We start from the raw sequence: 57,671 nt of genomic DNA, 5'->3' as shown, positions 1-57,671 counted from the left end.
CAAAGACATGGTTTGACTTGACTCGGATCCATACCGAATCAGTGCCAGAGTATAGTATTACTTGATTATTTTTTGTCCAACCGAATCCCATGCAAGCTTTGTGGATGTTGCTCGCGTCGCTATTGTTCGCCCTGATGGGGGCGTGCGTGAAACTGGCGGTCGAGCATGGTGCCTCAATGGCCCAGGTCGTTTTGTTCAGGGGATTGCCATCGGTGGTCTTGCTGCTCTTGTGGGCGCGCGCCAGAAACTTGTCGTTTCGACCCGTCGCTTGGATGCCACATGTATGGCGCAATCTGACCGGCGTGACTTCCATGTGGCTGGGGTTTTATGCCATCGCCCACTTGCCGCTTGGTACTGCCACCAGTCTGAACTACACCGCGCCACTCTTTATTGCCGGCTGGATTCTTGCCACTGGCACAACCAAAAAAGATCCAGTATGTATTGCAGCTGTCGGCTTCGGTTTTCTGGGAGTGCTCGCGGTGTTGCAACCAAGCATTACGGTGGATCAAATTCTGCCGGCGCTACTTGGTCTTTGCGCCGGTGCCCTTGCCGCGATTGCGATGATGCAGATTCGCACAATCGGCAAACTCGGTGAGCCTGAATGGCGAACAGTATTGTTTTTTTCGGTGATCGTTTGCCTCACCAGCCTGGTCGGCATTGCGATTGAACCTTGGGGGCGGGCAGACTGGCTGGGCTGGCTGTCGCTGCTGGTGATCGGTATCACGGGAATGGGTGGACAGCTTGCGTTGACACGCGCTTATGGACTCGGTAATGCCTTGTTGAATGCCGCCTTGCAATACACCACCATCATTTTCGCCTCTCTGTTGGGTATTGTTTTTTGGGAGGAGTCGATGGATCGCCTGGCGATATTCGGTGTGATTTGTATCGTATCGGCAGGGTTGTTATCCGTCTGGCGCACGGCCCAGGATGAGGCATAGTATTTGTTTGTCTAGCAAACAATGTAAGTCACCCCGGGGCTGCGTCATCTCATGGCCGCATTTAGGCCATCATCTTGCCGTACCATTCGTGAAAGTGCTGCATGCCGTCTTCCATCGGTGACTGGTAAGGCCCGACTTCATTGACGCCACGCTTCATCAAGGCCAGGCGACCGGCATCCATTCGTTCTCCGATCTCGTCATCCTCGACAGCCGTTTCCATGTAGGCTTCGCGCTGCGCTTCAACAAATTCCCGTTCGAACATGGCGATTTCCTCGGGATAATAGAACTCGACGATGTTGACGGTTTCTTGCGGCGACTTAGGGTACAGCGTCGACAAGACCAGGACATGCGGGTAAAGCTCAATCATGTGGGTAGGGAAATATGTAACCCACACTGCGCCAAAATCCGGCGCGCGTCCCTGGCGGAAATCGAGCAACTTGTCATGCCAGACTTTATACGCCGGCGACCCGGGTTGCGACAGGGCCCGATGGATACCCACGCGCTGCATGCTGTAGAAGTCGGAGAACTCCCACGAAAGGTCGTCGCAGGTCACAAAATGCCCCAGGCCCGGGTGAAAAGGGGCAACGTGGTAGTCCTCGAGATAGACCTCGATGAAGGTTTTCCAGTTGTAGTTGCACTGGTGAACTTCAACGTGATCGAGAACGTAGTCCGAGAAGTCGAATTCAGGGCGTTTGAACAACGGGGCAAGATCGATTTTCGGATCGCGCGGCCCCTCGAAAAGCAATCCATTGCAGTCTTTGAGGGCGAAGCGCTCAAGATTCAGGCAGGGGGATTGCTGAAATTCCGGAGCGCCTAGCAGTTTTCCCTGCTTGTCGTAGGTCCAGCGATGAAGGGGGCAGACAATGTTGCCGCCCGTGCCGGATAGATTGCCGTTTGCATGTTTGTGACTGGTCACGTTGCCGGTTTGGCCGCCAAGCATCAGGGCTTGACGGTGGCGACAGACATTCGAGAGTAGTTCGATGCCGTTTTGACCGCGCACGAGTATGCGCCCATTGTTTTCATGGGTCATGCTGCGCCAGTCTCCCGGATTGGGCACGCTTTTCTCGTGACCGACATAAATGGAAGACTGCTTGAAAATGCTGTTTTGCTCGCGGGCAAAAAGGGCTTCGTCAAAGTAAGCTGAGACGGGAAGCTGGGTGCGAGCCGGCGCCAAATGCGCCATCCGACCAATGTCGGTCATGATTCCCTCCGCGTGGGTAAAAATGCCAGGGCTAGCCGTATCGAGTCCGGTTTGATGTCCGATGACCACATAAGCAAAGTTTGAATCTGGCGCGAAGAAAAATCGGATTGGCCGATCACCATAAAAGAATGATTGTACCCCAAGGCACCGACTTGCCCCGATCTCGTACAATCACGTATTCAGAACAGCCTGTTTGTCCGGAGTTTAATTTTGACGAAAGCTGAAAAATCCGTGCACGCCAAACAATCGACCGCCCAGCCTGACGAGCAGGATGCTTCATTGCCCAAAGATTTCGAGACCGCCTTGTCCGAACTCGAGGCGGTGGTCGCGTCGATGGAGTCGGGTACGTTGGCGCTTGAGCAATCCTTGTCCGCTTATCGTCGCGGCGTGGCCTTGACGCGTATCTGCCAACAGTTGTTGGCGCAGGCCGAGCAGCAGGTTAAAGTCCTCGAGGCGGGCGTATTGCGTCCCTTCGAAGGCGATGTGGAAGTTGAATAATCGAATATGTCTGTTTCCGTTCTTGCATCTTCAGATTGGTTAAATACGCGTGCCCGGCATGTCGAGCAGGTGCTTCACGCCATGTTGCCCGCCGAAACGTGTGAGCCGGCCCGCCTGCATCAGGCCATGCGCTATGCGGTGTTGAGTGGCGGCAAGCGCGTTCGGGCCGGACTGGTCTATGCTGCCGGTTATGCCGTTTGCGCGTCGCGTGATTCAGAGTTCGAGCGTGCGCTTGATCTTGCCGCATGCGCTGTCGAGCTGGTCCATGCCTATTCATTGGTGCATGACGACCTCCCATGCATGGATGACGACACCTTGCGTCGCGGCAAGCCGACTTTGCACGTGAAATACGACGAGGCAACCGCGTTGCTGGCGGGCGACGCTTTGCAGCCGTTGGCTTTCGACTGGCTAGCGCAAATGCCTGTCGATCCCGAATTAATCGTGCGTGCCACGCGTGTTTTGGCCCAGGCGGCAGGTAGTCTCGGTATGGCCGGCGGGCAGGCGATCGATCTCGAAAGCGTCGGCAAGCATTTGACACGCGAGCAACTACAGCGCATGCACGAATTGAAAACGGGGGCTTTGCTTTCGGCCAGCGTGATGTTGGGAGGCTTGGCCGCAGCGATGAATCCCGTCCAGCAGCAATCACTTTCGGCTTATGCTTGTGCGATGGGCCTGGCTTTTCAGGTTGTCGATGATATCCTTGACGTGACTGTAGATACTGCACAGCTTGGAAAAACGGCGGGTAAAGATGCCGCCGCGAACAAGCCGACGTATGTCACCCTGATGGGGCTTGAGAAAGCCAGGGATTTTGCCGATGCATTGCATCGGGACGCAATTTTGGCGATCAAACCGTTGGGCGAATCGGGACAGCTCTTATCCGATCTTGCCGACTTTATTGTTTTACGAAATCATTAAGTATGTCGACTGAACTGTTAGACCGAATACACAGCCCTGCTGATCTCAAGCCGCTTGATCGTCGAGAACTCAAGCGGCTTTCGGACGAGTTGCGTGGTTTTATCGTGCAATCGGTTTCCAAGACCGGGGGGCATCTCTCGTCAAATCTCGGAACCGTTGAACTGACGGTTGCCCTGCATTATGTATACGACACGCCGCATGATCGCATCATCTGGGATGTCGGCCACCAGTCCTATCCGCACAAGATTCTGACCGGACGCAAGGATGGTATGGCCCATCTTCGTCAGTACGGCGGAATTTCCGGGTTTCCCAAACGAAGCGAATCCGAGTACGACGCATTTGGCACCGCTCATTCCTCGACATCGATTTCAGCCGCACTGGGCATGGCGGTTGCGTCACGCAACGCAGGGGTATCGCGCCAGCATATCGCTGTCATAGGTGACGGTGCCATGTCTGCCGGGATGGCGTTCGAAGCCATGAACAATGCCGGCGTCACGCATGATATCAATCTGCTCGTGATTCTCAATGACAATGATATGTCGATTTCGCCACCGGTCGGCGCGTTGAATCGTTACCTGGCGCGCCTGATGTCGGGGCAGTTTTATGCGGCGGCCAAAAACGTCGGCCGCGCGGTGTTGCAGCACATGCCACCCGTACTCGAGTTGGCCCGTCGCTTCGAGGAGCACGCCAAGGGCATGGTGACGCCTGCCACATTGTTCGAAGAAATGGGCTTTAATTACGTTGGACCCATCGACGGACATGATCTGGACGCACTGATTCCCACATTGCAGAACATGCGTGCACTCAAGGGGCCGCAGTTTTTGCATGTCGTGACTAAAAAAGGCCAGGGCTACAAGCTGGCCGAAGCCGATCCGGTTTTGTATCACGGTCCCGGCAAATTCGATCCAGCCATCGGCATCCAAAAGGCGGCGACACCTCCCAAAACGACCTTCACGCAGGTGTTTGGGCGATGGCTGATCGATATGGCCGAACATGATCCGCGCCTAAATGGTATTACCCCTGCGATGCGTGAAGGTAGCGGGATGGTCGAATTCGAGCGGCGTTTTCCGACCCGTTATTTCGATGTGGGCATCGCCGAGCAGCACGCGGTCACTTTTGCCGCCGGTATTGCTTGCGAGGGTCAAAAACCTGTCGTTGCGATTTATTCGACCTTTTTGCAGCGTGGCTATGACCAGCTGATCCATGACGTCGCACTTCAGGATCTGGATGTGACTTTTGCATTGGATCGCGCCGGTCTTGTGGGAGCGGATGGTGCGACACATGCCGGCAATTACGACATAGCGTATTTGCGCTGTATTCCAAATATGGTGGTGGCAACGCCATCGGATGAGAACGAAACCCGCTTATTGCTGACGACCTGTTATCAGTATCCCGGCCCTGCATCTGTCCGGTATCCCCGAGGATCAGGCTGTGGTGCCGAGGTCCATGCGGGGCTCGATACTGTTCCGGTCGGTCGGGGGATTGTGCGTCGCCGTGGAGAAAAACTCGCTTTGCTGGTGTTCGGCACATTATTGCCTGCCGCGCTGAAAGCGGCTGATGCCTTGAATTTGAGCGTAGTCGATATGCGTTTTGTTAAACCGATCGATGTCGAATTGATTCTAGAGATGGCATCCAAGCACGAGGGGCTGGTGACCATCGAAGAGGGGTGCATCATGGGCGGAGCGGGTAGCGCAGTTGCCGAAACCTTAGTGCAGGCTGGTGTGGTGCTTCCCTTGCTTCAACTCGGGTTGCCGGATCGTTTTATCGATCATGGCGATCAAAATGCCCTTCTGGCCGATGTCGGGCTTGACGCCGCCGGCATAGAGAGATCCATCCGTATGCGGTTTTCACTTGCGTAAAAACCGCTAATAGGCCATAATAGACGGCTTTCTTGCTCGATTATCGCAACATTTCGGGCGTAGTGTTCCAGACGCACTCGATAGTGTGCGTTTTGCACCTCACGCTTTAAATACGGTAACGGGCTGACCCTGACACGTTGTGTGTCAGACATCCTCAGGAGTATTTTGCATGCGCAATTACGAAGTTGTTTTTATCGTTCATCCTGACCAGAGCGAGCAGGTGCCCGCCATGGTTGAACGCTACCAGACCCTTGTGACTTCACAGGGCGGCAAGATTCATCGCCTCGAAGACTGGGGACGTCGTCAACTGGCTTATCCGATCCAGAAGCTTGTCAAGGCTCATTATGTCTGCTTCAACATCGAATGCGGTCAGTCCACTCTGGACGAACTCGAACATTCATTCCGTTACAACGATGCAGTATTGCGTCACCTTGTCATCAAGACCAAGACTGCTCAGACCGAGCCGTCAATCATGATGAAGCAGGTCGAACGCGATGAGGCACGTAAAGCCTCGGCCGAGTCCACGATGGGCGACGACGAGTAAAACCGGATCCTGACGTGAATCGGCTTGATGTGCTGGGCCAGGTTTCTGAGTTGTCTCCCGTTCGGTATACACCTGCCGGGATACCAGTTCTAGAGTTCCTGATCTCGCACCAGTCCGAAGTCACTGAGGCAGGTCATCCACGCCAGTTAGCCTTTGTGCTTCCTGTTTTGGCGATGGGTGATTTAGTCCGGATGGCTGTCACGATGGGTTTAGGTCAAACGGTACGGATTCAGGGCTTTTTGGCTCCGGTTCGCAAAGATTCTCCAAGATTTAGGCTGCATGCGCAGCAAATTCAACAAATTTGAACGAGGCATATCATGGCTTTCTTCGGTAAGAAAAAAGAAAAAAAGAAATTCACTCAACAAAACCCGCTGTTCAAGCGTCGCAAATTCTGCCGCTTCAGCGCCGCTGGCGTTGCCGAGATCGATTACAAAGATCTGGACACTCTGCGTGATTTCATTCAGGAAAACGGCAAAATCATTCCTGCACGTTTGACCGGCACCAAGGCGATCTATCAACGCCAGCTTGACTCGGCTATTAAGCGTGCACGCTTCCTGGCTCTGTTGCCTTTCACTGACAACCACAACTGATCCCGGGGCACATTATGCAAATCATTCTGCTCGAAAAAGTATTGAACGTCGGCAATCTCGGTGAGGTTGTTCGCGTACGTGACGGTTACGCACGTAACTATCTGATCCCCCAGAAAAAGGCACGTCGTGCCACTGAAGCCGCATTGAAAGAATTCGAAGCACGCCGTGCCGAACTCGAAAAGCTTCAGGCCGACAAACTGGCTGCTGCCCAGGCTTTGGGCCAACGCCTTGAAAACTACGCATTGGCACTCACCCAGAAGGCTGGTGTGGATGGTCGTTTGTTCGGTTCCGTCACCAACATGGACATCGCTACCGGTCTTGTTGCAGCAGGTTTCGCCGGAATCGAAAAGGCGCAAATTCGTTTGCCCGAAGGTCCCCTGAAGATGATTGGCGAATTCCCTGTTCAGGTTGCATTGCATCCTGACGTGGTGAGCAACATCACTGTTGTCGTGACAGGCGACGTGGCCTAATCCGCGAGCCTGCACCATTGGTTGGTGTGGGCATCAAGCAAAAGCCGGCTATTGCCGGCTTTTGTTTTTTTGGTTGACAGACACGCATGACCGATCGACATGACCCGTTTCAACAAGCATTGAGCCAATGGCTGGATGCGCACGCTGATGAGCCCTCCGGCGTCAGCGTGGTGGATCTTGCCGGCAAGCGTTGTGTCATCAAAAGAAGAGTTAATACGATCACATATCGCCTGGTTTATTTATTGCGATTTGTACGTTCATGGACGCTTTCCTGGGTTTGTTGGCTGGCTTTTCGTGAACGGCCTTCCGCACGCGTATTGTTAAAAAACGAACTGGATGATGAAGCGCAACGCCTTGTTCTGTTGCGGCAAGCTGGATGGCGCGTCCCGGAGATTTTGCGACATACGCCTGGTGTGCTTGTTCTTGAATATGTCGGGCAGGATTTGCCTTATCTCATTCGAATCGATACCCCTGCGGGTCGGCTGGAATGGATGAGGCGCGTGGCATTGGACCTGGCGTCCTTTCACCGGGCGGGTTTCGTTCATGGCGGTGCTCAGTTACGTAACCTGATGTTTCAGAACGATCAAATTACTCGCATCGACTTTGAGGAAAACATCGGCCAAGCCATGTCCAGACCGCTTGGTCAAGCTTACGATGTGTATCAGATGCTGTCCTCGATGGCGGGTTTGCGCGGACATGAGTTTGATGGCCCCGAGCGCCAATTATTGTGTCAGCAATTGCTTGAGGTGTATTTGACCGCCAATCCCGATCCGGAAATTAAAGCCAGATTGCGTCAATTCGGGGCTGCGTTCGATTTAGTTGTCAAGCATGCCGGATTCATCCTCAAGAAACTGAAATGGCGTGACGTGCAAGGGTTTCTACATGTCTCGCAAACCCTGCGCACTTGTTGCGGTTATGATTGAAAAATGAAGAACCAGACCGATCCTCAACTCGATTACCTGCGTGTTCCACCTCACTCCGTCGAGGCGGAACAGTCCGTGCTTGGCGGGTTGTTGCTGGATAACGCTTCATGGGAACGAGTGACGGATGTCATCAATGAAGAAGATTTCTATCGGTTTGATCACAAACTGATTTGGCATCATATCGCCCGGCTGATCAACCTTTCGCGACCGGCTGATGTGGTGACGGTGCACGAGTCGATAGCAAGCGCTGGCAAGTCCGAGGAAGTGGGTGGATTGTCTTACCTGAATGCTTTGGCGCACAACACGCCATCGGCTGCCAATATCCGTCGCTACGCCGAAATCGTGCGCGAACGCTCCATGCTTCGCAAACTCGTCAGCGTCGCTGATGAGATCGCGGCAACGGCATTCAACCCTGATGGCAAAGAGGCTCGGCAGTTGCTGGATGAAGCCGAATCAAAGGTATTCAAAATCGCACAGGAAGGCGCCAAAGCCACTGCGGGCTTCAGGGAAATTCAGCCACTGCTCTCCGAGGTGGTTGAGCGAATCGATGAGTTGTATCACCGCGAAGGTGATTCGGATGTGACGGGTGTGCCGACCGGTTTTACCGATCTGGACAAAATGACATCGGGATTGCAAGGCGGTGATTTGATCATTGTGGCTGGTCGCCCATCGATGGGTAAAACATCCTTCTCGATGAACATCGCCGAGCATGTCGCGATCGAGCAAGGCTTGCCGGTTGCCGTGTTTTCGATGGAGATGGGTGCGGTTCAGCTTGCCATGCGTATGCTGGGATCGGTTGGGATGCTCGATCAGCACCGAATGCGTACTGGCAAGCTGATTGCCGATGACTGGCCACGCGTGACGCATGCCGTTCAGAAAATGCAGGATGCGCAACTATATATCGATGAAACACCAGCGTTGAGTTCGGTTGAGGTTCGCGCGCGTGCGCGTCGTTTGGCTCGACAATGCGGTAAGTTGGGCTTGATCGTCATTGACTATTTACAGTTGATGGGTGCAAGCACTGCAGGTGAAAACCGCGCAACCGAAATTTCCGAAATCAGCAGGTCGCTAAAAGGTCTGGCGAAAGAATTGAATTGTCCGCTGATTGCGCTGTCGCAGTTGAATCGCAGTCTGGAACAGCGTCCGAATAAGCGTCCCGTCATGAGCGACTTGCGAGAATCGGGCGCCATCGAGCAGGATGCCGACTTGATTCTGTTCATTTACCGCGACGAGGTCTATAACCAAGACTCGCCTGACAAAGGAACAGCCGAAATCATTATCGGCAAACAGCGTAATGGTCCAATTGGTACGGTCAGAATGACGTTCCAGGGATCAAGCACGCGCTTCCTGAATTTTGCCGGTGGTTCGGCAGGCGGACATTACGAGTAATGTGGTCGCCTTAGAGCGATGCCAGGTGTTTGGTTTGTACCATTTGCCTGATTTTGACCGCATCACCTATGCGAGTGCCTTTGCCTTCAGCGTTGAGCAATACGATCGCCACATCGCGATTATTCATGCGCGCAACCATCACCAGGCATTGTCCGGCTTCGTTGATGAAGCCGGTTTTAGAAACCTTGATATCCCAGTTCGGATTGGCAACTAGCATGTTGGTGTTGCGAAAGGTCGCGGGGGTGCTTCTACCGGTGCGAACCTCATGCTGTTCGTCGGTTGTGAAATCGCGTATTGTGGGGCGCGTTGCAGATGCTTGCAGCAGTTTGACCAGATCACGAGGTGTTGAAACGTTTTCGCTCGAAAGTCCGGTAGGCTCGACAAACCGGCTTTGAGTCATGCCGAGTTGTCTGGCTTTTGAATTCATCGCTGCGACAAATGCGTTCATGCCACCAGGGTAGTAACGCGCCAAAGCGTTTGCCGCACGATTTTCCGATGACATCAATGCAAGGTGAAGCATGTCGCGTCTGGATAGGCGCGTGCCTACCGCAAGACGTGAGCGGCTATGTTTGACCACATCAACGTCATCCTGGGTGACCTCGAGGATTTCATCCATGGGCTGATTGGCATCGACGACGACAACGGCCGTCATCAGCTTTGAAATCGAAGCAATCGGACGCACACCATCGTCATTGCGGGAATACAGAACCGCCTGAGTAGACAAATCCTGGACAAACACCACGTTCGAGCGTATCGCACCCATTGTGCTGACACCGGCATTGGCGCGAACCGCGCGATTCGAGGATGCGGATGGTTTGGCCGTCTTTTTGGGCGCCGCCGTTTTTTTACCGGCGTTGGCTGAAACCTTTGTATTGTTTTTAGACGCAGACTTCTGATTCTGTGTTGATTTTTTCTTCGTTGTCTGGCTCGAGCTCGTAGAAGAGCTGGTTTGAGCCTTAGCCTGAAGGGTAGGGACTGCTAATGCGATGCACACGAGCGGTGCAAGCAAATTTTTACGAAAACGAAAATACGACCAAAAACCCATTCCAGCGGCCTTAGATTTATAAAAACTAGGTAAATTATATACTTAGCATTGATAGTTCATCTAAAGTTTTTAAAGAAATTTTATAAATCAAGGGTTTCCCCTAGGTGGAGTGGGGTTTTTATCTTCCCAGCATTTTTAAAGCAGTCACAAATGCGGTTCGAAGGGAAGAGGGGTCGGCGATGCCTTGGCCGGCGATGTCAAACGCTGTACCGTGATCGACGCTTGTACGAACGAATGGCAAACCTACAGTCACGTTGACGCCTTCATCAATGCCGAGGTATTTGATCGGTATCAGGCCTTGATCATGATATTGGGCCACCACAATGTCGAACTCCCCGCGCCTGGCCCGCATGAAAATCGTGTCTCCCGGCCAGGGGCCTGAAACATCGATTCCCTTGTCTTGCGCCATGGTGATGGCAGGCGAAATGATGGTTTGTTCTTCTGTGCCGAATTTACCGTTTTCTCCGGCATGGGGGTTCAAGCCGGCTACGGCGATGCGTGGCTTGGCGATACCCATGCCCGCGCAGGCGCGATGAGCGAGATCGATTGTGCGCAGTTCCAGTTCAGTCGATAGAGCAAGGGGGACCTCGGCAAGTGCGATGTGAATCGTGGCCAGAATCACGCGAAGTTGATCATTGACCAGCATCATGGCGACATGGCGCGTGCCTGATCGCTCGGCCAGGATTTCGGTATGTCCCGGAAAGTCGATCCCGGCGGCGTGCATGGCCTCTTTGTTCAAAGGCGCCGTGACGATGGCTGCGACGCGTTGTTGCATGGCATCGTCAATGGCCATGCAAAGTGCCTGAACCGATGACCGCCCCGCATCGGCGTTGACGCGGCCAAAGGCAAGATCCCGCGGCAATTCAGGTGAAGTCGGACGAACATACAGAACACCGTGATCAATGCGGTTAAAGCTATCCCTGTCAACCTCGTCAATGGCGACGATTTGCAGTCCCGCTTTCAACATGCCGGCAGCGCGCTCGATGGCCGGTAAATCGCCATAAACGATTGCGGGAGCTGGCAGGCCCTGCATATGCATCTTGACCACAATTTCTGGGCCGATGCCGGCTGCATCTCCGAGGGTGATAGCCAGAGGCCTCAAGTTAACTCCCGCACTAAAGGACTTCGCCTGCATAGTCCGCGAGGCGCGAACGCTCTCCACGCTGCAGCGTAACTGTGCCGGCATGCGGCCAACCTTTGAACCGGTCGACAACGAAAGTCAGGCCCGAACTTCCTTCCGTGAGATAGGGCGTGTCAATCTGTGCGATGTTGCCCAGACAAACCACCTTGGTGCCTGGGCCGGCTCGCGTGATCAGCGTTTTCATCTGCTTGGGTGTCAGGTTTTGAGCCTCATCGATGATCAGGAACTTGTTGAGAAAAGTGCGACCGCGCATGAAGTTAAGGGATTTGATTTTGATCTTGGAGCGAATCAGCTCCATTGCACCGGATCGTCCCCAATCGCTTTGCGAGCCACTCGATCCTGATCCTGAGTCGGTGTCCCCCATGTTAAGCACTTCAAGATTATCCTCAAGCGCGCCCATCCATGGTCCCATTTTTTCTTCCTCCGTACCGGGCAGAAAACCGATATCCTCTCCGACCGGAACTGTGACGCGAGTCATGATGATCTCGGCGTAGCGCTTGGTTTCAAGCACCTGAGCCAACGCAGCAGCCAGAGTCATCAAAGTCTTTCCTGTTCCGGCCTGGCCGAGCAGGGATACAAAATCACAATCCGGATTCATCAACAGATTCATCGCGAAGTTCTGCTCGCGATTGCGCGCGGTAACGCCCCACACGTTGTTTTTGCCATGTGTGTAATCGCGCAGCGTGGCCAGCACAGCTGTTTTACCGCTGACTTCACGCACTTGCGCATATAGCGGCATGGATCCTTCGAAATACACGAATTGATTCACCATGAACTGGCTGCAAAGCGGGCCATGGATTTTGTAGAAAGTGGTGCCGCCTTGTTGCCACGACTCGACATCCTTGCCATGCTTGTTCCAGAAATTTTCAGGCAATTGCATGACACCCGAATAGAGCAGATCCGAGTCTTCCAGTACCTGGTCGTTGAAGTAGTCTTCAGCCGCAAGCCCAAGCGAACGCGCTTTCAGGCGCATATTGATGTCCTTGGACACCAGGACAACTTCGCGCGACTTGTGTTGATCCTGCAATGCGCGTACCACGCCCAGAATCAGATTGTCGGCTTTGCCCATTGGCAAGTCGGGAGGAAGATCCCCGGCCAGGGCCGATGTCTGGAAAAACAGTCGGCCGCTTGCATCTTTGTTGCCCAGACTATCAAGCGGCAAACCCAAATCCAGGCTAGCGTGGCTGCCCACAAGCGAGTCGAGCGACCTGCTGACCTGTCGTGCGTTACGGGCGACTTCGGACATGCCTTTCTTTTGATGGTCAAGCTCTTCAAGCGTCATCATCGGTAGAAAGACATCATGCTCCTCGAATCTGAAGAGAGAGCTGGGGTCGTGCAGTAGTACGTTCGTGTCCAGTACGAATAATTTTCGTATACCGTGATCAGTCGCTTTCTTGTTCGAGCGTTTCGCGCTGCGTGTGGCTTCGGGCTTGATGGTCGCCTCGGTATTTTTCTTGACCGGGGTGTTCGCCGGTGTCGAGGCCTTGACGGAGGGTGCCTTCTTTGTTCGCTGATTCGCTACCGAGGTCAATAGCGCCCCCATCGTTGATGGCTTTGATTCAACGGGTTCGAATTCTTCAGCTTCAGAGTCTATCAAGTCGACATCAGATACTTGAGTCGCGATTCTTTTTTCGATGACTGGATTGACGCGTGCGATTTCGATTTCTTTCACGTCCAGAATCGAGGCGGGACGAGTGGGTAGCTTCGGCAAAGGCATAAGGAAGTACTCTCCAGTGAAGAAATTTTTTCAGGTCAGGCTTCTGGCCGATTGCAGTACTTCATTGACATGTCCGGGAACCTTCAGTCCGCGCCATTCCTGCACAAGCTTGCCTTTGGCGTCGATCAGGAACGTGCTGCGCTCGATGCCACGCACGTCTTTTCCGTACATTTTTTTCTGTTTAATCACGCCATAGCTTTGACACACGACCTCATCGGTGTCCGAAATTAAGGGAAAGGGAAGCTCAAGCTTTGCGCTGAAATTTTGGTGCGATTTCAGCGAGTCGCGAGACACGCCGATCACTACGCAACCGGCAGCCAGAAAGTCTTCGTGCGCATCGCGAAAGTCCTGTGTTTCGGTTGTGCAGCCGGGTGTGTTGTCTTTCGGATAAAAATACAGAACTACACCTCGACCCTGGCATTGCGCAAGTGAGATCACGCCGAAGGTGCTTTCGGCCTGGAAGGCGGGGGCGGGTTTACCGATAGTGGTGGACATGATTCAAATTGCCTCTGTCAATAGTGCAGCGATCACTCGACGGCCTTCGGCCATCAGTATGTTGTATGTGCGTGCGGCGGCTTCGGTGCTCATGCATTCGACACCGATGCCAAGTTTGAGCATGGGGGCCATGATGTGGTGCGCAAGCAGGATTTGTTTAGATCCGGTTCCGATTAGCAGAACTTCCGGACGCTCTCCCGTGATGATGGCTTCGGGTGTGTCGGTCGCATCCAGAAACGCCATCGGATCCGGTTTGGACATGGATATTCGTGCCGCCGCAAGTAGCAGATCGGTAGAAATATCCGAAGGGTTGCGGGCCGCCCATCTGGAGATTTATCCGGTGGGGCCGAAAGCAATCGCGTGTTCATAGCGTTGCTCGTTGATATCGACATAACCCGGCCCGTATGCGGTAACCGTGTTCATTGCCGAATTGGTCTCAGAATGCAGCTTCAATAATAGGACTCCGGCAGGTTGATTCGATAATAGCGCACAACATTGTGACACTTCATGAAACATTGGGCGTCGCGCACAATTTTGGCGTTTAAATCCACAAATTCCGCATCGATTTGCGGGTATCGTTTGGTTGCGCTAGATTATGGGGTTTTGCTGCACTGCAAATAAGCTGATTTTGCCAATCGGACTTAAATATATTTAGTGGCTACATGTATTCAGTGGCTGCGCAATATCCAATACCGGATGTCCAAGGATTTGATTATGAAAAGTTTTCCACGCATCGAGCGTCTGCCGCCTTATGTATTCAACATTACCGCAGAGCTCAAGATGGCTGCCCGTCGTCGCGGGGAGGACATTATCGACATGTCGATGGGAAATCCCGATGGCGCGACTCCGGCCCACATTGTCGAAAAGATGGTGGAGGCCACAGTGCGCCCCACCACGCATGGCTATTCGGTGTCCAAAGGAATTCCTCGCTTGCGCAAAGCGATTACCGACTGGTATCAGCGCCGATACAACGTCGATCTGGATCCGGACTCCGAGGCGATCGTCACGATCGGCTCCAAGGAAGGCCTGGCTCATCTCATGCTTGCCACGCTTGACACCGGCGACACAGTATTGGTGCCCAACCCGAGCTATCCGATCCACATATATGGAGCGGTGATCGCAGGTGCGAACATTCGTTCGGTCCGCATGACGCCCGGGATCGATTTTTTCGAAGAGCTTGAGCGCGCCGTACGTGAATCGATACCAAAACCCAAAATGATGATTCTGGGTTTTCCGAGCAATCCCACTGCGCAATGCGTGGACCTGTCTTTCTTCGAGCGCGTGGTGAATCTTGCGCGTGAGCACAACATTATCGTCGTGCATGATCTGGCCTATGCGGATATTTGTTTTGACGGATATGTTGCGCCTTCGATCATGCAAGTACCGGGCGCGCGCGATGTCGCTGTCGAGTTTTTCACCATGAGTAAAAGCTACAACATGGCCGGATGGCGTGTCGGTTTCATGGTGGGCAATCGCGATCTTGTCAATGCATTGGCTCGCATCAAGAGTTATCACGATTACGGCACGTTCACGCCCATTCAGGTAGCCTCCATCGCGGCACTCGATGGCCCGCAGGATTGCGTCAATGAAATCGTGCAAAAGTATCAGAACCGTCGCGATGTGCTGGTGCGCGGTTTGCATGAAGCGGGTTGGATGGTCGAAAATCCCAAAGCGTCCATGTACATCTGGGCGCAGATTCCCGAACCTTATCGCAAACTGGGCTCGCTCGAATTCGCCAAGCGTATTCTTGAAGAGGCCAAGGTTGCCGTTTCCCCTGGCATTGGATTTGGCGAGTATGGAGACGACTACGTCAGGTTTGCATTGATTGAGAATGAGCAGCGCACGCGTCAAGCTGTGCGCGGCATCAAAGATATGTTCCGCAAGGATGGGTTGCTATGATGGATTCGATTAAAGTCGGTTTGTTGGGTTTGGGTGTGGTTGGTGGCGGCACATGGAAAGTGCTGGCACGCAACCGCCAGGAAATCTCGCGTCGCGCCGGACGCAATATCGAGGTGACGCGGGTGGCTGTACGCGATGTCGCCAAAGCGCGCAAGCTTCTTGGACCTGATGTGCCGGTCGATGCGAACCCGCATGCTGTCGTCAACGATCCTACCATCGATATCGTGGTCGAACTGATTGGTGGTGATACCTTGTCGCGTGAGCTTGTGCTTGAGGCGATTAAAAATGGCAAGCATGTGGTGACTGCCAATAAGGCGTTATTGGCAAAACATGGCGACGAGATTTTCGCTGCAGCTAGCCAGCGTGGCGTGATGGTTGCCTTCGAAGCTGCCGTCGCGGGTGGAATTCCTATCATCAAAGCCATGCGCGAAGGACTGACCGCCAACCGCATCGAGTGGGTTGCCGGGATCATCAACGGCACGACCAATTTCATCCTGTCGGAAATGCGTTCTAGAGGATTGTCTTTCGATACGGTATTGGCCGAAGCTCAGAAACTGGGTTATGCCGAAGCCGATCCGACTTTTGACATCGAAGGCGTCGACGCGGCTCACAAGCTGACTTTGCTTGCATCGATTGCGTTTGGCATCCCGGTTCAATTCGACAAGGCATATATCGAAGGCATTTCCAAGTTGGCTTCGGAAGATATCAAGATGGCAGAGCGACTTGGATACCGGATCAAGTTGCTAGGTATCACCAAGCGTCGTCCTCAGGGAATCGAGCTGCGCGTGCACCCTGCATTGGTCCCGGCCAAGTCTTTGCTTGCGAATGTCGAAGGTGCCATGAACGCGGTTCTGGTCAAAGGCGACGCCGTTGGGCAGTCGCTGTATTACGGCAAAGGCGCGGGTGAAGAACCGACGGCCTCGTCAGTCGTGGCCGATCTGGTCGACGTTGCTCGCCTGATGACGTCTGATCCCGAGCATCGGGTGCCGCATTTGGCCTTCCAGCCTGATGCCATGTCCGATACGCCCATCCTGGATATCGGCGATGTCGTGACATCCTATTATTTGCGACTGACCGTTGCCGACCAGCCTGGCGTGCTGGCCGAACTGGCCAAGCATCTGGCCGATGCAGGCATTTCTATCGGCTCGATGATTCAGCAACCCAACGACGCAAGCGATATGGCTGATCTGATTTTCTTGACCCATGAAGCACTCGAGCGCAACGTCGCTCAGGCAATTACCAAAATCGAAGCGTTGCCTTTTGTACGTTCCCGTGTCACACGCATTCGTATGGAAAGCCTCGCATGAAATACATCTCCACGCGCGGAGGCATGGCGCCTCAGGGATTTTCCGATATTCTGCTTGAAGGTTTGGCGCCGGATGGCGGTTTGGCCATTCCCGAAACGTTGCCCACCGTGACGGCCGAGCAACTGCAAGCATGGCGTGCGTTGCCTTATCATGCGCTTGCAACTGAAATTCTCTCCCTGTTCATCACGGATATCCCTCGTGCGGTTCTCGAGGGGTTGACGCGTGAAGCATACAGACCAGAGTCCTTTCAAAGCGAGGAGATTGTGCCGTTGCGTAATCTCGACGGTGGAATGTATCTGCTCGGATTGTCCGAAGGGCCCACGCTGGCCTTTAAAGACATGGCGATGCAGTTCTTGGGCCAGGTATTTCCGTATGTGTTGCGCGAGCGCGGCACGACTTTGAATATTTTGGGCGCGACTTCGGGCGACACCGGATCCGCTGCCGAATACGCCATGCGCGGCAAGGACTCCGTTGCTGTGTTCATGTTGTCGCCTCAAGGCCGCATGAGCGCCTTTCAGCGGGCGCAGATGTACTCGCTGCAAGATGCCAATATTCACAATATCGCGGTCAAAGGCAATTTCGACGAGGCGCAAGATGTGGTCAAGGCGCTGGCAAGCGATTTGGCCTTCAAGTCCGAATATCATCTGGGCGCGGTCAATTCCATCAACTGGGCGCGCATTGCCGCGCAGGTTGTTTACTACTTCCATGGCTGGATGCGTGCGACAACTCGCGCCGACCAGCAAGTCTCGTTCGCTGTTCCTTCGGGTAATTTCGGCAACATTCTGGCCGGCCATATCGCCAGAAGCATGGGGTTGCCGATTCGTCGGCTTGTTTTGGCCACAAACGAAAACAACGTTCTGGAAGAGTTCTTCCGTACGGGCATATATCGTCCGCGCAGTGCGCAGCAGACCTATGTCACATCCAGCCCATCGATGGATATTTCACGCGCCTCTAATTTCGAGCGTTTTGTTTACGATTTGGTCGGTCGCGATCCCGCCCGCGTCAGCGCGCTCTGGAAGCAACTTTCCACCGAGGGCTTCTTCGACCTATCCGCGCAAAAGCCCGAGTTCGAAGCGCGTTACGGATTTCAGGCCGGATGCAGCGCACACCATCATCGACTCGATACCATTCGGTCTGTGATGGATCGCACGGGTGTCCTGATCGATCCGCATACCGCCGATGGCGTGTTCGTTGCTACGCCCCTAGTCGAACCCGGTATTCCCATGCTGGTTCTCGAAACCGCATTGCCGGCAAAGTTTTCCGAAGTGATCGAAGAAGCACTGGGCAGGCCTGTGCCGATGCCCTCTGGGCTTGAGGATCTTGAGTCGCGTGAGCAAAAAGTTGTTGAACTACCTTGCGATGCGGCATCAATCAGGGCCTATATTATCGAGCACGCTCAAAAATAATCTCCCGGGATACCGCCATGGCCGCACAGTTGCTCCACCCCATTAATATTTTTGCAGTGGGTATCGGTGCGGCCCTGGGCGCATGGTTGCGCTGGGGCCTGGGACTTTGGTTGAATCGACACGCTGATGCATTCCCCTGGGGGACGTTTTCAGCCAACATGCTTGGCGGTTATTTTGTCGGACTCGTGTTGGGTGTGGTGTCTGCTCATCCGGAATGGCCGGCTTTCGTACGCCTGTTGCTCATTACCGGATTCATGGGCGGCTTGACCACGTTTTCGACTTTTTCCGCTGAAACTGTCGCTTTTCTTGAAGAGGGGCGTTTCATGATGGCATTGGGGTATGCAGGAACCAGTCTGATCGGATCCCTTGTGCTGACAATGCTTGGCTTGTGGAGCGCGCAGTCACTCAGAGCGTAGCCAATAATTCGTCAGCTGCTTGTAGACCACTTCTGACCGCGCCTTCCAGCACCGCCGGATACCCAGTGTCGGTCCAGTCACCCGCTAAATACATTCTTGGCCAAGCCGTTTTGGTGCGAGGACGACTCAGGCCCGGTACGGCAGCGAACGTTGCGCGCTTTTCCACAATCAAGCGGTGATGCATGATCTCGGGCATCGGACCGTATCGACTTGGCATTCGGCGTCCTATCTGTTCGCCTATCTGTTCGGCGATTGATCTTACGAACTGGTCACGATCATGTTTGAGAAAATCCTGTGCATCGCTGATCACGACCGCTAGTTGAGTCGGTCCTTTCGCGTGTGCGCGTTCGAACACCCATTGACCGTAGTGGCCGCGTGCATGATCTTCTTTGAGCAACAGGAGCGGATGCGGCAAGTGCCATGTTCGCGATAACTGCAGTGTCAGGGTCGCAATCGCGCGGTAATCGAACTGATCAAGCATATGCAGTAATTCCGTCAATGCATCCCTGTTGGATGTGACATGCAATACACGCTTGACTGCATAGGGTGGAATCGCAACGATGCATGCGTCGAATGGCTCGCTGTCGACCATGACATGATCTTCATCAATGGCGATATTGCGCACAATATGCCTGTAGCGCATATCGAGTTGATCGGCCGCGACTCCTGACCACAATGCGGTGAGATCTGTATTCGGAATCAGTAAATCCGAATGATGACCAGGCGCATCGAGGGTATCGCGCAGGACATTCAGAAAAAGCTGCGCGCATGACTGCTCTGGCGATGTGTTCAAGGTCGCCAGGCACAGTGGAATCCAGAGCAGGCGGCAAATTCGTTCCGACTGGCGATGTGATTTCAACAGTTGCTCTACAGTAGACAGGCTTGGCGCGCGCCATCCGGATAACCTGAGCGAGATCATCATGCGCAACGCACCGATTCGATCATGAAAGGTCAGGCCGCGGGCGCCTAGTAATGCCGCCAGGCTGTGTAAAGGCGAAGGCCAGTTCGGCGCCTTCATTCTAAAACTTTCATCCGCGCTTTCCAGGTGTAAGCCAAGCCGGTTCAGCAATGCCGCTTCATCGGTTTCGGGGCGCAGCGCGTTCATCAGATCGAGCGTTGCCGTATAGGCGCCAACCATCAAATGCTGGCCATTGTCGATGAGGCCCATATTGACGTCATCTACGCTGCGTGCTCTTCCTCCGGGGATGGCGGCTGATTCAAATACGGTTGGAGCGCGGCCATGTTCTCGTAAGCGTATGGCAGCCGCTAAGCCCGCCCAGCCTGCACCGATGATCGCAATCTTCAAGATGATTCGTCTGCTCGCCTGATCTGCTTGATCACGCCGGTTCCGCCGCCCACCCAGTTCTTCCAGGCTAGCCAAAGTTTTCTCAATGGCGTGAGCGAGATGCGTTGATGCAGAACTTGCCATTGTTCATGTTCGATTTCGGCAAGTAGTGAATGATAGATCGCGGCCATCATCAGGCCCGGACGCTGAGCGCGACGATCGCAGTCGGGCAGCGCGTCGATGGCTTCGCGGTAAAGCGATTGAGCCCGGTGCGCCTCGAATTTCATTAGACTGCCAAATCCCTCGCAGTAGCGACTGTTCAGAATATCGGCGGCGCGCACATTGAATTGCTGCAAATCGCTGATGGGCAAATAGATGCGCCCCCGTCTCGCATCGTCCCCGACATCCCGGATGATGTTGGTCAACTGAAAAGCGATGCCGAGCTTGCCCGCGTAATCGATAGTTTTTGGATCCTTGTATCCGAATATGCCGGCCGATAGTTCGCCCACCACTCCGGCAACATGCCAACAGTATTTGCGTAGCGCAGGCCAGTCTAGATAGCGCGTCTGGTCAAGATCCATCTCCATGCCATCCACGATGGCCAGCAGCCGGTCGCGGGTAATCGAAAATGGCTCGATCCAAGGCTGCAACGCCTGCATGACAGGATGTGCCGGCTTGCCTTCGAAGAGCGCATCGATTTCGGTTCGCCACCAGGCAAGTTTGATCCGGGCAAGAGAAGGGTCGGTGCATTCGTCGACGACGTCATCGACTTCCCTGCAAAAAGCATAAAGCGCCGTAATCGCGAGTCTGCGATCGGTAGGCAGAAACAGAAACGCGTAATAGAAACTCGATCCGCTTTTAGCTGTTTTTTCCTGACAGTATTCGATCGGTGTCATTTTTGTCGCTTCAAGAGGGCTCGCCAGATGATCCCCGGCCAGTCGAAAGATTGCAGGGCCGGTCGACGATAGAAAACATCGTATTGAACAGCCTCGATTTTATTCAGGATACACAAACCACCCTCGATGATCATGCGCAATTCGACTCCGATTCGGCCCTTCAGGCGCAATCCGAGGGGGATGCCTGATTTTAACAACGCCCGGGCGCGTTCGACCTCGAAGCGCATCAATGCTTGCCAGACTGGTCCGTGATCGGACGTTGCAATTGTTGTTTCCGTGACGCCGAATCGCGCCATGTCGTCTTGCGGCAGATAGATTCGTTTCTTGCGCCAGTCTATGGCGACATCCTGCAAGAAGTTGATAAGTTGCAGCGCGGTGCAGATAGTGTCAGATTGTCTAAGGGATACTTCGTCCGTAGTTTCATATAGATGCAGCATGAGTCTGCCAACCGGGTTGGCTGACTTGCGGCAATACGCTTCAAGGGATTTAAAGTCCGCGTAACGCTTTTGCGTCACATCCTGCTCGAAGGCTGACAGCAGATCCAGAAAGGGTGTCAGAGGCAATTGATGCGCAGCGATCGTTCGTGCGAGAGGATCGAAAATATCACCCAGACCAGCATCCCGGTATTGGCGGTTGGTCTGGGGGAGCGATAATTCGTAGAGGGCATGGCGATAGCTTTGCAGACTTTGGAGGCGATGAGCATCGTCGGCGTCTCCTTCATCGGCCAGATCATCAGCACAACGGGCAAAACGGTAAATATCCGTGACCGCTTTTCTCAGCTTTTTAGGCAGCAGAATCGATGCAACCGGAAAATTTTCGTAATGATTGACTGACATTAATAAAATTACCTTAGTTTGAAATCATATTTCAGGGGATTTTAGTGGCTTTGGATGAATCGTCACTGCGTTAGACTAACACCCTGGCAAAGCCATGCGTCGGGAGATCGTATTGAAAGACAGTTGCGTTTTAATTACCGGGGCGACTAAAGGAATTGGTTGGGCGTTGAGCAGGCGACTGGCGGATGCCGGTTGTCATGTGGTTGGGATCGCCCGCAATACCGCCGAGGTCGACTTTCCGGGTTACTTGTATGAATGCGACTTATCGGACGCAGGTCAGACAGAGGACGTTCTACGCGTAATCCGCGAGAAATTCCCCGTTGACGCCATCGTGAATAACGTCGGATCGGCGATTTCCCAACCCCTTGGCTCGGTCGGTCTCAAGGACTTATTCGAAAGTTTCGATTTGAACGTTCGCACGGCCGTGCAGGTGACACAAGCCTTTGTCGATTCGATGAAGACTCGCCGCAAGGGACGAATAATCAATCTGTGCAGCCTGGCTGTGCGTGGCGCACGCGACGCGACCAGCTACGCTGCCGCCAAGAGTGCCATCATCGGTTGCACGCGAAGCTGGGCACTGGATCTTGCCGAATATGGCATCACCGTCAATGCGGTCGCTCCGGGTGCGATCGATACCGAAATGTTCATGAACGCGATTCCGTCCGGAGACGCAACCCAGCCGCCTGCGGGGCAGGTGCCGATGGGGCGGCTTGGGACGCCTAATGAAGTAGCCGCGTTGATCGCATTTCTCCTTTCGGACGAAGCGGGCTTTATTACGGGTCAAATTATCGGCATCGATGGTGGCGGCAGCTTGGGTGGGTCTTCCTCCTGATGGCCAAGGTCAAAACGTTATTTGTTTGCTCGGATTGTGGTGGCACGACGCCGAAATGGCTCGGGCAATGCCCACACTGCCAGGCCTGGAATACGCTCGAAGAGTCACGCGAAACGCATACGGCCTCACAGAGCGAGCACCGCTACGCTCCACTAGCCCAGTCCGGCGCGCTACGCAGCTTGTCCGATGTCGAAGCGCTTGAGTTACCGAGAATGCCTACGGGCATCACCGAGTTCGATCGGGTGCTGGGGGGAGGGCTGGTAGCCGGCGCTGTTGTTTTGATCGGTGGAGATCCTGGCATAGGTAAATCGACCTTGCTGTTGCAGGCCCTGGTCAGCATGTCCGGGCAACAGCGAGTGTTATACGTCACCGGAGAAGAGTCGGCTGAGCAGGTGGCATTGCGCGCGCGCAGATTGGGGCTGTCCGGCGGTTCGGTCGACTTGTTTGCCGAGATCCGTCTCGAGTCTATCCAGCACGCGTTGCTGGAAAAAAAACCTGCAGTGGCAGTGATCGATTCGATTCAGACGATTTATTCCGGCGAACTGACTTCAGCTCCGGGTTCGGTGTCGCAGGTCAAGGAGTGCGCCGCGCAATTGACCCGCATTGCCAAACAGGCCGGCATTCCGATTGTCATGATCGGTCATGTCACCAAAGATGGCGCCCTTGCGGGTCCGCGCGTGCTTGAACATATCGTCGATACTGTTTTGTATTTCGAAGGTGATACGCATTCGTCATACCGGTTGATTCGGGCATTCAAGAATCGGTTCGGTGCGGTCAATGAGCTCGGCGTGTTTGCCATGACCGATCGCGGATTGCGCGGGGTGTCCAACCCATCTGCGCTTTTTTTGTCCCAACATAGCAACGATGTGGCCGGGTCGTGTGTCATGGCGACGCAAGAGGGGACTCGTCCCTTGCTGGTCGAAATTCAGGCTTTGGTCGATACTGCGCATGTTCCCAATCCGCGCCGACTGACTGTCGGTCTGGAAGGCAACCGTTTGGCCATGTTGCTGGCCGTTCTGAATCGCCATGCAGGCGTGTCCACGCATGATCAGGACGTTTTCGTCAATGCGGTGGGTGGAGTGCGCATCACCGAGCCTGCGGCGGATTTAGCGGTTTTACTGGCCATTATCTCGTCGCTCAGAAATCGGCCTTTACCCAAAGGCTTGATTGCATTCGGCGAAGTTGGGCTTGCCGGCGAGGTCAGGCCCGCCCCCCGCGGTCAGGAGCGTTTGCGTGAAGCGGCCAAATTGGGCTTTTCCATTGCGATGATCCCCCGTGCCAATGCACCGCGCCAGCCGATCGAAGGGCTGGAGATCTGGGCGGTGGATCGTCTGCAGGATGCTCTGGATCGTTTGCGCGATCGTTGAAGGTGAAGGCATCCTTTTTGCTTCTATTGTTGAGACAGGTTAGATGAGTTTATTGTGGGTGGTGCCATTTGGGTTGATGGCCGGTTCGGCGATCGGTTTCATCGGTGCGATGATGGGCATAGGTGGCGGCATGATCGCCATACCCGGTTTCGGATTGTTGCTGAATATGGAACAGCAGTTGGCTCAGGGAACAGCATTGATTCTGGTGTTGCCAGCCGTGTCCTTGTCAGTGCGCCAGTATCACTTGAAATCCCCGATTGACACCCGGTTGGCCATCTACGGTGCGCTGGGTGCAGTCAGCTCGACATGGATAGGCGCTCATCTGGCCTTGGGCCTGGATCCGGTATTGTTGCGGCGTAGTTTTGCAGTGTTCCTTTTTTTTCTGGCTTTGTTTTACGTCTGGCAATCCTTGGGATACTTGTCGGTGCGCAAGCGCCTGGGAATGGATTTCGGGCGCTGGCAGGCCCTGACGCTTGGCGCGCTGACCGGCGTGCTGGGTGGTTTTTTCGGAGTGGGTGGGGCGATTCTTTCGGTTCCGATACTGACTGCGCTTTTCGGACTATCACAGACCAAAGCCCAAGGTCTTGCTTTATCGATGATTATTCCGGGCTCGACGATCGCACTGTTCACATACGCTCTGGCCGGACAGGTGAACTGGACAGTGGGCATTTCGCTGGCGATCGGTAGCATGCTCACCGTGCCTTTAGGGGTAAAGTTCGCTCATCATTTGCCTGAAAAACAGCTCAGGCTGGCATTTTCCGTATTGTTGTTCGCGACTGTGCCACTATTGTTGTTACGTTGAGTGCTGCTTATTCTTATGTATTTACCGGATCAGAATTGATGAAGGTGGCAAATTTCAAAGTCGCTGCGCGACAAGCTTGGCGCGATACGCGAGCGGGGGACTTGCGTTTGCTTTTGCTGGCGGTCGTCATCGCAGTGTCGGCACTGACTAGCGTTGGTTTTGTTTCAGATCGCGTCTCTCGCGGCCTTGAGCGCGATGCCATGCATATGCTGGGTGCCGACCTGTTACTCGAGGCCGACAATCCTATCCCTGACAGCTTTACAGAGCGGGCTAAAACTCTGGATTTGAAAGTGGCTAAATCCTGGCAGTTTCCCTCCATGGTTACGCGCGACGATGTCCAATTGCTGGCCTCGATCAAAGCCGTGGAGAAGGGGTATCCGCTCAGGGGGCATTTGCGAACGGCAACAAGTCTTGGCGGACAAGACGAAGCGACAACTTCATCTCCGCCATCCGGCGAGATCTGGGTTGACCCACAGGTTTTATCCCAAACGCATGCTCGCGTTGGTGACCGGCTGAAAGTGGGCGAGATCGAGCTGCGCATCGCGCGCGTGATGACCTACGAACCGGATCGCGGCCCCCAGTTCGTCAATCTTGCACCTCGCGTCATGTTAAGTGCCGAAGATCTTGAGCGCACCGGACTGATCGCTCCGGGAAGCCGAATCGGTTACGCATTGCTGGTTGCAGGGGCTGATGCCGCCATTGATACCTATCGCCAATGGCTTGAAGGACAGATCAAGCCGGGTCAGAAATTAGTTACTGTTGAGTCGGGGCGACCGGAAGTTCGTCGCTCACTTGATCGCGCGCAGCAGTTTCTTGCTCTCGTGGCCATGTTGGCTGTTCTAATTGCTGCAGTTGCCGTGGCTCTTGCGTCAAGGCGTTTTGGTCAACGCCATCGTCATAGCGTGGCCATCATGCGCAGTTTGGGCGCCACCCAGTCGGATATTACCTTCATCCTGCTGACCGAGTTCGTTTTGGTGGCAATACTGGGCAGTGTGATCGGTGTCTTGTTGGGTTGGGCAACTCAAGTGTTTCTTGTCAGGATGCTCGCTGGCCTGCTTGGCGCAGCGTTGCCGGTTTCGGGTCCTGTTCCTGCATTGCAGGGATTGTTCGCGGGGTTGTGGCTGTTGTTGGCTTTTTCCTGGCCACCCTTGACCGCACTCAGGCATGTTGCGCCCTGGCAGATTTTGAGGCAACAACCGACCCGGTTTCCTTTGCAAAGCTGGATGGGAGTGCTGCTGGGTCTGTCGGGGTTTTGCCTGTTGATGTGGTGGGTGGCCCGAGACATCAAGCTTGGACTGGGATTGGCTGTTGGGTTTGTTGTTGCCACGTTGATGTTCAGCGGTTTGGGCGCAGTCGCGCTGTTGTTCGTATCCAAGTTGCGCGATCGGTTGGTCCGATATCCGGTGTTGCGCTTTGCGCTAGCGGGCGTGGTCAGAAGACGTGGCGCCACCATCGCCCAGGTCAGCGCACTTGCGATCGGCATGATGGCGATTTTGTTGCTGACGATCGTCAGGACCGATTTGCTGGCGGGCTGGCAGCGCACGCTGCCGCCCGATGCGCCTAATCGTTTTTTGATCAATGTGCTGGACGATCAGCGTGAATCCGTTGAGCAGCGCCTTCGCTCCATCGGGCTCGCAACTTTGTCCATGTCGCCCATGGTGCGAGGACGGCTCGTTGCGCGTAACGACGTGCCAATCGGGTCCGCAGACTACGAAGACGCGCGCGCCAAGCGATTGATCGATCGCGAGTTCAATCTCTCGTATGCTGACCGGTTGTCCGAGCCCGGCCAGGTGGCAAGTGGTCGAGATCTTGATCCCAAAGAAAACGAAGTGTCGCTCGAGATCGGATTAGCCAAGTCGCTTCAGTTGAGCCTCGGCGATAAGCTTGAATTCGATGTGGCCGGACAGCCTGTTGTTGTTCGCGTGACGAGTTTGCGCAAAGTGGATTGGGATTCCATGCGCGCGAATTTTTTCGCCATCATGACATCAAAGTCGCTGACCGAAGCGCCAAGAACCTGGATGACCGCATTTCATTTGCCTTCCCGACACGCAGATGGCTTACAGGATCTTGTGCGTGAATTTCCCAACCTGACCATTTTCGATGTCGGTGCGATCATGTCCCAGTTACAGTCCATTCTGGACAAAGTTTCCGTGGCTGTACAGGGCTTGTTTCTATTCTCGCTTATGGCGGGAGCAATTGTTTTGGTTGCTGCTTTGTCTGCGACACGAGACGAAAGAGTGCGTGAGGCGGCGTTGCTGCGATCCTTCGGGGCCAGTCGCTTGCAGTTGGCCAGGGCTCAAAGATTCGAGTTACTGGCAGTCGGCGCGCTGGCCGGGTTGCTTGCGGCAACAGGTGCCACACTGGCAGCTTGGGCGCTGTCATACTGGGTATTCGATTTTGATATGCGCTTTACGGTTTGGCCATGGCTTATTGGCGTCAGTGTATGTATGCTTGGAGCCTGGTTAGCCGGAATCTTTGCCTTGCGCGGGGTGTTGCAAACACCGCCTCTTGTTATTTTGCGTCAATCCTGATCATGACAGATACAGATACGAATTCCACATCCGAACAGACGACGATTTTTGAGGTAATCGGTGGTGAACCTGGAGTGCGAGCGCTTGTCGAGCGGTTTTACGACATCATGGACATGGATGCCGATCTCAAAGCATTGCGTGATACGCACGGCACAACGCTCGAACCTGCTCGGGAGAAATTATTTCTCTATTTATGCGGATATTTTGGCGGCCCTCAGCACTATATCGAAAGATTCGGGCATCCACGCCTCAGGGCCCGACATTTGCCTTTTTCGATCGGCGTACGTGAGCGGGATCAGTGGCTGCTGTGCATGGGCAGAGCCATGCAAGACCTGAGTTATCCGCCTGAACTATCCGATCGCCTGCTTGAGATTTTTTTTGGCGTGGCCGACTGGATGCGAAATCGCGATGGTTGATCAAGCCTTTACGCAATCTGTGGCTTCGTCATGCCGGGTTTGGATTGATCCGCTGGCCCGTCGTGAAGTTCATTACGATGTACTGCTGGATAACTTGGCTAAATCATCACAGCCATCCGAATGGTTCGACCCCGGTTTGCCCATGCTCGAATCTCTACCCGTTAAAGAAGGTGGACGAGCTGCGGCCTGGTTTATCAGGCTGGGCGATACGGATGCTGTATTGAGGCAATATCGTCGTGGTGGAATGGCCGCGCATTTTTTTCGTGATCAATATGTATGGCAGGGTGCACAATCCGCCAGGTCCTTTGCCGAATTTTCTTTGCTTCAGGCCATGCTGAAGATGGGGTTGCCTGTGCCTCGCCCGCTTGCGGCCATGGTACAGAGAAAAGGTCTGATATACAGAGCGGCATTGATTACGCAACGCATTCCGGCAGCACATCCACTGCTTTCCTTCACTGATCCGGAGGTGTGGAGCAATGCCGGGCAGGTGATCGCCCGCATGCATGATGCGGGAGTTTGGCATGCAGATTTAAACGTGTTCAATATCCTTGTCGACGCGACACGCAAAGTCTGGCTGATCGATTTTGACCGAAGCCGTCGAATTAAAATGAATTCCGGTTTGCGCACAGAAAATATATCCCGCTTACTGCGATCCGTGCGTAAAGTCGCTGCACCGCTCGAGGCGACTTGTTGGTCCGCCCTGACCGCCGGTTATCAACAATCGTGGCAATCCTTGAATCCGGAGTCGAAATGACAATCAAACTATATGGCCTGAACCAATGCAGCACAGTAGCCAAGGCGAAGGCTTGGTTGGATGCGCATAGTGTCCAATATGAGTTTCAGGACTATCGGGCCGTGCCTGTGCCACCCGCAACGCTGAAAAAATGGGCCAAAGAGTTGGGCGGATGGGAAAAACTCGTCAATCGCGCGTCGATGACGTGGCGTAACCTGGATGAAAGCCTTAAAACACCTGACTCTGATGCCCAATGGCTTGCGCTGATTGCCGATTATCCGGCCATGGTGCGCCGACCGGTTCTGGTTGATGCGAGCGGAGCTGTCAGCGTGGGATTCAACGAAAAACGCTATGCCGCGCAATTTGGCTGAACACGCTCCAAATGCGCGTTTGTGCTTAAAAGAAAATGACATGATTTTTTCGGATGAATAATTTGGACTCTTCATTCTTGTTGCCCTTACTGATCGTCATCTCGACGCTCGCCCTTGTTTTTTCAGTAATGGGATGGTTTCGTGCCCGCTCATTCGGCACTGCAATTCAAGACCCGAGACTGGACCAGTTGCTTGCCGGTCAGGATCGGCTTGAGCATGCTTTGCGTCACGAACAGGCCGAAAGCCAGAGACAAATGCGTGCTGAATTCGCGGAGTCCTCGCGCGCTTTGCGCACCGAACTCGCGCAAAGCGATGCCGAGTTCAGGGGAGCGATTTCGCGCGATGCCGCAGCCGGTCGTAGCGAAAGTGCAGAGTCGCTTGCGAGATTCGCAGCGGGGTTTGCCGAGCGGCTTGACATGCTGACGCAAGCAAATGAGCGACGAATCACCGAGCTGCGCTCTGCTGTAGAAGAGCGTCTGCGGGCATTGCAAACGGATAATGCGACCAAACTCGAAGAGATGCGCCGCACAGTGGATGAAAAATTGCATGCCACGCTGGAGCAAAGACTTGGGGAGTCGTTCAAGCAGGTTTCCGACAGGCTTGAATCTGTTCAGAAAGGCCTGGGCGAAATGCAATCTCTGGCCGCCGGTGTCGGTGACCTGAAACGTGTGCTGACAAACGTCAAGACGCGAGGTACATGGGGTGAAGTTCAGTTGGCCCGACTGATAGAAGACACCATGACACCCGAACAGTATGCGCAGAATGTGAAAACAGTTCCGGGTAGTGATGCGCAGGTCGAATTTGCCATCAGGTTGCCCGGATCGGGCGACCTTGATCACCCGGTCTGGTTGCCGATCGATGCGAAGTTTCCGAAAGAGGAATATGAGCGCTTGATGGACGCGCAAGATAATGCGGATCGCGAGGGCGTCAAGACATCGGGTGCCGCGCTTGCGCGCGCGGTTGAGAAACAGGCTTCGCAGATTGTTGCCAAGTATGTGTCGCCACCTCACACCACCGATTTTGCCATCATGTTTTTGCCTAGTGAAGGGCTTTACGCAGAGGTGTTGCGTCAACCAGGCTTGCTCGACAAGTTGCATGACATGAGGGTGAACGTGGCGGGGCCGGCCAATCTGGCCGCATTGCTCAACAGTTTGCAGATGGGATTCAGAACGCTGGCGATACAGGAGCGGTCTTCCGAGGTATGGCGCGTATTGCGCGCGGTGAAGACCGAGTTTGGCAAGTTTGGAGATGCGCTGGCCACTGTGAAGAAATCACTCGAAACTGCCAGCAATAAAATCGGACAGACCGAGACCCGCACGCGCGTCATGCTAAAAAGTCTTAAGAACGTCGAGGCCATGCCTGAGGATGAGACAGTCTCTTTGCTAGGACAGGCTATCGATGACTTTGACGAGTCCGAGCCATCGATTTAATTTTCAAATTTGGAACAAAAATGCTTTCGCAACAAGAACTCAAGCAGCAAGCCGCTGATGCGGCATTGCAATATATTATTCCGATGCTGACCCCCGATGCGGTGATCGGAGTCGGAACGGGCTCAACAGCCGATCTGTTCATCGATGGCTTGGCAAAACTCAAGGGTCGATTTCGCGCGGCAGTTGCAAGCTCTGAAAGAAGCGCCAAGCGGTTGACCGATGCCGGCATCGTGGTGCTGGACCTGAATCAGGTTCAATCTATGCCGGTGTATGTGGACGGCGCCGATGAAATCAATGCAGGCTTGCATATGGTCAAAGGGGGGGGAGGTGCATTAACCCGAGAAAAAATCGTTGCCTCAGTCGCCAAAGTCTTTGTTTGCATCGCTGATGAATCCAAGCTGGTCGACACACTTGGAAAGTTTCCTTTGCCAATTGAAGTGTTGCCGATCGCGCGTGAAGCGGTGTCGCGCATAGCGAGCAGTTTGGGGGGGCAGCCGCTCGTTCGCGCCGGGTTTGTCACCGACAATGGCAATCAGATCATTGATGTGTCGGGTTTGCGCATTACCGATGCAGTCGCGCTCGAACAAACCTTGAATAATGTTCCCGGAGTCGTGACAAACGGATTATTCGCCATGCGTGGTGCCGATGTGGCGTTGTTGGCCACACAAAATGGCATTCGCCGGCTCTGATTCACAAAACTGTCACAGTTCGGTCTTAAACTTCCAAAAAACGGCAAATCCTTGTCATTGATTCAATTTTTGAAAGAGTGATCGCATGTCCGAGCATACCAATAAACAGTTTGACGCAGATCTTCAACGCATTCGCACCGAGCTGCTGCAAATGGGCGGCTTGGTCGAGTCCATGATCCAGGACAGCATGGACGCCCTTGCTACGGGCGATATATCGCTGGTCGATCGAGTAAAAGAGCGCGAAAAGGATGTGAATCGCCTGGAAGTCGAAATCGATGACCGCGTGACAACCATTCTGGCGCGTCATCAACCGGCCGCCATCGATTTGCGGACACTGCTTGCCGTGACGAAAATGTTGACGGATATGGAGCGATCCGGTGACGAAGCCGACAAGATCGCATCGATGGCGCGACGCATTCATGAGGACGATCGTCGCTTCATTCCGGTGATCGAGTTGCGTCATATGGCCAATTCAGTTGTCACCATGATGCGCCAGGTGATGGATGCCTTCGCGCGCAATGATTCGGTGCTGGCCGCCGCAGTCGTGCGCAGCGACAAGGAAGTCGATAAGGAATGGAAGTCGGCACTGCGCAGCTTGATCACATACATGATAGAAGATCCGCGAACGATTTCTCGTTCGATCGATCTTCTGTTCATTGCCCGCTCCATGGAGCGAATTGGGGATCATTGCAAGAATATGGCCGAGCGCGTGATCTACATGGTGCACGGAGCGGATGTTCGCCACAAGGGCGTCAAAATGGCAGAGCGACTGGTTCGGGGTGAAGAGATTCCTACCCCCGAGGAAACCGAAGAAGACAAATAAGGTTACCTGCGGGCAGATGCCCGCAGGACTCTGGTGCCGAAATTAATTAGCGGGTGGAACAAAACCCTGAGCCTCGACGGATGCGTCGTTGAACAGGAAGTTTTCCATCTGTTCTTTCAAGTACTTGCGCGCACGTGTGTCGGCCAGATTTAGCCGGTTTTCATTGACAAGACGCGTCTGGATCCCCATCCATTCTTCCCAAGCTTCTTTGGAGATGCTGCGCCAGATTTTGGTGCCTAGGTCACCAGGGTAGGGAGGGAAGTCCAGTCCTGGAGCTTCCTTTTTAAGCTTGACGCATTGAACAGTGCGGCTCATGTGATATTCCTAAAGTCGTTTAATGAAAATAAGACTGTTGCGGGACCGGTTGTAGTGGGCCTGTTTGTCTTTCGGCAGGTCGGCTACACCGCCCTGTACGAATCCACGCTTGATGAACCAGTGCGAGGTACGTGTCGTCAGAACGAATAGTCTCTTGGCACCCAGCGCCCGTGCACGCGACTCCATGTGGCGTAAAAGCATTTCACCCTCGCCCGTCCCTTGCCATTCGGGGTGAACAATCAGGCAACCCATTTCGGCCATCTGATCTTTGGGGAAATCGTGCAACGTGGCGCAACCATAAATCACACCGTCGTGCTCGAGCACGGTGAAGTTTTCGACATCGCGTTCGATCACCGCGCGCCCGCGTGTTACCAGCGTGCCGTCCTGCTCGAGAGGTTCGATGAGCTTGAGAATCGCGCCCACATCGTCGATTGTCGCCGGGCGTAGATCATCCAGGGTATCTTCGACCACCATGGTGCCCACGCCATCGTGGGTGAAAATCTCGAGGAGCACCACGCCATCGAGTGAAAAGGGGACCAGGTGGGCGCGAGATACGCCGCGCTTCACGGCGCGTGAAGCATAGTGCAGATAAAACGCGGTGTCCGCATCGAGTTCGCCCGAAGCCAGCAATGCATCGGCATCCAGTCGGGCCAATTCGGTATCGACCGTGCCGTCAGGAGAGATGACCCCCGGCGTTTCGGTCAGGAAAATCAGTTTCTCGGCCCGCAGGGCAGTGGCAACGCTTGTGGCGAGTTCTTCCATCGACAGGTTGAATGCCTCGCCAGTGGGGGAGAATCCAAGCGGAGAAAGCAGAACGATCGAACCACGCTCGATTGCGAACTTCAGCGCATCCACATCGATTTTGCGGACTTGGCCTGTATGCTTGTAATCGATACCGTCGATGATCCCTGTGGGTCGGGCCGTGACGAAGTTGCCCGAAATCACGCGGATCTGGGCATGTGACATGGGCGTGTTCGGCAGGCCCTGACTGAAAGCAGCCTCGATATCCAGACGGATTTCGCCGGCCGCTTCTTTTGCGCATTCGAGCGCATCTGCGTCCATCGGCGAGCGGCTGCGGTGAAAATGCTGATTGATGCCCTTGAGTCGCATCTGCTCGTTAACCTGGGGCAAGGATCCATGCACCAGAACCAACTTGATTCCCAGCGCCGACAGAAGCGACAAGTCCTGAACCAGCGTGTTCAGGGCGTTGGCCTGAACCAGTTCACCACCGAAAGCAACGACAAATGTCTTGCCCCGGAATGCATGCACATAAGGCGCGACCTCGCGAAACCAGCGTACGAACTGGGCAGCGGCAAACTCCGGCGCTTCGAGCGCGGAGACGGTATCGGGTTCCTGGGTATCTGACATTGGAGATCTTGCTTTAATCTTGCGTGAAAGGCTTGGGCGAAGTCGTTATTTTATAATGGTCCCTTAGACGGATCCCAAAATATGCCCGAATCAAAGCTATTGGACGGGATAACACCTCAAAGCGTTGTCAAATCCCCACGCCAGGCTCCTCCAATTACGTATCCTGAAGACCTGCCGGTCAGCAGTCGCCGCGATGAAATCGCGCGTGCGATCGCGCGCCATCAGGTTGTGATTGTCAGCGGCGAGACCGGTTCGGGTAAAACCACGCAATTACCCAAAATCTGCCTCGAACTCGGCCGTGGGCTGGACAAGATGATTGGCCACACCCAACCGCGCAGGCTTGCAGCCAGCTCGGTTGCCCGACGGATTGCCGAAGAGCTGAGCTCCCCGCTTGGTGAATGGGTGGGTTATCAAGTCCGCTTTCAGGACCGAAGCAGCGCCATCACGTCGATCAAGCTCATGACCGACGGTATTTTGCTGGCAGAGTCGCAACGCGATCCGCTGCTGCGGCGTTATGACACCATCATCATCGACGAAGCGCACGAACGCAGCCTGAATATCGATTTTCTATTGGGCTATCTCAAGCAGTTGCTCCCGCGCCGTCAGGATTTGAAAGTCATCATCACCTCGGCCACGATCGATGCCAAGCGATTCGCAGGGCATTTCGCAGATCGGTCGGGTAAACCTGCTCCGGTGATTGAGGTTTCAGGTCGCCTGTATCCGGTCGAAACCCGCTATCGCCCGGTACTTGACCCCGATTCGGATGACGCAGGAAAGACCAGTCAGGGTGCATCGTCTTCGGGCAGCGCCTCCCAGTCCGATCGTGGGCTTGCGCGTGACGAGGAGCGTGATCTGATCGATGCCCTAGTCGATGCGGTGGATGAGTGCGCGCTGGCCGGGCCGGGGGATATTCTGGTTTTCTTGCCAGGTGAGCGCGAAATTCGTGAAGCCGTAGAAGCGCTGCGCAAACATCATCCTCCCTCCACGCAAGTGTTGCCCTTGTATGCCAGGCTGACCCAGGCCGAGCAGGAAGAAATCTTCAAGCCTAAAACCAACGCACGCCGAATAGTATTGGCTACGAACGTTGCCGAAACCTCTTTGACGGTTCCCGGCATTCGATTCGTGATCGACACGGGACTGGCGCGCGTCAAGCGTTATTCGTGGCGCAATAAGGTCGAGCAGCTCAGAATCGAGCCTATCAGTCAGGCATCAGCTAATCAGCGTGCCGGTCGTTGTGGTCGACTGGGCCCCGGAATTTGCATCCGTCTCTACAGCGAACAGGATTTTCGCGATAGGCCAGCCTTCACGGACCCTGAAATTTTGCGCTCGTCGCTCGCCAGTGTGATTTTGCGCATGAAAGCCCTTCGATTAAACGATATCGAAGACTTCCCGTTTGTTGATCCGCCGACCGGACGCGCGATTGCAGACGGATATCATCTTTTGCAGGAACTTGGAGCGCTTGATCCCGAGTCGAGCAGCCCCGGGGTGCTAACCGCAACAGGACGCGCTCTGGCCAAATTACCGCTGGATCCCCGGATCGGCCGCATGATTCTGGCCGCGCGCGACCAGCACTGCATGACCGAGATGCTGATTATCGCGGCAGCTCTGTCGGTTCAGGATCCTCGCGACCGGCCCATGCACGCCCGGGAGGCCGCAGAGCAAGCCCATGCCAAGTTTGCTGACGACAAATCCGAATTCAATTCGTACATCAAACTCTGGCGCTGGTACCACGAACAGGTTGCGCACAAAGGTTCCCAGCGCAAACTGGTGGCCTTGTTGCGACAGCAATATCTATCTCCGCTGCGTTTGCGCGAATGGCACGATATTCATCGGCAACTGCACGAGCTGGTCGCCGAGCAAGGCTGGCGTTCGAACAAAACCGATGCGACCTACGAGCAGGTTCATTTGGCCCTCATGTCGGGACTGTTAGGCAACCTTGGACTTAAATCCGAAGAGTCCGGCAATTATCTTGGGGCGCGCGATATCCGGTTCTGGATCCACCCCGGTTCGCGCATGCTCAAAAAGGCCGGCAAGTGGATCATGGCAGCCGAACTGGTCGACACCAGCAAGCTTTACGCTCGTTGTGTGGCGCGTATCGATCCTGTCTGGATTGAGCGCGTTGCCGGTCATCTGATCCGCAAGACATGGTCCGATCCGCGATGGGAAAAGAAACTCGGGCAGGTTGTCGCAAACGAGAAAGGCACGTTGTATGGATTGACGGTTTACTCCGGACGCCGCGTCCATTACGGTCCGATTGATCCGGTTCGCGCGCGCGAAATCTTTATTTTGCAAGCGCTTGTCCCGGGAGAGATCGACTCTAGTCTGGCCTTCATTACGCACAATCGCAAACTGATCGCGCAGATCGAACGCCTGGAGCATCAGGCGCGTCGCCCCGATATCCTGGTCGATGACAGTTTGATCCATGCGTTTTACGATCGGCATCTGCCCGAGAATATTCATCAGACTGCGACACTTGAGCACTGGGTCAAAGGACTGACCAAAGAGGCTGCCGCCGACTTATTGCTCACGCGCGACGCCTTGATGCGTCACGAAGCTTCCGGCGTCACGACCGATGTCTTTCCAAAGACTTTCGATTGGCAGGGCGTCAAGCTCGCCGTGGACTATCACTTTGAACCGGGTTCGCCCAAGGATGGGGTGACCGTCACCGTGCCCCTTTATTTCCTGAACCAGGTCGATGCCGCCCGGTGCGAATGGTTGGTACCCGGCATGCTCAAAGAAAAAGTCCAGATGTTGCTGAAATCTTTGCCCCAGAAATTACGGCGGCACTGTGTTCCGTTGCCGGACTATGCTGCGGGTTTTTATGATCGCTGGTTTGACCGCTTGAGCACACCCCCGGGCGGATTGATTGACGCCATTATTCAGGATATGTGGGAGCAGTTGAAGATCCGTCCCGTTGTGTCCGACTTCAAGCCTGAGACGCTGCCCGCCCACTTATTCATGTCCTTCAAGGTGGTCGATGAGCATGGTCGCATGCTTGGCGCCGGTCGCAATTTGGCACAGCTTAAGGCTGAGTTGGGCAAGCAGGCCGTAGCCACCTTCCAGCAGTTGGCCACCAAGGATCAGGAGGTGGCAACTGCGCTTGCGCATGACGAAATCACAGAGTGGAGCTTTGGCGTATTGCCCGAACTGATGGAGATCAAGCGCAAGAATCACAGCGTGATCGGTTATCCCGCACTGGTCGATCAGGCCACGCATTGCGCACTGGATGTGTTCGATGAAATTCATACCGCACAAACCGCTCATCATTTGGGTTTAAGGCGACTCTTCAGGATCGCATTGCGCGACCAGGTCAAGTTTCTGGAAAAAAACCTCCATGACCTGACCAAGCTCGGCATGATGTATCTGCCGCTAGGCACCCAGGAAAAACTGCGCGACCAAATCATCGATTGCGCGTTGGATCGGGCCTGTTTGCAAGAGCCTTGGCCGGTCAATGCCGATGAGTTCGAATCGCGCAAGCAGGATGGTCGCGCCAAGCTCGGTTTGCTGGCGCAGGAAGTCGCCAGGCTGGCCGGCACGATTTTGGAAGGCTGGGCCGCCGTGATGAGAAAATTACCGCAAGCCAAGCCTCACAAGGCATCCTATGAAGACCTACAGTTTCAGATGAGCCAGTTGATGCGTGCCGATTTCATCGACAGGATTCCATACGCGCAACTGGTGCATCTGCCGCGCTACATGAAAGCGGCCGTTGCGCGCATCGACAAGTTACGTGCCGATCCCTCACGCGATACGCGATTAATGTCCGAGATGGCGCCGTTGATGACTCAGTATGCCAGAGCGCGTGGCGCCTTGAAAGGCGCACCTGACGCAGGGCTTGATGAATTCAGGTGGATGCTTGAAGAGTTGAGGGTGGCGCTTTTTGCCCAGGAGCTTCGCACACCCATGCCCGTATCGGTCAAGCGGTTGCAGAAGTCCTGGGAGGCGATGCAGCGCTAAGTCGTCCGCTAAGTCGTCCGTGACGCTGCCTCAAGCGGCAGGTTTCGTCAGCTTACCAGAAACAGGTAGATCGCAAGGGCAATCAGGCCGAACTTGGTCGCCTTATAGAGCGGACGGTTGGCCTTTTTGAACGCTCTGCGTTTCTGGTCGATGACCCAGTGATAATGCGTCAGTTTGTTGATGAACCCCGTCTGATCCGAATCCGCATTGGGTGAACTTGCGGCCGACATCGCGACACGACCGAACCAGTGATTGAACGCTTCGGCCCAGCGCCAGATCAAAGGACGCTCGACATCGCAAAACAGAATGATGCGGTTCTTGTCGCTACGGTTGTACGCGTCATGGACGTATGTTTCGTCAAAGATGACGCCCTGGCCATCGCGCCAACTGTGACGGATTCCGTCGACATCGATGTAGCAGCGGTCATCATTGGGTGTGGACAAACCGAGATGAAAACGCAAGGATCCGGCAAAGGGGTCACGGTGCGGATTGAGCTGACCACCCGGAGGCAGCTCGGCGAACATGGCTGCCTTGACGCTCGGAATCCGATTGAGCAATTCGACCGTTTTGGGGCACAGCGCCTCGGATGAAGGGTGCTTGGCGTCGTACCACTTCAGGTAAAAACGTTTCCATCCGTATTTGAAAAACGAATTGAAACCGATGTCATTATGTAGTTCAGGTGCTTTGATCTGTCGCAGTTCGGCTAGATGCAACGCCTCGTCGCGGATGACCTCCCAGTTGTCCTCAAGTAATTTGAGTTCCGGCATCGTCGAGTTCGGAATATAGGGCGTGGTCGGTACTTTGGATAAAAGAACCATGAAAGCGTTGATTGGAGCAAGCAGGATCGAATGATCCAGTAACTGTCGTCCCAACGGGAGCCTGACGCGGCCCCTGAAGTGGGCAAACAGGATTGATCCCAGCCAGATTCCCAGAATGATCCATTTCATATCGTATTCCTGTTGTTTCCAGTACTGCAATTTGATGCAAATTCTTACTTAGAGAAGGCTTTCGACAGCGCTGGCAAGACCCGCAAATGGGTACAATCCACACATGTCAGAAACCATCTCGTCCCAGCCATTCGTCCATCTGCGCGTCCATTCCGAATTCTCGGTGGTGGATGGCACAGTCCGTATCCCGGATCTGATCAAGCGCGCCGGCGCGCTCGGCCAACCCGCTGTCGCCCTGACCGATTTGTCCAATGTATTCGGTCTGATCAAATTTTACAAAACAGCGCGCTCGGCAGGCATCAAGCCAATCGCAGGCAGCGATGTCTGGCTGACCAACGATGACGACCGGGACAAACCATATCGTATTTTACTGCTCGTGGCTGATCATGCCGGCTGGTTGACTTTGTGCGATCTGCTGACGCGCGCCTGGCTGACCAACGCGCATCGGGGCAGGGGCGAAATTCGTCGAGAATGGCTGACTGATGCGAAAGGGCTGATTGTCCTGTCCGGCGCCCGGGCGGGCGATATCGGCCAGGCCATCATGGCCGGCAACCTGGAAGCGGCAAAGTCTCTTGCCAGGCAATGGAAGCGGTTATTCGGTAATTCATTTTTCATCGAGCTGCAGCGCACCCGCAACGAAGCCGACCAATCCTACACACGGGCAGCGTTGACGATTGCGGCCGAATGCGCAATGCCGGTTGTCGCCACCCATCCCGTTCAGTTTCTGACCGAGGATGATTTTCAGGCGCACGAAGCCAGGGTCTGTATCGCCGAGGGTCAGATTTTGACCAACCCGCGACGCCCCAGACTATTTACCGAAGATCAATATCTTTTATCGACCGAAGAAATGGTCAAGCGCTTTGAGGATGTGCCCTCGGCGCTTGCCAATGCGGTCGAAATCGCCAAGCGATGTAATTTGACGCTGACACTCGGCCAGCCGCGTTTACCGAATTTTCCAACGCCCGAAGGGGTTTCGCTCGATGACTATCTGGTGCAGCTTTCGAAAGAAGGCCTGGAGCGCCGGATGCTTCAGCTATACCCGGATCCTGAGGTGCGCAAAGCGAATTGGCAGCAATATTCGGATCGGCTGGCTCTCGAGTGCAAGACCATTATCCAGATGGGATTTCCCGGATACTTTCTGATCGTTCAGGATTTCATCAACTGGGGTAAGCAAAATGGTGTTCCGGTCGGCCCCGGTCGGGGCTCCGGAGCAGGTTCGCTTGTGGCCTATTCGCTGGGCATTACCGATCTGGATCCGCTTAAATACGATTTGCTGTTCGAGCGTTTTCTGAACCCCGAACGAGTTTCCATGCCTGACTTCGATATCGATTTTTGTCAGGACAATCGCGAGCGCGTGATTGAATACGTCAAGCAAACCTATGGGCGCGAGGCAGTCAGCCAGATCGCGACCTTCGGAACTTTGGGTGCCAAGGCAGTGTTGCGCGACGCAGGTCGCGTGCTGGATATGCCTTACATGATGTGCGATGGCCTGTCCAAACTCATCCCTAATACGCCGGCGGATCCCTGGACTCTGGATCGTGCCCTTAAGGATGAGGCCACGTTCAAGTTGCGTTACGAAAGCGAAGAAGAAGTGCGTGCGCTGGTCGATCTGGCGCGGCCTCTCGAGGGCCTGACACGCAACATCGGCATGCATGCGGGTGGCGTGCTGATTGCTCCCAATAAGCTCACCGACTTCTGTCCGCTATATTGCCAACCCGGCCAGGAAGGTAGCGCAGTTTCCCAGTTTGACAAGGACGATGTCGAGGCAGCCGGTTTGGTCAAGTTCGACTTTCTGGGGTTGCGCAACCTGACGATTCTGGACTGGGCCGTTCGTTTTGTGCGCAATTGCAATGAAAATCTGCGCGACTTTGACATCATGACCGTCCCACTGGATGATCCGGCGACTTACCAGTTGCTGTCCGATGCGAATACGACTGCGGTTTTTCAGCTTGAATCGCGGGGCATGAAAGAACTGCTTAAAAAACTTCGGCCCAATACTTTCGAAGACGTGGTGGCCGTGCTGGCGCTTTTCCGTCCCGGTCCGCTCGAATCGGGCATGGTCGATGACTTTGTCAATCGTAAGCACGGCCGTGCCTCGGTGGATTATTTCCATCCTGATCTCGAACCCACGCTTAAAAGCACGTATGGCGTGATCGTGTACCAAGAGCAGGTGATGCTGATCTCTCAGATCATTGGTGGATATTCGCTGGGCGGTGCTGACTTGCTTCGACGGGCGATGGGCAAGAAAAAGGCCGAAGAAATGGCCGAGCATCGCGCTCTGTTCGAACAGGGCGCGGTCAAAAAAGGCTACGACCCCGAAGTTGCCGTCAGGCTATTCGATTTGATGGAGCACTTCGCAGGCTATGGCTTTAACAAGTCGCATTCGGCCGCTTATGCATTGATTTCCTATCAGACCGCGTGGCTCAAGGTCCATCATCCTGCAGAGTTTCTCGCCGCCACCTTGTCGTCCGATATGGATGACACCGACAAAGTCGAAACATTCTGGCGCGACTGCCTTGCCAATGGTGTCAAGGTTTTGCCTCCGGATGTCAATGCTTCCGGCTTTCGTTTCGAGCCGGTAGCCGACGATGAAATGGCCAAAGGGCGCCCGCCACGCACCATCCGCTACGGTCTCGGTGCGGTCAAGGGGACCGGACAAAGCGCAGTCGAAGAAATCATCCGCGCGCGTCAGGCCGGACCCTTTACCTCCTTGTTCGACTTTTGCCGTCGGGTGGATCGGCATACGGTCAATCGTCGCAGCATAGAGGCGCTGATCCGTGCCGGCGCTTTCGACGTCATCGAACCCAATCGCGCCGCGTTGATCGCATCGCTTTCCACGGCAATCGAGGCAGCCGAACAGGCTGAGCGTAGTGCCAACCAGGTATCTTTATTCGGGGACGATAGTGATGATGTCGTCAATATCGAGCTCACTAAAGTGCCCGCCTGGGATTTGCATACCGTCCTGATGGAAGAAAAGGTTGCGCTTGGTTTCTTTTTCAGTGCCCATTTATTTGATGCCTGGCGTGACGAGGTCAGGCGGTTTGCCGGTAAACCCCTGTCGCGTCTGGAGCCTCTTCGTGATCTGCAGTGGATTGCCGGGGTGATTTCAAGTTCACGCACGATGATGACACGCACGGGTGCCAAAATGATGTTTTTGGTGCTGGATGACGGTTCGGCACAGGTCGAGATCGGTATCAATGCCGAGATGATCGAAAAGCATGCCAATCGTTTAAAGGAAGATCAGTTGCTGATTATTCAGGCCAAGGTTTCGAATAACGAATATCAGGGCGGGATGAAGGTTTTTGCCGAAAACATCTATGATTTGCAGCTTGCTCGCGAAATGCGTGCGCGTGCGTTGCGCATCAAACTCAATGGCAACGCCGATGCAGCAAAATTGAAAAACATGCTCAATCCTTATCGCGCCGCGCCTGAAAACGGCTTTCCCGGCACACCCGTGGAAGTTGTCTACGAAAGCAAACAGCACGCATGCACGATCCGACTGGGTGAGCAATGGCGGGTCAGGCTCCCCGATACCTTAGTCGAACAACTTTCGAGCTGGGTGTCCCCATCGGACGTGGAAGTATCCTACTGATGTCCGATTTTAAGCATTTGCGAATTGTGCATACAGAGGCCGCGACAAGTTTTGGCGGCCAGGAGTACCGTATTTTCAAGGAAATGGTCGCCATGCGCGACCAGGGGCATCACCTCGAGGCGATCTGTCAGCCCGATGCCGAACTCACCACACGGTTGCGTGAAGCTGGATTCACCGTCCACACCATGTATATGGACGGATTTTTCAATATCATCAGTGGCATTTTAAAAATAGCGCGCATCCTGCGACGCGGTCGTTTCGATGTCGTCAATACCCATAGTCGTCAGGACACGATCATTGCTGCGCCAGCCGGACGATTGGCGGGCACGTCCCTGATCGTACGTACCAGACACTTGTCCAGCAAGGTCAATTCGCTGTTGACCTATACATGGCTGCCGCATGCGGTCACTACAGTCAGCGATTATGTTCGCAGGCATCTGATCGATCGTGGTGTCGCGCCTGATCGTGTGGAAACCATATATACGCCGCTTTTATTCCCGCCGCCTGTCGAGCATTCGACGTTAAGACAAGAGCTTGGCTTGAAGAATACCGACACGGTCATTGGATGCGTTGCTGTGATGCGTCCGAACAAAGGGCATCGCGACCTGATAGATGCCGTTGCGCCCTTGTTCAAGTCGCACGATGACTTGCATCTGGTATTGGTGGGAGGCGGATCGCCGACATTCGAAAACACCCAGGATTACATCGCGCAGTTGGGCCTGGAGCATCGGATTCATATGACAGGCGCCCGTAAGGATGTGCCCAATCTGTTGGCGGGATTCGATATTTTTGCTTTGGCTACGCGTGAAGAAGCCAGCGGGACCGTGTTTCTGGAAGCGGCTGCCAGTGGCGTACCGATTGTCGCTACCGATGTGGGCGGCGTGTCCGAGGTCGTTCGTCGTGATGAAAACTGCCTGCTTGTCGCCCGCGGCGATATGCAGGCGATGCGTGAGGCGTTGGCTCGTTTAATCGATGATCCGACCTTGCGCAAAAAAATGGGGCAAGCCGGTTCGGATATGATTTGGAAGGAAGGTGCCTTTTCAACCCGACAGTTGGTAGAGCGCACGCAAACCGTTTATGGACGATGGTTACGCGAAAGAAAAAAGTTCGTTAAAAGATGACAATACCCTTCAAGCACGCGCATAGCGTACCCGTGTTGATGTATCACCACGTCTCTCCCGCGAAGGACATGATTACCACTTCGCCCGAGAATTTTGAGCGGCAAATTAGAGGCTTGGCAAAAAACGGCTACCGCGCGCTATCGACGCAAGAGTTTGCCGATTTTCTTTCTGGCAAACCTGTTGCGGCCAAGTCGATTCTGATTACCTTCGATGATGGTTATCTGGATAACTGGGTCTACGCGCATCCTATCCTGAAAAAGTACAACATGCGGGCCACGATGTTCATTGTGACCGGTGTGATTGGTGATGGACCTGCGCGTCCGGTATGGGGCGACAAGCAGGCCTTGCCGGAAATGATTCCGCACAAGCGCGCCAAGGCAATGGTCGAAGCCGGCAACGCGGATCCCGTCATGGTTCGCTGGAGTGAGGTGCATGCGATGCGCCAGGCCGGCACTTTCGAGTTTCATAGTCATACCGATACGCATACGCGTTGGGACCGCAACTGCGAAAACCGGCAGGATTGCCTGGACCGGATGAGTGTCGAGTTGTTGCGTTCGCGTGAGGTACTTAAAAATCAAATCGGTTCGGTTTCCGAGCATTTTTGCTGGCCCCAGGGTTACTTTGAAGACGATTACGTCAAACTGGCGCAAGATCACGGTTTTCGCTACCTGTACACCACCATTGCCCATGGGCAAAATGTGGCCGGAGGCGATCCGGCGCATATTTATCGCTTCGCAGTGCGCAATAGAGGGTTTTACTGGCTTTGTCAGCGGATTTTTCTCGCATCGCATCCCGTGATCGGACCACTTTACAACCGTTGGAAGCTATGGAAACGATCAAAACGGGCCTAGGCTTGGGTGTCAGTGTCATTCTGATCACCAAGAACGAGGAAAAACACTTGCAAGCGTGTTTGGAGTCGGTCCTTTTCGCCGATGAAATCATCGTGGTAGATTCCGGCAGCACTGATCGTACGGTGGAGATTGCACAAGCGTTTGGCGCCAAGGTCACTCAAACCTCCGACTGGCCCGGATTCGGTCCGCAAAAAAATCGGGCACTCGAGGAGGCTACCCAGCCCTGGGTATTGTCGATAGACGCCGATGAACGCGTGACACCTGAACTTCAGGCTGAAATCCTGCAGGTCATGCGTGCAGATCAATATCAGGCTTTCGAAATCCCCCGGTTATCAAGCTTTTGCGGCAAGCCGATTCGACATAGTGGTTGGTGGCCGGACTATGTGCTGCGATTGTTCAAACGGGATGCGGGCCGCTTTACCGATGTCGCCGTGCATGAACGCGTACAGACAACGGCGAAGGTCGCGCGACTGAAGTCCTGGTTCATGCATTATCCATATGAAAACATGGATGCGCTGATCACCAAGATCAATCGTTATTCCGGCGAAGCCGCCGCAGCGATGTCGGCCAAAGGCAAGCGCGTGGGGATTCCCGGTCTGATGTTGCATAGCATTTGGACTTTTATCCGCATCTACATCATCCGTCGGGGATTTCTCGATGGTCGGCATGGCTTTGTCCTTGCTGTTGCCGCGGCATCGGGCAGTTTTTTCAGATATTCGAAGTTGATGTTTTTGAATCTGGATAAAGATCGGGACAACAAACCATGAAAATCCTGTTCACCAATTTTCATGGTCGCAACGGTGGTGGTCATGTCACCTACATCGTTAATTTGCTTCAGGGATTGGTCGGGCAACATCAAGTGACAGTCGCCACTCCCAAAAGCAGCAGGCTTTACCGTCATGCGCAAATGATCCCCGGCGTGAAGATGGTGGATATGCATTACACGACCAGGCCGTCTTCATGGCTTGGGCCACGCGCGCAATTGCGTAAGTTGATCAAACAAGACGGATACGACATCGTGCATGCCAACGGTTCGGCCGATCATAAGCAGGTCATGCTTGCTTTGCTCGGTATGCGCCATCGTCCCAAGGTTATTTTCACCAAGCACAATGAACACGCAGTCACCAGCTTCGGCCATCAGTTGCGCGCTCGTCTTGCAACGGATCGCGTGATCGCAGTGAGTGATCACGTCAATAAACTCATGATGCGTTCACCCTATCGTCGGTGCGGAATCGTCACGGTTCGACATGGAATTGACACGGACTTTTATGCTCCGGTCACCCATGCGCAAAAAATGGCGGCGCGTATCCGATTTTTGGGTCAGGGCTATGAGCACAAGATTGTTTTAGGTAGTGCCGGTGGCACGGATTACGAAAAGGGATGGCTCGATCTGGTTCAAGCTGTCGGCAGTCTTGATCCAACGCTGCGCGATCGTTTTCATCTGATCGTGGCCGGAGATATTCCCAATGAGGCCAAAATGGCCCAAGTCGCATCGGCCGCAATGTTGGATCAAGTCAGCTTTCCCGGATTGACCGATGATGTGCGCGACATTCTCGCCGCTTGTGATGCAGGCTTCGTTTTGTCGTATCAGGAGGCTCTGTCTTTTGCATGCCGCGAATTGATGTCCATGGGCCTGCCGGTGTTGATTACCAATGCCGGAGGGTTGCCTGAAAACTTGACTGACGGAGTTGAAGGCTGGATCGTGCCGGTTAAAAACTCGCATGCCATTGCCGAAGTGTTAAAAAAGATACTCGCAAAACCTGATCTATTGATTACCATGGGGCAAGCGGCCCGATCTCGCGCACTGAAAGAGTTTAATTTGCACGACTTTGTTGCACGCACGGTTTCCGTTTATCAACAAGCCTGAATCATTCATCCGAAACCATATCAGCATGTCGATTCCTATCCTGATGTATCACCAGATCGATTTGCCCGCACCGAGAGGCACGCGTTTTCGCGGACTGACGGTGCATCCCGCCGCATTTCGCCGACAGATGATCTGGATGCATCGGCTCGGGTACACCGGACTGAGTATGCATGACCTGATGCCATATCTTACGGGCGAGAAGCAAGGAAAAGTTTTCGGAATAACGTTCGATGATGGTTTTCGAAACGTATTCAAGCACGCCTTGCCGGTATTGAAAGAGACGGGCTTTACAGCCACCAATTATTTTGTCGCGAATCAGTTCGATGGCGGCAACGTATGGGACGCCGACAACAATGTTCCTTTTTCGCCGCTGATGTCGCTAGACGAAATCAGACAATGGGCACGCGCAGGTCAAGAGGTTGGTTCGCACACTTTGGATCATGTTCATTTGCCCAAAATCGATCGCCAGGAGGCGGTGCGTCAGATCAGCGATTCACGCGCCAAACTCAGTCAGGCAGTGGATGTCGATGTCACCGCGTTTTGCTATCCTTTCGGGGAATTCCATTCCGACCATTGCGAGATCGCCAGGCTTGCCGGCTACACCAATGCCACGACTACCGCACGCGGACTAGCCGGTGCGCATGATGATTTGTTTGAATTGCCTAGAGTCGGCATCTGGCGCACAACCCATCTTTTGAGATTTTTTCAAAAGACCCTGACCAAGCATGAGGATCGCCGCCGTGTCTGAGCGTTTGCGCATTGCGTTTCTGGTGGATCGATTTGGGCGCAAGTTTGGCGGCGCAGAAGCGTATGGCGTGAACCTGTTCGAGATTCTTTCGGCACGTCACGATGTGACTGTGATCGCTCACGAGTTTGATCACGATCTACCGGTCAAAGAAGAATTGATCAAGTATCGAAGCTTTTGGCCAAGCTGGATCCGTGTCTGGCACTTTGCCAGACAAGCCAAAAAACTCACTAAGTCCGGTTACGACATCGTACATTCACACATGTACGGCGGTGCAGGTGATATCCATGTCATCCATGTCGCGCCGATCCGTTATCGTCGTTTGTTCGGACGATCGTTGCTCAAGCGGTTGTGGGTGTGGTGCCAGCCCAGCAATATTGCCTATCTGTTGCTTGAGGCCGCTGCCGTGCGGCCCAAACCGGGACGGCATGTTGTCGCAGTGTCTCCGTGGTTGCGGGATCGCTTGGTTGATGCATATGGGACCGGATTGCCGCTTGTTGTGATTCCTCCAGGCGCGAACCCGGTGGATTTCAGTCCTGACGTGCGCGAGCATGTTCGTCATCGACTTGGATGGGCACCCACCGACATCGGATGCCTGCTGGTCGCCAGAAATCCTTTACGCAAAGGATTTGCCGCTGTCCTGGATGCGATGGCGCTTTTGCCGGTTTCATTCCGTCTGGCGGTGGTTGGGGCCGAGCCCGACGTTCATGACTATCTGGATGCGCATCATCCTGAGCTAGCCGATCGAATCAGCTTGATTCCACCTACATCGAATGTGTCCGAATACTATCAGGCAGCCGATGTATATGTGCATCCGACTTTGCTGGATAGTTTTGGCATGGCCCCGCTCGAAGCTATGGCGCACGGATTGCCGGTTGTCGTCAGTGGACCGAAGCATTGTGGTTTTGGGCAGTATGTCACCCATATGCATGATGCCTGGGTCTTGCAGGATCCGGAAGATCCGGGTGAAATCGCCAAGGGTTTGTACGAGCTTGGCCTGTCTACCGAAACGCGTGAGCACCTGCTGCGACATAGCGCGCTGCTTGTGCAGTCGTTGTCCTGGCATGTGGTGGCAGAAAAATACGAAACGCTCTACGCCGATACACTCAGGTTCAAATCCAGTCCCTGATCCAGTACCCTAGCAGACCGAAGTACTCTTTGATGATGCTGCGGCTCGCCTCCAGGCTTCGTGTATGCGGCAGCCATGGATAAAGCGTGTAATCATCAGGCGGAACGATTTGCGGGGCAACCGGAGCCGCGATCGCATTGATACCCTTGCTTTTGAATACCGCCATGGCTCTGGGCATATGTAGGGCGGAGGTGACGACTAGTACTTTAGGGTGTCCGAGCTGCTCAAGCATCGGTTGACTGAGCGTGACATTCTCATAGGTGTTGCGACTTTCATTTTCAAGCAATAAAGCATTCTCGGGCAATCCGCGATGCTTTAACACCTGAGCCATTCCCTGAGCTTCGCTGACCTTGCCGTGCAGGGCACCTCCGGACAACAGGATTTTTGGTGCCCGACCATTCAGATACAACGCCTGCGCACGATCAATACGATCCGTGGCTGTCGCCCGATTGTAGGGCTCGAACCAGTTTGCTCGATTAGCCTGCGTGTTGCCGCCAAGCACCATGATCACATCGCCTTTTTCCTGGGATTCGGCGGGTTGATACTCATACATGGATTCCAGCTTGCCGCCGAAATACAGTGTCGTGATCGGCAAAGACCATACGAGTACCCATAACAATCCCGATGCGGTTAATCCGATCGCGATACGTTTGTGTTGCAACAGGGCGGCCAGCACCGCGCACACGAGCAGAATCATGCAGAGCGTGGGCGGATAGAGCAAAAGATTAGAAAAGGGTATTTGAGCCAGCAATGCGCCAATCAACCATGCAAGGACAGAATCTGCTGCGTGTGTTGCAACACCTCGTCTACAGCAGGCCAGTGTCCATTTTGCCCTAAATTGACCGAGTTAAGCGTCCAGGGCCCTGTTCTGGCAGGGTCCGTGACGCCAAAAAGAGTCAATTGCCTTGCGTTTGCTGCGGCACTCAGATGCGACACACCAGAGTCATTACAAATGACTAGAGCGCACAGGCGGGTGAGGGCGCAAAAAGCGCCCGGACTCAGTGGGTCGAGCAAGTCGGCAGTGGGGGCTGCGATTTTTGCAGCTTCTCTTTCCGCTGGTGGAGGACACATCGCCACACGCAAGCCAAGCTGCTGCAGTCGACGCGTCAGCACATCAAAATGAGGCCATACTTTGATTTGACCATGATGACGTCCGACCGCAGTCGGGGCGATCAGGACAAACGGGGTGGAACCTAGCCCGGCATCCATCATCACCTGCGTCGCGTGCTGTTTGTGCGTTTGCGTCAGCGTGAGCTCGAGTTTGTCGTGCGGCATGGAAGAGGCCGGCGCGATATTCCAGCGATGCAAGGCGGTGAGGGCGAGTCCGAACCAAGACCGCACAGCGTGGGGACGAGGCACAGGCTTGTCGACCGGCCATTTGAGCAAAAGACTGCGCCCATCGTCCCGATAGCCTGCTGCATCGAATCCCGCTAGCCTGAAGATTATGGCAGTGGAAAACGAGTCCGGCATCAAGATGGCGCGTTCGGTTTCGGGATGGGCTCGGTGCCACTGGCGCAGCATTTTTAAATCATCCAGATACTTGCCCGTCGCGGGAACAAAATCCAGCAAAGGCATACCGCTTAGAAGATCGCGCGCCCATGGCCGGGCTGATACCGCATACGGAACTCCACTTGACTCAAGAAGTCTGAGTGCGGGCAGGCACATGCATACGTCACCAACCCAATTGGGTAGGCGAATCATCACGGGGGCATGCCGAAAATGTTGCGAAATTGATTTCATTGATGCGAAGGATACGACATTCGCCGCCTATGCCCAAGCCTGACGAAGGGGGCAGGGGTTAAAATCGACGATCCATTTTATTCCGAGTGTCATCTTGACCACGTCCGAACACGCTGCATCAGACCGACCGCTAAATCTCAATATCTGGCACCGCATCTATTCTCGCGTCGGCTCCTACTGGAAGGGGCTGGCTCTGGCGGTATTGTTCATGGCGGGGGCTGCCGCAACCCAGCCGACCCTGGCTGTTGCGATGAAGCCCTTGCTCGATGAGGGCTTTTCGGGTGCCAAGCCAGAATATGTCTGGCAGGTGCCTCTGGCGATTATCGGATTGATATTTCTGCGCGGACTGTGCAATTTTTTCAGCGACTACTTGCTCGCCTGGGTTGCCAATAATGTTTTGCTTCGCGTGCGCGGCGAAATGTTCGAAAAACTGCTTGCCTTGCCCGATAGCGAGTTCAAAAAAGGCGATACCGGTCGATTGCTTAATCGATTCACCGTGGATGCCGGCTACATGACCGGGTATGCCACGGACGTGTTGACTGTGGTGGTGCGCGAATCCCTGATCGTGCTGGCGATGATCTGCGTATTGCTTTACATGTCATGGCAACTCACGCTGATCATCATCGTGACCATGCCGATATCCGTCTTGATCTCGCGTGCCTTCATCAATCGGCTGCGTCGCATCAATCGCGACATGGTGAATATGAACGCTGAGCTTACGCGGGTTGTCGGCGAAGGCATCGACGGGCAACGCGTCATTAAACTATTCGATGGTTACAACTTCGAGCGCAAGCGCTTTGCCTATGTCAGTGGCCGGCTTCGCCGCTTTGACATGCGCGCGGCGACCGCGGATGCGGCCATGACTCCGATCACGCAAGTGGTTACGGCCTGCGCAGTCGCTGCCGTGATCGCTGTTGCTTTGAATCAGGCCAATACGGGCACTTTGACAGTGGGTAGTTTTGCCTCGTTCATGGCCGCACTTGCCCAGATTTTCGATCCGATCAAGCGATTGACCAAAGTGGCGAGCCGGATGCAAAAAATGCTGGTCTCGGCCGAAAGCGTTTTTACTTTGATCGATCAGGATCCGGAAACGGAAAACGCTCAACTGACCTTGCCCGGCCGAGCATTCGGTCATGTTCAGTTTCAAGATGTTTCGCATCGTTTCCCCGATGGCGAGCACGATACCCTCAAACAAGTCACGCTGGATATTCAGCCCGGGCAAACCGTCGCTTTGGTGGGGCGCTCGGGTAGCGGCAAAACGACGCTGGTCAATATGTTGCCTCGTTTTATCCTTCCCACCGCCGGAACCGTTCTAATCGATGGTCGGGATATCCAGCAACTTTCGCTGAAAAATTTGCGCGAACAGTTGTCGCTAGTTAGTCAGGATGTCGTCTTGTTTGATGACACGATTGCTGTCAATGTCGGATATGGCGCACTGCATGATGCGTCCGAGCAGGAGATCCGCAACGCGCTCAAGGCTGCCAATCTGCTTGAGTTTGTCGATAGCCTGCCCCTGGGGCTGCAAACGCACGTCGGCGAAAACGCCACCCGTCTTTCCGGCGGGCAGCGTCAGCGCCTTGCCATCGCGCGCGCACTGATCAAGGATGCGCCTATCCTGATTCTGGATGAGGCAACCTCCGCGCTGGACAATGAATCCGAGCGACAGGTGCAGGCTTCTCTCGAGATTCTCATGCAGGGTCGCACGACGCTCGTGATTGCGCATCGCTTGTCCACAGTCCAGAACGCCGACAAGATCGTCGTGATGGATCACGGCCGGATCATTGAGCAAGGCTCTCATTCTGAGCTGCTTGCAGCCAATGGAGCCTATGCAGCTTTGTATCAAATGCAATTCAGGGATGCTTAAAAAGCAACAGCCGGTCAGATGCGCATGACCGGCTGTTCGATGAACTCAAGACTTCAAGAGTCTGCTCGTGAGATCCTGACATTCACCACATTACTGTTCGGCCTTGATATTCGCGTCTTTGATCACTTTGCCATAGCGTGCCAGATCGCTAGCCAACTCTTTTGAAAACTGAGCCGGAGTGCCTGGAGTGGCTTCAATACCCAGCGTTTCAAGCTTGGCTTTCACCTCGGGCAACATCAGTACTGCATTGAGCTCTTTGTTCAGGTAATCGATGACGGGTTGAGGCGTTTTGGATGGCGCAAAAATCGCTACCCAGCCATTGACCACAAAATCGGGGACACCGCTTTCGATGAAAGTAGGTACATCCGGCAAAGATGCCGCTCTTTCCTTGCTGGATACGGCAATAGGCTTAAGGCGCTCCGACTTCACATAGGCATAGCCTCCAGCCACCGCGGTATACACAAGCGGAATGACCCCGGCTTGAGCATCGATCATCGCCTGGCCGCCACCCTTGTAAGGGACGTGCACGAGCTTTGCCCCGGTTTGCTGATTCAATAGCTCCATCGCAATGTGTTGCGGACTAGCGACTCCGGATGAGCCGAAGTTGATTGTTTTGCCGGGCTGTTTGGACAGGGCGATGATCTCCTTTAGCGTCTGGGCTTCAAACTTTGGATAAGCCAGCAAGATCAGTATGGTGTTGCCTATTTTGCCGATCGGGGTCAAGTCCTTGACCGTATCGAATGGCATGTTGGGAAACAAGTGCGGATTGATTGCCATGGTGCCGTCAAACCCAAGCACAAGCGTATAACCATCCGGTTCTGAATTGACCACCATCGCCGATCCGATGTTGCCGGATGCGCCCGGCTTGTTTTCCACAATCACTTGCTGTCCGATACGTCTGGACAATTGATCGGCTATTAATCTTCCGCTGGTGTCGGTCACACCACCGGGTGCGAAAGGCACGATCAAACGGATAGGCTTGTTCGGAAAATTATTCTGCGTTTGCGCCGTGACCGAAAACGACAGCGCGCAGGCTAGTAATCCTAGCCATGTCCTGCGGGTTACTTTGCTAAAGAGTGGTTTGAACATATTGCCTCCTGGAGTAGTTATTTATCTCAATTGTGCTCTGACAAAATTAACGAGTCCACCTGTTTCCATGATTTGCTGGATGTAGGGTGGAAATGCTTTGGCTTGATAGCGAACACCGGCTGTCTCGAATACACCGTCTTTTAAATCCGCAGTGATTGCGGCGCCATCGACTGCGGCTTGGACAAGTTCCGGACATTCGAACACGGGCAATCCGATGTTGATTGCATTGCGGTAAAAAATCCGTGCAAAACTGACCGCGACAATACAAGATATTCCGACAGCTTTGATCGCAATGGGAGCATGCTCACGTGATGAGCCGGTGCCGAAATTTTTTCCGCCGATCAGGATATCGCCCGCTTTAACCCTTCGGGAGAAAGAAGGATCGATACCTTCCATGCAGTGAGGGCCGAGATCCTGCGGTGTGTAAAGATTCAGATATTTGCCAGGCAAAATCACATCCGTATCGATGTGATCGCCAAAAAGATGGATGCTTCCGCAAGACATCATAGAAGCTCCTTGTTTTGTGAGGCCTGCTTGTGTGGGGCGTGCTCGTGTGGGGCCGGTTCGTTTGGTGTCGGCTCAAGGGTTGCCGGGTCAATGATTTTGCCGGCGATGGCTGCAGCCGCTGCAACCCATGCGTTGGCCAGATAGACTTTGGACTCCGGATGCCCCATGCGCCCCCTATAGTTTCGGTTCGTGGTCGAAATGGCAGATTCGCCTTTGGCAAGAATACCCATGTGCCCGCCAAAGCATGCTCCGCATGTCGGCATGGATATACTGCCACCCGCTTGTGAAATCATTTCGAGTAACCCTTCGCGAGAAGCCTGGCGATAGATTGCGCTGGTAGCCGGCACAACAACCAGACGAACATCCTGAGCAACCGTTCTGCCTTTGAGTATGTGTGCAGCTTGCCGGATATCGGTGATCGTTCCGTTTGAGCAATTGCCGATATAGACCTGATCGATGCGCGTGCCGATGATCTTGGATAACGATGAACCGTTAGCGGGCGAGGGCGGGACCGCAACCAAAGGCTCAAGCTTATCCAGATGAATTTCATGGCGGGCGAGATATGTTGCATCGTTGTCCGCGACAATCGGTTGATTGCGCTGCCATCCCGACCGTTCGACGTATTTCAAGGTTTGTGCATCGCATTCGAAGACGCATGTGTCGGCACCAGCTTCGACTGCCATGTTCGCAACAGCAAAACGCTCGTCGACATTCAAGTGCGTCAATCCGGGGCCACCAAACTCCAGGGCACTATTCAGTGCTCCGTCCACGCCTATTTTTGCGATCAGGGACAATATGATGTCCTTGCCCGTCACATACGGACTTGGCTTGCCGATCAGTTCGACCCGGATCGATGCGGGGACTTTGGCCCACAGTTCGCCAGTCGCGATCACGGCAGCCAGATCGGTCGAGCCGAATCCGACCCCGCAGGCATTGAGCGCACCTGCTGTGCAGGTGTGGGAATCAGCTCCGAAAATCAAGCCGCCGGGGCCGACCTTGCCCAGCTCAGGCAGCAAAGCATGCTCGATTCCCGAGCGTCCTGAATCATAAAATTTCTCGATGCCGAATTTTTTGCCGAATCCTCTGAGCAATCCGATCGATTCCGCGCTCGTGACATCCTTGGGCGGTGAAAAGTGATCAGCAACCAATACAACCTTTTCCGGATCGTGCAAATGTTTGACTCCCATCAGATCGAGTTGATTGACGGTGATCGATCCGCTCGTGTCATTCAGCAGAACCACATCCGGAACGAGGACTGCGATTTCTCCTGCGCGAACCGGGCCGGATTTTGCGTGCGAGGAGAAGATCTTTTCAGTCATTGTTAAGCCCATGACTTGCTCCCGTGTTTGGGGTTGATTAATGCAGGCGAATTCAAAATCTGCTCCGAAGAATGAATAAGATGTTCGCGCATAGCCAGATAGGCCGCTTCAGGCGACCCGGACAAAATCCCTTCCGCGATTTTTTCGTGCTCGTCCAATGCATGCGCAATGACTTGACTGGTTCCTATGATTTGCCTAAGTTGAATCATGAAAACCGGTTGTTGATATTTATCGATCAGTTTGCCCAGTTCGGGATTGCCGCATAAATGGACAATGGCTTGGTGAAACTCCCGGTTGTCGTTCACGAAGGCAGAAAAAACCGGATCCTTTCTGTGACGCCGGCCGCGATGCAATACGTTCTCCAGGAACGCGCGGTTATCACCTTCATTGATTTTTTCAGCCGCCAGGCGCGCCGCAAAACCCTCGAGCGCAATCCTGATTTCATACAGATTCTTTACTTCGTCGGCACCTAATCGTCGAACAATTGCGCCGCGATTAGGCTCGACATCAATCAGGCCCTCCGCATCCAGTTGTCGAAATGCTTCGCGCAACGGTCCGCGACTGACGCCAAGTTGCTCGACCAAATCCGTGGAGATCAGCCTTTGGCCGGGTGCCAGCCTACCGTCCAGAATCTGATCCTTGATCAGACTGACGATATTGTCCACAGTCTCGCCACTGCGACTTTTGCTTATTTTTGTTCGATTGTTGGTGTTTGATTTCATGGGTGCGACAGATTGAAACCGGGCAACTTAATGTTTGACAACATCAGAATCGATTCATATTATCCTACATATGTTACATACAAAATTGTAGGACAATATGAATCCAGCAGCAATCTTACGCAAACGTCTCGCGCAATCCGAAATCATTGTCGTGCCTGGGGGAGGGTCTCCGCTTGAACTCAGGCAAATAGAGGCCACCGGCTTTGAGGCAGGTTATGTCAGTGGTTACGCCACAGCAGCCGCACGCTACGCTGAGCCGGATATCGGCCTGGTTGCCTATGCTGATATCGAAGATGCCGTGCTGTCGATTCGTCGTGTCACGGATATCCCGTTGATCGTCGATTGCGATACGGGCTACGGCGATATCGCCAACGTCGTTCGTACCGTGAGGGGGATGGAGCGGTTGGGCGTCGCGGCGATTCAGCTTGAGGATCAAGCCTGGCCCAAGCGTTGCGGACATATGGATAACAAGATCGTCGAACCTCGCGATATTGCCGTTCGCAAAATCAAAGCTGCCGTCGCTGCCAGGACGAATCCCGATACACTCATTGTCGCCCGCACAGACGCGCGCGGTCCCATGGGCATGCAAGAGGCGCTTGATCGCTGCATGCTCTTTAAAAAAGCCGGCGCCGACATGTTGTTTGTCGACGGGCCTCAGTCGCTCGACGAGCTTATACAGATCGGTCGCGAATTACCCGGACCGCTGATTGCCAATATGTCCGAAACAGGCCTGACTCCATTGCGATCGGCAAGCGAGTTGCAGGATATGGGTTTTTCGATCGCGCTTTTTCCCAGCAGCACGGTCAGGATTACGATCAAGGCAGTGGGAGATTTTCTGTCCGATCTCAAAAAGACCGGCGATTCGCGCAGTTGGGTCGACAAAATGGCATCACTTGAGCAAACCAACAACGCGCTTGGCCTGGATAAGATACGCGCGTTCGAAAAGAAACTTTTGTCAGACGAGTGAGAAAAATCACACCAAAACGATGTCGTATTGCTCTTGCGTATAGTCGGTTGCCACCTCGAGCGAAATCGGTTTGCCGATAAAATCACCCAGCATCGCGAGATGCTGGCTTTCCTCTTCAAGCAGCAAGTCAACAACGCTTTGAGCGGCCAGAATCCTGAATTCTCGTGGATTGAACTGCTTCGCTTCGCGCAGGATTTCGCGCAGGATTTCATAACAGACGCTGCGACTCGTGCGTACGTTGCCACGGCTCTGGCAGGTCGGGCAGGGCTCGCACAATTGATGCGCGAGAGAGTCCCGTGTGCGCTTGCGTGTCATTTCAACCAGGCCTAGTTGCGAAAACCCGTTGACCGTCACGCGGGTGCGATCGTGCGATAGGGCTTTATTCAGTTCCGCTAAAACCGACTCCCTATGATCGGGGTCCTCCATGTCGATAAAGTCCAGGATGATAATGCCGCCCAGATTGCGAAGCCTGAGTTGCCTTGCGATGGCTTGCGCCGCTTCCAGATTGGTTTTGAAAATCGTGTCGTCGAAATTGCGTCCGCCGACAAACCCGCCCGTGTTGACGTCGACCGTGGTCAGCGCCTCGGTTTGATCGATGATCAAATATCCGCCGGACTTCAGGTCGACGCGTCGCGATAGCGCGCGCTTGATTTCATCCTCGATGTTCGCAGTATCGAATAGCGCGCGCTCGCCGCTGTAATGCTTGATGCGATCGACGACTGACGGCGTGTAGGTTTGTGCCCAGGTTTTGAGGTTTGCGCAAGTGCTGCGCGAATCCACCAGAATCTGGTTGGTCGATGTGTTGGCCATGTCGCGCAACACGCGCTGTGCCAGCGTCAGATCTTGATGTAGCAAACACGGAGCAGGACGAGTGCGCGCCGCAGACTGAACCGCGGCCCATAAGATTTTCAGATAATCGAGATCGGCTGCTAGCTCTTCATCTGACGCGCCTTCGGCTTGTGTCCTGACAATGAATCCGCCTTTCTCGTCCTTTGGCACCATCGCCTGGACGCGATCACGCAGAATTTGTCGATCGGCCTCTGATCCGATTTTTTGCGAAATTCCAATATGAGGTTCATGCGGGAGATAGACAAGCATTCTGCCCGCGATGCTGATTTGCGTCGACAGGCGTGCGCCCTTTGTTCCGAGAGGATCCTTGATGACTTGCACCATTAGGCTTTGGCCTTCGAAAAGCAGCTTTTCGATCGGTGTGCTCGGTAGGGCATGATTGCGCTCGCTGCGATTTTCTCGCAGATCCGCAATGTGCAGAAAGGCAGCCTTTTCCAGTCCGATATCGATGAAAGCGCTTTGCATGCCGGGCAATACTCTGACCACTTTACCCAGATAAACGTTGCCCACTTTGCCGCGCTGAATCGTGCGTTCCATGTGCAGTTCCTGCACAGCACCTTGGGACACGAGCGCGACGCGTGTTTCGAAGGGGGTGACATTGATCAGGATATCTTCGGTCATGCTTGGATGCATCCAAAAAGCTTTTAAAATTTCTGCTATATTAGCGGGCTTGCTTGATTGTGTTGAAAAGATCTGTTCATTGATTTTTTCTTTCACGCCGAATTGTCATGAAGTCGTAAAAATCTTCAGGTTCAGTTTGACAGTGATAAAAAAGTCCTTCATAATCTCGTTTCTCTGCTTCTGAAACAAAATTGATTCAGATAACAGAAAAGCAGTACCGAATTTGCAATACCTTGTTCTTTAAAAATTTGACAACCGATAAGTGTGGGCGCTTGGAATGAGTGCGCAGGTGCTGGGGCTGTAACAGGTCTTGGCGCTGCAAATGAAATCACAAGTGCTC

General features: G+C 54.2%; 53 protein-coding genes and 1 pseudogene. 34 read left to right on the top strand and 20 right to left on the bottom strand.

What is annotated here, in order from left to right:
* Positions 1–89 precede the first annotated feature (89 nt).
* Positions 90–938 carry a DMT family transporter gene (locus G3I67_RS11945; RefSeq protein ID WP_163655650.1) on the top strand — a complete coding sequence of 283 codons (849 nt, stop codon included), beginning with the start codon at positions 90–92 and terminating at the stop codon, positions 936–938.
* Positions 939–999: 61 nt separating this feature from the next.
* Here the strand turns inward: G3I67_RS11945 and G3I67_RS11940 are convergent, their stop codons facing one another.
* A complete protein-coding gene (locus G3I67_RS11940) occupies positions 1,000–2,139 on the bottom strand; it encodes an aromatic ring-hydroxylating oxygenase subunit alpha (RefSeq protein ID WP_163655648.1) in 1,140 nt (379 codons plus the stop codon).
* Between the two features lie 231 nt (positions 2,140–2,370).
* On the opposite strand from G3I67_RS11940, the gene G3I67_RS11935 reads away from it, so the two are divergent.
* From G3I67_RS11935 to G3I67_RS11895, 9 genes are all read left to right on the top strand, one after another.
* Positions 2,371–2,637, top strand: a complete 267-nt coding sequence (locus G3I67_RS11935; protein WP_163655810.1) for an exodeoxyribonuclease VII small subunit — start codon at positions 2,371–2,373, stop codon at positions 2,635–2,637.
* Between the two features lie 6 nt (positions 2,638–2,643).
* Positions 2,644–3,552: a polyprenyl synthetase family protein gene (locus tag G3I67_RS11930; protein ID WP_163655646.1), complete on the top strand. Its 909-nt coding sequence runs from the start codon at positions 2,644–2,646 to the stop codon at positions 3,550–3,552.
* Between the two features lie 2 nt (positions 3,553–3,554).
* Entirely contained in the window at positions 3,555–5,411 is a 1,857-nt protein-coding gene (gene dxs, locus G3I67_RS11925; RefSeq protein ID WP_163655644.1) for a 1-deoxy-D-xylulose-5-phosphate synthase, read from the top strand.
* Between the two features lie 169 nt (positions 5,412–5,580).
* On the top strand, positions 5,581–5,955 hold the full coding sequence (gene rpsF, locus G3I67_RS11920) for a 30S ribosomal protein S6 (RefSeq protein WP_163655641.1): 375 nt from the start codon (positions 5,581–5,583) through the stop codon (positions 5,953–5,955).
* A 14-nt stretch (positions 5,956–5,969) separates the two neighbouring features.
* Positions 5,970–6,260, top strand: coding sequence for a primosomal replication protein N (gene priB / locus G3I67_RS11915; protein ID WP_163655639.1), 291 nt, complete (start codon positions 5,970–5,972; stop codon positions 6,258–6,260).
* A 12-nt stretch (positions 6,261–6,272) separates the two neighbouring features.
* Positions 6,273–6,545: a 30S ribosomal protein S18 gene (gene rpsR / locus G3I67_RS11910; RefSeq protein WP_163655638.1), complete on the top strand. Its 273-nt coding sequence runs from the start codon at positions 6,273–6,275 to the stop codon at positions 6,543–6,545.
* 14 nt (positions 6,546–6,559) lie between these two features.
* Positions 6,560–7,015 (top strand): 50S ribosomal protein L9, encoded by a 456-nt coding sequence (rplI, locus tag G3I67_RS11905; protein ID WP_163655636.1) that lies wholly within the window; start codon positions 6,560–6,562, stop codon positions 7,013–7,015.
* Positions 7,016–7,101: 86 nt separating this feature from the next.
* Positions 7,102–7,938, top strand: coding sequence for an RIO1 family regulatory kinase/ATPase domain-containing protein (locus tag G3I67_RS11900; protein ID WP_163655633.1), 837 nt, complete (start codon positions 7,102–7,104; stop codon positions 7,936–7,938).
* A gap of 3 nt (positions 7,939–7,941) precedes the next feature.
* Positions 7,942–9,327, top strand: a complete 1,386-nt coding sequence (locus G3I67_RS11895) for a replicative DNA helicase (protein WP_163655631.1) — start codon at positions 7,942–7,944, stop codon at positions 9,325–9,327.
* Positions 9,328–9,337: 10 nt separating this feature from the next.
* Here the strand turns inward: G3I67_RS11895 and pbpG are convergent, their stop codons facing one another.
* The 5 genes and pseudogenes from pbpG to G3I67_RS11870 all read right to left on the bottom strand — a co-directional run bounded on the left by pbpG (position 9,338) and on the right by G3I67_RS11870 (position 14,178).
* Positions 9,338–10,321, bottom strand: a complete 984-nt coding sequence (pbpG, locus tag G3I67_RS11890; protein ID WP_311197104.1) for a D-alanyl-D-alanine endopeptidase — start codon at positions 10,319–10,321, stop codon at positions 9,338–9,340.
* 169 nt (positions 10,322–10,490) lie between these two features.
* A complete protein-coding gene (gene pdxA / locus G3I67_RS11885; RefSeq protein WP_163655627.1) occupies positions 10,491–11,507 on the bottom strand; it encodes a 4-hydroxythreonine-4-phosphate dehydrogenase PdxA in 1,017 nt (338 codons plus the stop codon).
* On the bottom strand, positions 11,488–13,230 hold the full coding sequence (locus G3I67_RS11880; protein ID WP_163655625.1) for a PhoH family protein: 1,743 nt from the start codon (positions 13,228–13,230) through the stop codon (positions 11,488–11,490). The genes pdxA and G3I67_RS11880 overlap by 20 nt, the downstream gene beginning before the upstream one ends.
* A 30-nt stretch (positions 13,231–13,260) precedes the next feature.
* A complete protein-coding gene (locus G3I67_RS11875) occupies positions 13,261–13,725 on the bottom strand; it encodes a peroxiredoxin (protein ID WP_163655623.1) in 465 nt (154 codons plus the stop codon).
* A 3-nt stretch (positions 13,726–13,728) separates the two neighbouring features.
* A pseudogene (locus G3I67_RS11870) lies at positions 13,729–14,178 on the bottom strand (Mth938-like domain-containing protein).
* Positions 14,179–14,439: 261 nt separating this feature from the next.
* Between G3I67_RS11870 and alaC the strand changes: the two are divergent.
* Genes alaC through crcB form a run of 4 tightly spaced genes read left to right on the top strand, consistent with a single transcriptional unit; the run spans position 14,440 to position 18,753 of the window.
* Positions 14,440–15,624, top strand: coding sequence for an alanine transaminase (alaC, locus tag G3I67_RS11865; RefSeq protein ID WP_163655621.1), 1,185 nt, complete (start codon positions 14,440–14,442; stop codon positions 15,622–15,624).
* Positions 15,624–16,931, top strand: a complete 1,308-nt coding sequence (locus tag G3I67_RS11860; protein ID WP_163655808.1) for a homoserine dehydrogenase — start codon at positions 15,624–15,626, stop codon at positions 16,929–16,931. The genes alaC and G3I67_RS11860 overlap by 1 nt, the downstream gene beginning before the upstream one ends.
* Positions 16,928–18,337, top strand: coding sequence for a threonine synthase (thrC, locus tag G3I67_RS11855; protein ID WP_163655619.1), 1,410 nt, complete (start codon positions 16,928–16,930; stop codon positions 18,335–18,337). Before G3I67_RS11860 ends, thrC begins: the two co-directional genes overlap by 4 nt.
* Positions 18,338–18,354: 17 nt before the next feature.
* Positions 18,355–18,753 (top strand): fluoride efflux transporter CrcB, encoded by a 399-nt coding sequence (gene crcB / locus G3I67_RS11850; RefSeq protein ID WP_163655616.1) that lies wholly within the window; start codon positions 18,355–18,357, stop codon positions 18,751–18,753.
* Here the strand turns inward: crcB and hpnE are convergent.
* Genes hpnE through hpnC form a run of 3 tightly spaced genes read right to left on the bottom strand, consistent with a single transcriptional unit; the run spans position 18,743 to position 21,770 of the window.
* Positions 18,743–20,059: a hydroxysqualene dehydroxylase HpnE gene (gene hpnE, locus G3I67_RS11845; RefSeq protein WP_163655615.1), complete on the bottom strand. Its 1,317-nt coding sequence runs from the start codon at positions 20,057–20,059 to the stop codon at positions 18,743–18,745. The genes crcB and hpnE overlap by 11 nt on opposite strands.
* Entirely contained in the window at positions 20,056–20,934 is an 879-nt protein-coding gene (hpnD, locus tag G3I67_RS11840) for a presqualene diphosphate synthase HpnD (RefSeq protein WP_163655613.1), read from the bottom strand. Before hpnD ends, hpnE begins: the two co-directional genes overlap by 4 nt.
* Complete coding sequence (gene hpnC, locus G3I67_RS11835; RefSeq protein ID WP_163655611.1) at positions 20,931–21,770, bottom strand: squalene synthase HpnC; 840 nt, start codon at positions 21,768–21,770, stop codon at positions 20,931–20,933. The genes hpnD and hpnC overlap by 4 nt, the downstream gene beginning before the upstream one ends.
* A 112-nt stretch (positions 21,771–21,882) precedes the next feature.
* On the opposite strand from hpnC, the gene G3I67_RS11830 reads away from it, so the two are divergent.
* From G3I67_RS11830 to phoU, 10 genes are all read left to right on the top strand, one after another.
* Positions 21,883–22,602 (top strand): SDR family oxidoreductase, encoded by a 720-nt coding sequence (locus tag G3I67_RS11830; RefSeq protein ID WP_163655806.1) that lies wholly within the window; start codon positions 21,883–21,885, stop codon positions 22,600–22,602.
* Positions 22,602–23,969: a DNA repair protein RadA gene (gene radA, locus G3I67_RS11825; RefSeq protein WP_163655609.1), complete on the top strand. Its 1,368-nt coding sequence runs from the start codon at positions 22,602–22,604 to the stop codon at positions 23,967–23,969. Before G3I67_RS11830 ends, radA begins: the two co-directional genes overlap by 1 nt.
* Positions 23,970–24,012: 43 nt before the next feature.
* Positions 24,013–24,771, top strand: coding sequence for a sulfite exporter TauE/SafE family protein (locus G3I67_RS11820; RefSeq protein ID WP_163655607.1), 759 nt, complete (start codon positions 24,013–24,015; stop codon positions 24,769–24,771).
* A gap of 35 nt (positions 24,772–24,806) precedes the next feature.
* Positions 24,807–27,302 (top strand): ABC transporter permease, encoded by a 2,496-nt coding sequence (locus G3I67_RS11815; RefSeq protein WP_375539320.1) that lies wholly within the window; start codon positions 24,807–24,809, stop codon positions 27,300–27,302.
* Positions 27,303–27,304: 2 nt separating this feature from the next.
* Entirely contained in the window at positions 27,305–27,718 is a 414-nt protein-coding gene (locus G3I67_RS11810; protein WP_163655604.1) for a group II truncated hemoglobin, read from the top strand.
* On the top strand, positions 27,681–28,472 hold the full coding sequence (locus tag G3I67_RS11805; protein ID WP_163655602.1) for a 3-deoxy-D-manno-octulosonic acid kinase: 792 nt from the start codon (positions 27,681–27,683) through the stop codon (positions 28,470–28,472). The genes G3I67_RS11810 and G3I67_RS11805 overlap by 38 nt, the downstream gene beginning before the upstream one ends.
* A complete protein-coding gene (locus tag G3I67_RS11800) occupies positions 28,469–28,822 on the top strand; it encodes a Spx/MgsR family RNA polymerase-binding regulatory protein (RefSeq protein ID WP_163655600.1) in 354 nt (117 codons plus the stop codon). The genes G3I67_RS11805 and G3I67_RS11800 overlap by 4 nt, the downstream gene beginning before the upstream one ends.
* A gap of 53 nt (positions 28,823–28,875) precedes the next feature.
* A complete protein-coding gene (locus G3I67_RS11795; RefSeq protein ID WP_163655598.1) occupies positions 28,876–30,252 on the top strand; it encodes a DNA recombination protein RmuC in 1,377 nt (458 codons plus the stop codon).
* Between the two features lie 20 nt (positions 30,253–30,272).
* Positions 30,273–30,941 carry a ribose-5-phosphate isomerase RpiA gene (rpiA, locus tag G3I67_RS11790; protein WP_163655596.1) on the top strand — a complete coding sequence of 223 codons (669 nt, stop codon included), beginning with the start codon at positions 30,273–30,275 and terminating at the stop codon, positions 30,939–30,941.
* An 85-nt stretch (positions 30,942–31,026) separates the two neighbouring features.
* Positions 31,027–31,764 carry a phosphate signaling complex protein PhoU gene (phoU, locus tag G3I67_RS11785; RefSeq protein ID WP_163655594.1) on the top strand — a complete coding sequence of 246 codons (738 nt, stop codon included), beginning with the start codon at positions 31,027–31,029 and terminating at the stop codon, positions 31,762–31,764.
* Between the two features lie 42 nt (positions 31,765–31,806).
* Here the strand turns inward: phoU and G3I67_RS11780 are convergent, their stop codons facing one another.
* Together G3I67_RS11780 and argA are read right to left on the bottom strand one after the other, a co-directional pair.
* The gene (locus tag G3I67_RS11780) at positions 31,807–32,079 is read right to left on the bottom strand and encodes an oxidative damage protection protein (RefSeq protein WP_163655592.1); all 273 of its coding nucleotides are present in this window, start codon (positions 32,077–32,079) and stop codon (positions 31,807–31,809) included.
* Between the two features lie 9 nt (positions 32,080–32,088).
* On the bottom strand, positions 32,089–33,447 hold the full coding sequence (argA, locus tag G3I67_RS11775; RefSeq protein WP_163655590.1) for an amino-acid N-acetyltransferase: 1,359 nt from the start codon (positions 33,445–33,447) through the stop codon (positions 32,089–32,091).
* An 81-nt stretch (positions 33,448–33,528) separates the two neighbouring features.
* Here argA and hrpA point away from each other — a divergent pair, with 81 nt between their 5' ends.
* Complete coding sequence (hrpA, locus tag G3I67_RS11770; RefSeq protein WP_163655588.1) at positions 33,529–37,401, top strand: ATP-dependent RNA helicase HrpA; 3,873 nt, start codon at positions 33,529–33,531, stop codon at positions 37,399–37,401.
* A gap of 47 nt (positions 37,402–37,448) precedes the next feature.
* On the opposite strand, the gene G3I67_RS11765 is transcribed toward hrpA, so the two are convergent.
* A complete protein-coding gene (locus G3I67_RS11765) occupies positions 37,449–38,348 on the bottom strand; it encodes an aspartyl/asparaginyl beta-hydroxylase domain-containing protein (protein WP_163655586.1) in 900 nt (299 codons plus the stop codon).
* Positions 38,349–38,451: 103 nt separating this feature from the next.
* On the opposite strand from G3I67_RS11765, the gene dnaE reads away from it, so the two are divergent.
* The 7 genes from dnaE to G3I67_RS11730 are packed head-to-tail and all read left to right on the top strand — an operon-like array spanning position 38,452 to position 47,653.
* Entirely contained in the window at positions 38,452–41,940 is a 3,489-nt protein-coding gene (gene dnaE, locus G3I67_RS11760) for a DNA polymerase III subunit alpha (protein WP_163655584.1), read from the top strand.
* Complete coding sequence (locus tag G3I67_RS11755) at positions 41,940–43,061, top strand: glycosyltransferase family 4 protein (protein WP_163655582.1); 1,122 nt, start codon at positions 41,940–41,942, stop codon at positions 43,059–43,061. The genes dnaE and G3I67_RS11755 overlap by 1 nt, the downstream gene beginning before the upstream one ends.
* Entirely contained in the window at positions 43,058–43,912 is an 855-nt protein-coding gene (locus G3I67_RS11750; RefSeq protein ID WP_163655580.1) for a polysaccharide deacetylase family protein, read from the top strand. Before G3I67_RS11755 ends, G3I67_RS11750 begins: the two co-directional genes overlap by 4 nt.
* A 2-nt stretch (positions 43,913–43,914) precedes the next feature.
* Positions 43,915–44,679, top strand: a complete 765-nt coding sequence (locus G3I67_RS11745; RefSeq protein WP_163655804.1) for a glycosyltransferase family 2 protein — start codon at positions 43,915–43,917, stop codon at positions 44,677–44,679.
* A complete protein-coding gene (locus G3I67_RS11740; RefSeq protein WP_163655578.1) occupies positions 44,676–45,779 on the top strand; it encodes a glycosyltransferase in 1,104 nt (367 codons plus the stop codon). The genes G3I67_RS11745 and G3I67_RS11740 overlap by 4 nt, the downstream gene beginning before the upstream one ends.
* 25 nt (positions 45,780–45,804) lie before the next feature.
* Positions 45,805–46,527 carry a polysaccharide deacetylase family protein gene (locus tag G3I67_RS11735; protein WP_203583642.1) on the top strand — a complete coding sequence of 241 codons (723 nt, stop codon included), beginning with the start codon at positions 45,805–45,807 and terminating at the stop codon, positions 46,525–46,527.
* A 4-nt stretch (positions 46,528–46,531) separates the two neighbouring features.
* Positions 46,532–47,653, top strand: coding sequence for a glycosyltransferase family 4 protein (locus tag G3I67_RS11730; RefSeq protein ID WP_163655799.1), 1,122 nt, complete (start codon positions 46,532–46,534; stop codon positions 47,651–47,653).
* On the opposite strand, the gene G3I67_RS11725 is transcribed toward G3I67_RS11730, so the two are convergent.
* Positions 47,637–48,350, bottom strand: coding sequence for a YdcF family protein (locus G3I67_RS11725; protein WP_163655576.1), 714 nt, complete (start codon positions 48,348–48,350; stop codon positions 47,637–47,639). The genes G3I67_RS11730 and G3I67_RS11725 overlap by 17 nt on opposite strands.
* Before the next feature lie 62 nt (positions 48,351–48,412).
* Positions 48,413–49,354, bottom strand: a complete 942-nt coding sequence (locus tag G3I67_RS11720) for a glycosyltransferase family 9 protein (protein WP_235931902.1) — start codon at positions 49,352–49,354, stop codon at positions 48,413–48,415.
* A 133-nt stretch (positions 49,355–49,487) separates the two neighbouring features.
* Between G3I67_RS11720 and msbA the strand changes: the two genes are divergently transcribed.
* Entirely contained in the window at positions 49,488–51,257 is a 1,770-nt protein-coding gene (gene msbA, locus G3I67_RS11715; protein WP_203583641.1) for a lipid A export permease/ATP-binding protein MsbA, read from the top strand.
* 90 nt (positions 51,258–51,347) lie between these two features.
* Here the strand turns inward: msbA and G3I67_RS11710 are convergent, their stop codons facing one another.
* From G3I67_RS11710 to G3I67_RS11695, 4 genes are read right to left on the bottom strand one after another with little or no spacing between them, the layout of a single operon-like run.
* Positions 51,348–52,346: a Bug family tripartite tricarboxylate transporter substrate binding protein gene (locus G3I67_RS11710; RefSeq protein ID WP_163655572.1), complete on the bottom strand. Its 999-nt coding sequence runs from the start codon at positions 52,344–52,346 to the stop codon at positions 51,348–51,350.
* 21 nt (positions 52,347–52,367) lie between these two features.
* Positions 52,368–52,853, bottom strand: a complete 486-nt coding sequence (locus G3I67_RS11705; RefSeq protein WP_163655570.1) for a 3-isopropylmalate dehydratase small subunit — start codon at positions 52,851–52,853, stop codon at positions 52,368–52,370.
* Complete coding sequence (locus G3I67_RS11700) at positions 52,850–54,172, bottom strand: aconitase/3-isopropylmalate dehydratase large subunit family protein (protein WP_203583640.1); 1,323 nt, start codon at positions 54,170–54,172, stop codon at positions 52,850–52,852. Before G3I67_RS11700 ends, G3I67_RS11705 begins: the two co-directional genes overlap by 4 nt.
* 2 nt (positions 54,173–54,174) lie before the next feature.
* Entirely contained in the window at positions 54,175–54,837 is a 663-nt protein-coding gene (locus G3I67_RS11695) for a GntR family transcriptional regulator (protein WP_163655566.1), read from the bottom strand.
* Between the two features lie 154 nt (positions 54,838–54,991).
* Between G3I67_RS11695 and G3I67_RS11690 the strand changes: the two genes are divergently transcribed.
* The gene (locus tag G3I67_RS11690; protein WP_163655564.1) at positions 54,992–55,861 is read left to right on the top strand and encodes an isocitrate lyase/PEP mutase family protein; all 870 of its coding nucleotides are present in this window, start codon (positions 54,992–54,994) and stop codon (positions 55,859–55,861) included.
* A 6-nt stretch (positions 55,862–55,867) separates the two neighbouring features.
* On the opposite strand, the gene rng is transcribed toward G3I67_RS11690, so the two are convergent.
* Together rng and G3I67_RS14935 are read right to left on the bottom strand one after the other, a co-directional pair.
* Complete coding sequence (gene rng, locus G3I67_RS11685; protein ID WP_163655562.1) at positions 55,868–57,331, bottom strand: ribonuclease G; 1,464 nt, start codon at positions 57,329–57,331, stop codon at positions 55,868–55,870.
* A gap of 158 nt (positions 57,332–57,489) precedes the next feature.
* Positions 57,490–57,671: hypothetical protein (locus tag G3I67_RS14935; RefSeq protein ID WP_203583639.1), on the bottom strand; the 182-nt coding region annotated here is incomplete at its 5' end.

This window comes from Sheuella amnicola, from assembly GCF_010499255.1.
GTDB lineage: Bacteria > Pseudomonadota > Gammaproteobacteria > Burkholderiales > Burkholderiaceae_B > Zwartia > Zwartia amnicola.
Note: the sequence above shows the minus strand (reverse complement) of the source record. Positions and strands in the feature narration are given on the sequence as shown.

Excerpts from the sequence above, each read along its gene's own strand:
- dnaE (WP_163655584.1), top strand. The coding sequence starts at position 38,452 with ATGTCAGAAACCATCTCGTCCCAGCCATTCGTCCATCTGCGCGTCCAT.
- rpsR (WP_163655638.1), top strand. The coding sequence starts at position 6,273 with ATGGCTTTCTTCGGTAAGAAAAAAGAAAAAAAGAAATTCACTCAACAA.
- crcB (WP_163655616.1), top strand. The coding sequence starts at position 18,355 with ATGGCCGCACAGTTGCTCCACCCCATTAATATTTTTGCAGTGGGTATC.
- rpiA (WP_163655596.1), top strand. The coding sequence starts at position 30,273 with ATGCTTTCGCAACAAGAACTCAAGCAGCAAGCCGCTGATGCGGCATTG.
- G3I67_RS11875 (WP_163655623.1), bottom strand. The coding sequence starts at position 13,725 with ATGTCCACCACTATCGGTAAACCCGCCCCCGCCTTCCAGGCCGAAAGC.
- pdxA (WP_163655627.1), bottom strand. The coding sequence starts at position 11,507 with ATGCAGGCGAAGTCCTTTAGTGCGGGAGTTAACTTGAGGCCTCTGGCT.
- G3I67_RS11820 (WP_163655607.1), top strand. The coding sequence starts at position 24,013 with ATGAGTTTATTGTGGGTGGTGCCATTTGGGTTGATGGCCGGTTCGGCG.
- G3I67_RS11705 (WP_163655570.1), bottom strand. The coding sequence starts at position 52,853 with ATGATGTCTTGCGGAAGCATCCATCTTTTTGGCGATCACATCGATACG.
- G3I67_RS11765 (WP_163655586.1), bottom strand. The coding sequence starts at position 38,348 with ATGAAATGGATCATTCTGGGAATCTGGCTGGGATCAATCCTGTTTGCC.
- hpnD (WP_163655613.1), bottom strand. The coding sequence starts at position 20,934 with ATGACACCGATCGAATACTGTCAGGAAAAAACAGCTAAAAGCGGATCG.
- G3I67_RS11930 (WP_163655646.1), top strand. The coding sequence starts at position 2,644 with ATGTCTGTTTCCGTTCTTGCATCTTCAGATTGGTTAAATACGCGTGCC.
- alaC (WP_163655621.1), top strand. The coding sequence starts at position 14,440 with ATGAAAAGTTTTCCACGCATCGAGCGTCTGCCGCCTTATGTATTCAAC.
- G3I67_RS11700 (WP_203583640.1), bottom strand. The coding sequence starts at position 54,172 with ATGACTGAAAAGATCTTCTCCTCGCACGCAAAATCCGGCCCGGTTCGC.
- thrC (WP_163655619.1), top strand. The coding sequence starts at position 16,928 with ATGAAATACATCTCCACGCGCGGAGGCATGGCGCCTCAGGGATTTTCC.
- G3I67_RS11900 (WP_163655633.1), top strand. The coding sequence starts at position 7,102 with ATGACCGATCGACATGACCCGTTTCAACAAGCATTGAGCCAATGGCTG.
- hrpA (WP_163655588.1), top strand. The coding sequence starts at position 33,529 with ATGCCCGAATCAAAGCTATTGGACGGGATAACACCTCAAAGCGTTGTC.
- G3I67_RS11940 (WP_163655648.1), bottom strand. The coding sequence starts at position 2,139 with ATGACCGACATTGGTCGGATGGCGCATTTGGCGCCGGCTCGCACCCAG.
- G3I67_RS11810 (WP_163655604.1), top strand. The coding sequence starts at position 27,305 with ATGACAGATACAGATACGAATTCCACATCCGAACAGACGACGATTTTT.
- G3I67_RS11725 (WP_163655576.1), bottom strand. The coding sequence starts at position 48,350 with ATGATTCTGCTCGTGTGCGCGGTGCTGGCCGCCCTGTTGCAACACAAA.
- argA (WP_163655590.1), bottom strand. The coding sequence starts at position 33,447 with ATGTCAGATACCCAGGAACCCGATACCGTCTCCGCGCTCGAAGCGCCG.
- G3I67_RS11740 (WP_163655578.1), top strand. The coding sequence starts at position 44,676 with ATGAAAATCCTGTTCACCAATTTTCATGGTCGCAACGGTGGTGGTCAT.
- G3I67_RS11945 (WP_163655650.1), top strand. The coding sequence starts at position 90 with ATGCAAGCTTTGTGGATGTTGCTCGCGTCGCTATTGTTCGCCCTGATG.
- G3I67_RS11795 (WP_163655598.1), top strand. The coding sequence starts at position 28,876 with ATGAATAATTTGGACTCTTCATTCTTGTTGCCCTTACTGATCGTCATC.
- G3I67_RS11735 (WP_203583642.1), top strand. The coding sequence starts at position 45,805 with ATGTCGATTCCTATCCTGATGTATCACCAGATCGATTTGCCCGCACCG.
- G3I67_RS11860 (WP_163655808.1), top strand. The coding sequence starts at position 15,624 with ATGGATTCGATTAAAGTCGGTTTGTTGGGTTTGGGTGTGGTTGGTGGC.
- G3I67_RS11710 (WP_163655572.1), bottom strand. The coding sequence starts at position 52,346 with ATGTTCAAACCACTCTTTAGCAAAGTAACCCGCAGGACATGGCTAGGA.
- rng (WP_163655562.1), bottom strand. The coding sequence starts at position 57,331 with ATGACCGAAGATATCCTGATCAATGTCACCCCCTTCGAAACACGCGTC.
- G3I67_RS11720 (WP_235931902.1), bottom strand. The coding sequence starts at position 49,354 with ATGATTCGCCTACCCAATTGGGTTGGTGACGTATGCATGTGCCTGCCC.
- hpnC (WP_163655611.1), bottom strand. The coding sequence starts at position 21,770 with ATGTCAGTCAATCATTACGAAAATTTTCCGGTTGCATCGATTCTGCTG.
- G3I67_RS11750 (WP_163655580.1), top strand. The coding sequence starts at position 43,058 with ATGACAATACCCTTCAAGCACGCGCATAGCGTACCCGTGTTGATGTAT.
- G3I67_RS11880 (WP_163655625.1), bottom strand. The coding sequence starts at position 13,230 with ATGCCTTTGCCGAAGCTACCCACTCGTCCCGCCTCGATTCTGGACGTG.
- G3I67_RS11755 (WP_163655582.1), top strand. The coding sequence starts at position 41,940 with ATGTCCGATTTTAAGCATTTGCGAATTGTGCATACAGAGGCCGCGACA.
- G3I67_RS11895 (WP_163655631.1), top strand. The coding sequence starts at position 7,942 with ATGAAGAACCAGACCGATCCTCAACTCGATTACCTGCGTGTTCCACCT.
- dxs (WP_163655644.1), top strand. The coding sequence starts at position 3,555 with ATGTCGACTGAACTGTTAGACCGAATACACAGCCCTGCTGATCTCAAG.
- phoU (WP_163655594.1), top strand. The coding sequence starts at position 31,027 with ATGTCCGAGCATACCAATAAACAGTTTGACGCAGATCTTCAACGCATT.
- radA (WP_163655609.1), top strand. The coding sequence starts at position 22,602 with ATGGCCAAGGTCAAAACGTTATTTGTTTGCTCGGATTGTGGTGGCACG.
- G3I67_RS11780 (WP_163655592.1), bottom strand. The coding sequence starts at position 32,079 with ATGAGCCGCACTGTTCAATGCGTCAAGCTTAAAAAGGAAGCTCCAGGA.
- rplI (WP_163655636.1), top strand. The coding sequence starts at position 6,560 with ATGCAAATCATTCTGCTCGAAAAAGTATTGAACGTCGGCAATCTCGGT.
- rpsF (WP_163655641.1), top strand. The coding sequence starts at position 5,581 with ATGCGCAATTACGAAGTTGTTTTTATCGTTCATCCTGACCAGAGCGAG.
- G3I67_RS11690 (WP_163655564.1), top strand. The coding sequence starts at position 54,992 with ATGAATCCAGCAGCAATCTTACGCAAACGTCTCGCGCAATCCGAAATC.
- G3I67_RS11800 (WP_163655600.1), top strand. The coding sequence starts at position 28,469 with ATGACAATCAAACTATATGGCCTGAACCAATGCAGCACAGTAGCCAAG.